55 protein-coding genes and 1 pseudogene (1 of these 56 running past the window's edge) are annotated in these 57,671 nt (G+C 44.4%); 41 read left to right on the top strand and 15 right to left on the bottom strand.

From position 1 onward, the window contains the following. On the top strand, window positions 1–169 hold the 3' end of the coding sequence (locus tag EYW48_RS14315) for a serine/threonine protein kinase (protein ID WP_171979833.1). The gene continues 818 nt to the left of window position 1, outside the view; only the last 169 of its 987 coding nucleotides appear in the window; the start codon falls outside the window, past its left edge; it ends in the stop codon at window positions 167–169. A gap of 29 nt (window positions 170–198) precedes the next feature. Beyond that, a complete protein-coding gene (locus EYW48_RS14310) occupies window positions 199–798 on the top strand; it encodes a thiol:disulfide interchange protein DsbA/DsbL (RefSeq protein WP_176313155.1) in 600 nt (199 codons plus the stop codon). A gap of 50 nt (window positions 799–848) precedes the next feature. On the opposite strand, the gene EYW48_RS14305 is transcribed toward EYW48_RS14310, so the two are convergent. Further along, window positions 849–1,727, bottom strand: a complete 879-nt coding sequence (locus tag EYW48_RS14305; RefSeq protein WP_053312184.1) for an acyltransferase — start codon at window positions 1,725–1,727, stop codon at window positions 849–851. A 168-nt stretch (window positions 1,728–1,895) separates the two neighbouring features. On the opposite strand from EYW48_RS14305, the gene EYW48_RS14300 reads away from it, so the two are divergent. Continuing rightward, a complete protein-coding gene (locus EYW48_RS14300; RefSeq protein ID WP_274681961.1) occupies window positions 1,896–2,858 on the top strand; it encodes a DUF2860 domain-containing protein in 963 nt (320 codons plus the stop codon). A 9-nt stretch (window positions 2,859–2,867) separates the two neighbouring features. On the opposite strand, the gene EYW48_RS14295 is transcribed toward EYW48_RS14300, so the two are convergent. Further along, window positions 2,868–4,391, bottom strand: a complete 1,524-nt coding sequence (locus tag EYW48_RS14295) for a YifB family Mg chelatase-like AAA ATPase (RefSeq protein WP_168780644.1) — start codon at window positions 4,389–4,391, stop codon at window positions 2,868–2,870. A gap of 479 nt (window positions 4,392–4,870) precedes the next feature. Here EYW48_RS14295 and ilvG point away from each other — a divergent pair, with 479 nt between their 5' ends. From ilvG to EYW48_RS14265, 6 genes are all read left to right on the top strand, one after another. Then, window positions 4,871–6,517, top strand: a complete 1,647-nt coding sequence (gene ilvG / locus EYW48_RS14290; RefSeq protein ID WP_171979830.1) for an acetolactate synthase 2 catalytic subunit — start codon at window positions 4,871–4,873, stop codon at window positions 6,515–6,517. Beyond that, window positions 6,517–6,801, top strand: coding sequence for an acetolactate synthase 2 small subunit (gene ilvM, locus EYW48_RS14285; protein ID WP_053308889.1), 285 nt, complete (start codon window positions 6,517–6,519; stop codon window positions 6,799–6,801). Before ilvG ends, ilvM begins: the two co-directional genes overlap by 1 nt. A 12-nt stretch (window positions 6,802–6,813) precedes the next feature. Next, window positions 6,814–7,752, top strand: a complete 939-nt coding sequence (ilvE, locus tag EYW48_RS14280; RefSeq protein WP_053308888.1) for a branched-chain-amino-acid transaminase — start codon at window positions 6,814–6,816, stop codon at window positions 7,750–7,752. Window positions 7,753–7,768: 16 nt separating this feature from the next. Further along, window positions 7,769–9,610, top strand: a complete 1,842-nt coding sequence (gene ilvD / locus EYW48_RS14275) for a dihydroxy-acid dehydratase (RefSeq protein ID WP_172532908.1) — start codon at window positions 7,769–7,771, stop codon at window positions 9,608–9,610. A gap of 3 nt (window positions 9,611–9,613) precedes the next feature. Continuing rightward, window positions 9,614–11,152 carry a threonine ammonia-lyase, biosynthetic gene (gene ilvA / locus EYW48_RS14270; protein ID WP_053308886.1) on the top strand — a complete coding sequence of 513 codons (1,539 nt, stop codon included), beginning with the start codon at window positions 9,614–9,616 and terminating at the stop codon, window positions 11,150–11,152. Between the two features lie 150 nt (window positions 11,153–11,302). Continuing rightward, entirely contained in the window at window positions 11,303–12,283 is a 981-nt protein-coding gene (locus EYW48_RS14265; RefSeq protein WP_277432582.1) for an MDR family oxidoreductase, read from the top strand. A 62-nt stretch (window positions 12,284–12,345) separates the two neighbouring features. Here EYW48_RS14265 and EYW48_RS14260 read toward each other — a convergent pair whose 3' ends face one another. Beyond that, window positions 12,346–13,290 carry a LysR family transcriptional regulator gene (locus EYW48_RS14260; RefSeq protein ID WP_171979828.1) on the bottom strand — a complete coding sequence of 315 codons (945 nt, stop codon included), beginning with the start codon at window positions 13,288–13,290 and terminating at the stop codon, window positions 12,346–12,348. Between the two features lie 135 nt (window positions 13,291–13,425). Then, window positions 13,426–13,611: a hypothetical protein gene (locus EYW48_RS14255; RefSeq protein ID WP_053308892.1), complete on the bottom strand. Its 186-nt coding sequence runs from the start codon at window positions 13,609–13,611 to the stop codon at window positions 13,426–13,428. A 136-nt stretch (window positions 13,612–13,747) separates the two neighbouring features. Between EYW48_RS14255 and tusA the strand changes: the two genes are divergently transcribed. Next, entirely contained in the window at window positions 13,748–13,996 is a 249-nt protein-coding gene (tusA, locus tag EYW48_RS14250; RefSeq protein WP_053308891.1) for a sulfurtransferase TusA, read from the top strand. Window positions 13,997–14,082: 86 nt separating this feature from the next. On the opposite strand, the gene EYW48_RS14245 is transcribed toward tusA, so the two are convergent. Both EYW48_RS14245 and EYW48_RS14240 read right to left on the bottom strand, forming a co-directional pair. Then, the gene (locus EYW48_RS14245) at window positions 14,083–14,343 is read right to left on the bottom strand and encodes a hypothetical protein (protein WP_053308883.1); all 261 of its coding nucleotides are present in this window, start codon (window positions 14,341–14,343) and stop codon (window positions 14,083–14,085) included. Between the two features lie 163 nt (window positions 14,344–14,506). Then, on the bottom strand, window positions 14,507–15,061 hold the full coding sequence (locus EYW48_RS14240; protein ID WP_274672350.1) for a TMEM165/GDT1 family protein: 555 nt from the start codon (window positions 15,059–15,061) through the stop codon (window positions 14,507–14,509). A 414-nt stretch (window positions 15,062–15,475) separates the two neighbouring features. Here EYW48_RS14240 and glyQ point away from each other — a divergent pair, with 414 nt between their 5' ends. The 3 genes from glyQ (at window position 15,476) to EYW48_RS14225 (ending at window position 19,925) form a co-directional block, all read left to right on the top strand. Further along, on the top strand, window positions 15,476–16,393 hold the full coding sequence (gene glyQ, locus EYW48_RS14235) for a glycine--tRNA ligase subunit alpha (protein WP_274683170.1): 918 nt from the start codon (window positions 15,476–15,478) through the stop codon (window positions 16,391–16,393). Window position 16,394: 1 nt separating this feature from the next. Continuing rightward, window positions 16,395–18,461 (top strand): glycine--tRNA ligase subunit beta, encoded by a 2,067-nt coding sequence (gene glyS / locus EYW48_RS14230; RefSeq protein WP_277432581.1) that lies wholly within the window; start codon window positions 16,395–16,397, stop codon window positions 18,459–18,461. A gap of 213 nt (window positions 18,462–18,674) precedes the next feature. Continuing rightward, complete coding sequence (locus EYW48_RS14225; protein WP_053308879.1) at window positions 18,675–19,925, top strand: valine--pyruvate transaminase; 1,251 nt, start codon at window positions 18,675–18,677, stop codon at window positions 19,923–19,925. Between the two features lie 82 nt (window positions 19,926–20,007). Here EYW48_RS14225 and EYW48_RS14220 read toward each other — a convergent pair whose 3' ends face one another. The 5 genes from EYW48_RS14220 to dnaA form a co-directional block, all read right to left on the bottom strand. Next, entirely contained in the window at window positions 20,008–20,445 is a 438-nt protein-coding gene (locus tag EYW48_RS14220) for an Hsp20 family protein (RefSeq protein ID WP_053308878.1), read from the bottom strand. A gap of 463 nt (window positions 20,446–20,908) precedes the next feature. After that, entirely contained in the window at window positions 20,909–23,329 is a 2,421-nt protein-coding gene (gene gyrB, locus EYW48_RS14215) for a DNA topoisomerase (ATP-hydrolyzing) subunit B (protein WP_168780408.1), read from the bottom strand. Window positions 23,330–23,347: 18 nt separating this feature from the next. Further along, entirely contained in the window at window positions 23,348–24,427 is a 1,080-nt protein-coding gene (gene recF, locus EYW48_RS14210) for a DNA replication/repair protein RecF (RefSeq protein WP_171979824.1), read from the bottom strand. Window positions 24,428–24,436: 9 nt separating this feature from the next. After that, complete coding sequence (dnaN, locus tag EYW48_RS14205; protein WP_176246125.1) at window positions 24,437–25,537, bottom strand: DNA polymerase III subunit beta; 1,101 nt, start codon at window positions 25,535–25,537, stop codon at window positions 24,437–24,439. A gap of 73 nt (window positions 25,538–25,610) precedes the next feature. Continuing rightward, window positions 25,611–27,014 (bottom strand): chromosomal replication initiator protein DnaA, encoded by a 1,404-nt coding sequence (gene dnaA, locus EYW48_RS14200; protein WP_053308874.1) that lies wholly within the window; start codon window positions 27,012–27,014, stop codon window positions 25,611–25,613. 308 nt (window positions 27,015–27,322) lie between these two features. Here dnaA and EYW48_RS14195 point away from each other — a divergent pair, with 308 nt between their 5' ends. The 23 genes from EYW48_RS14195 to glmU all read left to right on the top strand — a co-directional run bounded on the left by EYW48_RS14195 (window position 27,323) and on the right by glmU (window position 47,448). Then, entirely contained in the window at window positions 27,323–28,072 is a 750-nt protein-coding gene (locus EYW48_RS14195) for an amino acid ABC transporter substrate-binding protein (protein ID WP_168523843.1), read from the top strand. A 72-nt stretch (window positions 28,073–28,144) separates the two neighbouring features. Next, a complete protein-coding gene (locus tag EYW48_RS14190; protein ID WP_053308872.1) occupies window positions 28,145–28,816 on the top strand; it encodes an amino acid ABC transporter permease in 672 nt (223 codons plus the stop codon). Then, window positions 28,813–29,550 (top strand): amino acid ABC transporter ATP-binding protein, encoded by a 738-nt coding sequence (locus EYW48_RS14185; RefSeq protein WP_053308871.1) that lies wholly within the window; start codon window positions 28,813–28,815, stop codon window positions 29,548–29,550. Before EYW48_RS14190 ends, EYW48_RS14185 begins: the two co-directional genes overlap by 4 nt. 206 nt (window positions 29,551–29,756) lie before the next feature. After that, complete coding sequence (gene rpmH / locus EYW48_RS14180; protein WP_010319951.1) at window positions 29,757–29,894, top strand: 50S ribosomal protein L34; 138 nt, start codon at window positions 29,757–29,759, stop codon at window positions 29,892–29,894. 12 nt (window positions 29,895–29,906) lie between these two features. Further along, window positions 29,907–30,263: a ribonuclease P protein component gene (rnpA, locus tag EYW48_RS14175; protein WP_080996273.1), complete on the top strand. Its 357-nt coding sequence runs from the start codon at window positions 29,907–29,909 to the stop codon at window positions 30,261–30,263. Beyond that, on the top strand, window positions 30,230–30,490 hold the full coding sequence (yidD, locus tag EYW48_RS14170) for a membrane protein insertion efficiency factor YidD (protein WP_080996272.1): 261 nt from the start codon (window positions 30,230–30,232) through the stop codon (window positions 30,488–30,490). Before rnpA ends, yidD begins: the two co-directional genes overlap by 34 nt. Before the next feature lie 2 nt (window positions 30,491–30,492). After that, window positions 30,493–32,112: a membrane protein insertase YidC gene (gene yidC / locus EYW48_RS14165; RefSeq protein WP_176313145.1), complete on the top strand. Its 1,620-nt coding sequence runs from the start codon at window positions 30,493–30,495 to the stop codon at window positions 32,110–32,112. Window positions 32,113–32,225: 113 nt separating this feature from the next. Further along, window positions 32,226–33,587 (top strand): tRNA uridine-5-carboxymethylaminomethyl(34) synthesis GTPase MnmE, encoded by a 1,362-nt coding sequence (mnmE, locus tag EYW48_RS14160; protein WP_277432580.1) that lies wholly within the window; start codon window positions 32,226–32,228, stop codon window positions 33,585–33,587. A 43-nt stretch (window positions 33,588–33,630) separates the two neighbouring features. After that, complete coding sequence (mioC, locus tag EYW48_RS14155) at window positions 33,631–34,065, top strand: FMN-binding protein MioC (RefSeq protein WP_274672367.1); 435 nt, start codon at window positions 33,631–33,633, stop codon at window positions 34,063–34,065. A 481-nt stretch (window positions 34,066–34,546) separates the two neighbouring features. Further along, the gene (gene mnmG, locus EYW48_RS14150) at window positions 34,547–36,445 is read left to right on the top strand and encodes a tRNA uridine-5-carboxymethylaminomethyl(34) synthesis enzyme MnmG (RefSeq protein ID WP_176246128.1); all 1,899 of its coding nucleotides are present in this window, start codon (window positions 34,547–34,549) and stop codon (window positions 36,443–36,445) included. Further along, window positions 36,442–37,074: a 16S rRNA (guanine(527)-N(7))-methyltransferase RsmG gene (gene rsmG, locus EYW48_RS14145; RefSeq protein ID WP_171979813.1), complete on the top strand. Its 633-nt coding sequence runs from the start codon at window positions 36,442–36,444 to the stop codon at window positions 37,072–37,074. The genes mnmG and rsmG overlap by 4 nt, the downstream gene beginning before the upstream one ends. A 15-nt stretch (window positions 37,075–37,089) precedes the next feature. Further along, a complete protein-coding gene (locus EYW48_RS14140; RefSeq protein ID WP_277432579.1) occupies window positions 37,090–37,863 on the top strand; it encodes a ParA family protein in 774 nt (257 codons plus the stop codon). A gap of 24 nt (window positions 37,864–37,887) precedes the next feature. Further along, window positions 37,888–38,769, top strand: coding sequence for a ParB/RepB/Spo0J family partition protein (locus tag EYW48_RS14135; protein ID WP_171979812.1), 882 nt, complete (start codon window positions 37,888–37,890; stop codon window positions 38,767–38,769). Between the two features lie 189 nt (window positions 38,770–38,958). Further along, window positions 38,959–39,348, top strand: a complete 390-nt coding sequence (locus tag EYW48_RS14130) for a F0F1 ATP synthase subunit I (protein WP_053308862.1) — start codon at window positions 38,959–38,961, stop codon at window positions 39,346–39,348. Between the two features lie 8 nt (window positions 39,349–39,356). Further along, window positions 39,357–40,187, top strand: a complete 831-nt coding sequence (atpB, locus tag EYW48_RS14125; protein WP_053308861.1) for a F0F1 ATP synthase subunit A — start codon at window positions 39,357–39,359, stop codon at window positions 40,185–40,187. Window positions 40,188–40,243: 56 nt separating this feature from the next. Next, window positions 40,244–40,498, top strand: a complete 255-nt coding sequence (gene atpE, locus EYW48_RS14120) for a F0F1 ATP synthase subunit C (RefSeq protein WP_053308860.1) — start codon at window positions 40,244–40,246, stop codon at window positions 40,496–40,498. A 76-nt stretch (window positions 40,499–40,574) separates the two neighbouring features. Beyond that, the gene (atpF, locus tag EYW48_RS14115) at window positions 40,575–41,045 is read left to right on the top strand and encodes a F0F1 ATP synthase subunit B (protein WP_053308859.1); all 471 of its coding nucleotides are present in this window, start codon (window positions 40,575–40,577) and stop codon (window positions 41,043–41,045) included. 14 nt (window positions 41,046–41,059) lie between these two features. Next, the gene (gene atpH, locus EYW48_RS14110; RefSeq protein WP_053308858.1) at window positions 41,060–41,593 is read left to right on the top strand and encodes a F0F1 ATP synthase subunit delta; all 534 of its coding nucleotides are present in this window, start codon (window positions 41,060–41,062) and stop codon (window positions 41,591–41,593) included. A 13-nt stretch (window positions 41,594–41,606) separates the two neighbouring features. After that, window positions 41,607–43,148, top strand: coding sequence for a F0F1 ATP synthase subunit alpha (gene atpA, locus EYW48_RS14105; RefSeq protein ID WP_053308857.1), 1,542 nt, complete (start codon window positions 41,607–41,609; stop codon window positions 43,146–43,148). Window positions 43,149–43,191: 43 nt separating this feature from the next. Next, window positions 43,192–44,061, top strand: coding sequence for a F0F1 ATP synthase subunit gamma (gene atpG, locus EYW48_RS14100; protein ID WP_053308856.1), 870 nt, complete (start codon window positions 43,192–43,194; stop codon window positions 44,059–44,061). A gap of 34 nt (window positions 44,062–44,095) precedes the next feature. Then, window positions 44,096–45,499, top strand: coding sequence for a F0F1 ATP synthase subunit beta (atpD, locus tag EYW48_RS14095; RefSeq protein WP_168523863.1), 1,404 nt, complete (start codon window positions 44,096–44,098; stop codon window positions 45,497–45,499). Window positions 45,500–45,517: 18 nt separating this feature from the next. Beyond that, complete coding sequence (locus EYW48_RS14090) at window positions 45,518–45,940, top strand: F0F1 ATP synthase subunit epsilon (RefSeq protein WP_053308854.1); 423 nt, start codon at window positions 45,518–45,520, stop codon at window positions 45,938–45,940. 149 nt (window positions 45,941–46,089) lie between these two features. After that, complete coding sequence (gene glmU, locus EYW48_RS14085; protein ID WP_274677330.1) at window positions 46,090–47,448, top strand: bifunctional UDP-N-acetylglucosamine diphosphorylase/glucosamine-1-phosphate N-acetyltransferase GlmU; 1,359 nt, start codon at window positions 46,090–46,092, stop codon at window positions 47,446–47,448. Window positions 47,449–47,476: 28 nt separating this feature from the next. Here glmU and EYW48_RS14080 read toward each other — a convergent pair. Continuing rightward, a pseudogene (locus EYW48_RS14080) lies at window positions 47,477–48,149 on the bottom strand (amino acid ABC transporter permease). Between the two features lie 95 nt (window positions 48,150–48,244). Between EYW48_RS14080 and EYW48_RS14075 the strand changes: the two are divergent. Further along, window positions 48,245–49,018 (top strand): transporter substrate-binding domain-containing protein, encoded by a 774-nt coding sequence (locus EYW48_RS14075; protein WP_053308851.1) that lies wholly within the window; start codon window positions 48,245–48,247, stop codon window positions 49,016–49,018. 48 nt (window positions 49,019–49,066) lie between these two features. Here the strand turns inward: EYW48_RS14075 and punC are convergent, their stop codons facing one another. Beyond that, window positions 49,067–50,272 carry a purine nucleoside transporter PunC gene (gene punC / locus EYW48_RS14070; protein ID WP_053308850.1) on the bottom strand — a complete coding sequence of 402 codons (1,206 nt, stop codon included), beginning with the start codon at window positions 50,270–50,272 and terminating at the stop codon, window positions 49,067–49,069. Between the two features lie 148 nt (window positions 50,273–50,420). On the opposite strand from punC, the gene punR reads away from it, so the two are divergent. Next, window positions 50,421–51,326 (top strand): DNA-binding transcriptional activator PunR, encoded by a 906-nt coding sequence (gene punR / locus EYW48_RS14065; RefSeq protein ID WP_053308849.1) that lies wholly within the window; start codon window positions 50,421–50,423, stop codon window positions 51,324–51,326. Between the two features lie 45 nt (window positions 51,327–51,371). Here the strand turns inward: punR and fadA are convergent, their stop codons facing one another. Beyond that, window positions 51,372–52,547 carry an acetyl-CoA C-acyltransferase FadA gene (fadA, locus tag EYW48_RS14060; RefSeq protein WP_053308848.1) on the bottom strand — a complete coding sequence of 392 codons (1,176 nt, stop codon included), beginning with the start codon at window positions 52,545–52,547 and terminating at the stop codon, window positions 51,372–51,374. Between the two features lie 14 nt (window positions 52,548–52,561). Then, window positions 52,562–54,733: a fatty acid oxidation complex subunit alpha FadB gene (gene fadB / locus EYW48_RS14055; RefSeq protein WP_053308847.1), complete on the bottom strand. Its 2,172-nt coding sequence runs from the start codon at window positions 54,731–54,733 to the stop codon at window positions 52,562–52,564. A gap of 218 nt (window positions 54,734–54,951) precedes the next feature. Here fadB and EYW48_RS14050 point away from each other — a divergent pair, with 218 nt between their 5' ends. Genes EYW48_RS14050 through hemG form a run of 3 tightly spaced genes read left to right on the top strand, consistent with a single transcriptional unit; the run spans window position 54,952 to window position 57,603 of the window. Beyond that, window positions 54,952–55,575, top strand: a complete 624-nt coding sequence (locus EYW48_RS14050; protein WP_277432578.1) for a YigZ family protein — start codon at window positions 54,952–54,954, stop codon at window positions 55,573–55,575. Window positions 55,576–55,608: 33 nt separating this feature from the next. Beyond that, window positions 55,609–57,066 carry a TrkH family potassium uptake protein gene (locus EYW48_RS14045; RefSeq protein ID WP_261927764.1) on the top strand — a complete coding sequence of 486 codons (1,458 nt, stop codon included), beginning with the start codon at window positions 55,609–55,611 and terminating at the stop codon, window positions 57,064–57,066. A 9-nt stretch (window positions 57,067–57,075) separates the two neighbouring features. Further along, window positions 57,076–57,603: a menaquinone-dependent protoporphyrinogen IX dehydrogenase gene (gene hemG, locus EYW48_RS14040; protein WP_277432577.1), complete on the top strand. Its 528-nt coding sequence runs from the start codon at window positions 57,076–57,078 to the stop codon at window positions 57,601–57,603. The last annotated feature ends 68 nt before the right edge of the window (window positions 57,604–57,671 follow it).

Here is a 57,671-nt window from a genome sequence, read left to right as displayed (position 1 = left end):
AATGGTGCATTACATGGCATGGTTGGCAAAACGATGGCAGGATCCTGCTTTTCCACTCGCCTTCCCTTGGTTTAATGATCCAAAATATTGGGAAAGCCAAGTTCTAGGATTTAAAGAACAAATAGCAGCGTTAGACGAGCAACCGCTCTCACTAATGCCACAATGGTAAGTCGCCTTAAAGAAAAAATGGAGTACACAATGAAGAAGCTGTTTGCACTCGTGGCAACCTTAATGTTGAGCTTATCTGCTCATGCAGCCCAATTTAACGAAGGTGAGCACTATAAAGTGCTGGATCTTGAACCATCTAAAAACCCAACAGTGACTGAGTTCTTCTCATTCTACTGCCCACACTGCAACTCTTTTGAACCCATTATCGCGCAGTTAAAAAAGCAACTTCCTGATGGCGCAAAGCTACAAAAAAATCACGTATCATTCATGGGTGGCTCTATGGGTAAGTCAATGAGCAAAGCTTATGCGACCATGATTGCTTTAAAAGTTGAAGATAAAATGATCCCGGTGATGTTTAACCGTATTCACAATATGCGTAAGCCGCCAAAGGATGATGCAGAACTACGTCAAATCTTCCTCGACGAAGGGGTTGATGGAGCAAAATTCGACGCGGCATTTAACGGTTTTGCGGTCGATTCCATGGTGCGTCGTTTTGATAAACAATTTCAGGATAGTGGCCTAAGTGGTGTACCAGCCGTGGTGGTAAACAACCACTACCTAGTACAAGCACAAGGCCTAAAATCTACAGATGAGTATTTTGCTTTGGTTAATTACCTATTAACAAAATAGCCACCAATCTCAATCCATAGCAAAATGGGGGAGCTACTGCTCCCCATTTCTCATTTATATATTGTTTTCAATAATTCATCTTTTTGCTGCCACAACTGACCGAGCCACATCTGGAACTGTCTTTTGTATGGCTTATCATTAAAATAATCACCTAAAACTTGCTCATCAACAGGCAATACCTTCACTCTCACGACAATCTTACTCATCCGCCCCATCAACATGTCTCGAAATGGTTTATCTCGATTTTGTGGGTAAGCCAACGTAACATCAATGACCTTTTCAAACTGTTCTCCCATCGCCGCTAATGTGTAAGCAATACCACCAGACTTGGGTTGCAGTAAATGTTGATAACCAGCTTTACTTTGGCGTTGTTTTTCCGGAGTAAAACGCGTTCCTTCAACATAATTAACCACGGTCGTTGGGTGATGTTGAAACTTAGCGCAGGAGCGACGAGTCGTGGCCAAATCTTGGCCTCGCTTATGCGGGTGACGCAGTAAATATTCTCGTGAGTAGCGGCGCATAAAGGGCATATCCAGCGCCCAACATGCCATTCCGACGAAAGGGACATACAACAACTGCTGCTTGAGGAAAAACTTAGGCATCGGAATTCGGTCTTTAAACACGCAGCACAGCACCACAATATCAGTCCAACTGAGATGGTTACTAATCATCAAATACCAACCTTGCTTTTTAAGGTCATCAACACCTTCAACATCCCATTCAATCCGGTTAGATAATGCCATAATACCCGCATTGAATGTCGCCCATAACCACATAGTTTTATTGGCCGCTTGAGTCGTTTTATGCTGCAAAAATGCGCTAGGAGAAAGTGCTTTTAAAACCGCAAACAGACAGATAAAAATAGAACAAAATGCAGTATTTAAAATAACTAATGCCACATTGAATACCAATATTAGATAAGCCCACATAACTTCCCAATTCAGTGTTACTGTGAAGAAAAAACAGCGAGTGATTATACAATCCCCTCTCAACATTGGAATCTTTCATAAAATGGTCAGATTAGTTTTATTATGTTGTAATCATGATCAGTTCAGTTAGGTAAACCCGTCATCACTCTAGAATATGGATATTTAGACATGAAAAAAACCGTTCCAGTCATCATTGTGAGCCTGATATTTTCGTTACCGGCAGCAGCAAGACCAGCCCCACCAAAAGGTATAAGTGGCGAGATATCAATTAATGCTCTTTTTTCATCATCAACGTCCAATTTCAACACCGATGGTGAAGAAGTCCTAACATCAATCAATCAAAGTGCAAGTAGTGAGTCTGGTTTCGTTATCGCACCACTAGGCAATATTGCTTATACCTTTGGTAAACGCAGTGAGCATCAGCTCTTTGCTGGTACGACACGTTCTGATGTTGCTATCGGCACACTTGCTTTAGAGTTGGGATACAAGTATCAATTAGCTTCAGGTACCAGCGTTAGTATCGCTTACTTACCGACCGTAATGTCTAGTAAAACGTGGGCAGACCCATATAAAGTTGGTACCAAACGTGAAGAGACTGATGAATCAGGCAATGCCTACCGCCTGAGATTCGAGAACATTCAAGGTTCACCACTCTCTCTTGATTTCGCCTATGCCACGAAAGATATCGGCAATGAGCAAATCACGCGTTCAGAGTTACTCAGAGATGGCAAAAGTTATTACCTCAAAGGTCAGTATCGTCTAATGCTCAATCGAGGCACTATATTGATGCCCGCTTTAACCTATATCGACCATCAGGCTGACGGTAATGCCAATTCTTACCAATCTTATGCGCTCGATCTCTCTTACTTTCAATTGATGGGTAGGCATCAACTGGCATTAACTGCGGGTTATACCTACAGAGATTACGATGGTGAAAACTCTCTTTACAACAATACAGTACGTAGTGATGATGAATTCAGTCTGTTCGCCGCTTATGAATACAATCAATTAATGGGGTGGCAGAACTGGTCGTTAATTTCACTAGCAGGTTACGGCAATTCCAATTCAAATATTACCTTTTACGACGAATCACAACTCTTCGCCTCAGTCGGTATCAACTTTAAGTTCTAAAATTACGCGTTATACCGCTTGAGCCGTTAACTGCTTTAGTAAACGATCCATGGCTCGATAACCGAGCGCTTCAGCGAGATGGGGTTTGGCTATCTGCTCAACCCCTTCCAAATCAGCAATCGTGCGCGCCACTTTAATGATGCGATGATAAGCACGAATCGAAAGCCCTAGACGGTGTAGTGCATTTTCTAAGAATTCAGCATCCGTTTTAGTTAGTGGGCAGTGGCGCTCAATTTCTCGACTACCGAGCAAAGCATTCACTTTACCATTGCGCGCCAGCATCCGCTCACGAGCAATAAAGACACGCTCTTTAACCACCTCGGTACTTTCACCGCGATCTCCACCACTAGCTAGCATCCCCTTCGGCAGTAAGGGGATTTCAATCGACATATCGAAACGATCAAGCAATGGGCCAGACAAGCGACCCAAGTAACGTAAAATACTTTGTGGGTTAGCCCTGGCTTGCGTGCCTTCATAATAACCGGTTGGACTTGGGTTCAGCGCGCCAACTAATTGAAAGCGCGCCGGAAAGCGAGTTTTACCCTGAGCTCTTGAGATAATAATTTCTCCAGACTCCAAGGGTTCACGCAAAGAATCTAAGACTTTTCTTTCAAATTCCGGCATTTCGTCAAGAAACAATAACCCGTTGTGCGCTAAAGAGATTTCACCAGGTCTTGGAATAGAGCCCCCACCGACAAGCGCCGCCATGGAGCTTGAATGATGAGGGGAACGAAAAGGCCGTTGCTTCCAATTGTGCTGATTGATTTCTTGCTGCGTCAACGACGCCACCGAGGCAGTCTCCATCGCTTCATCCTCATTCATCTCTGGCAATAAATCGCATAAGCGTGAAGCCAACATGGTTTTACCGGTACCAGGTGGCCCGAGAAAAAGCAGGTTATGATTACCTGCAGCGGCTATCTCTAATGCACGCTTTCCCTGCTGTTGACCAATAATATCTTGTAAATTTCGAAGGCTCTTAGTGTGAAGTGGCTTAGGTTCAGTCTGAAATAGAGAAAGTGTCTGCTGACCACATAAATCAGCGCACACTTCCAATAAGGTTTGTGCTGATTTATGCAATTCTTTTCCAACCAACGCCGCTTGATCACCATTACCTTGCGGCACGACCAAACAACGCTTAGCTCGGTTGGCCGCCAATGCTGCTGGCAGCACGCCTTTGACAGAACGAAGTTCGCCAGACAGCGCAAGTTCACCAATAAATTCATAGCCTTCAAGCTTGGTCAATGCGATCTGCTCGGAAGCCGCTAAAATACCTAGAGCAATAGGTAAATCAAAACGCCCCCCCTCTTTAGGGAGATCTGCGGGCGCGAGATTTACCGTGATACGTTTAGCTGGGAACTCAAAACGAGAGTTAATGATGGCGCTACGCACTCGATCGCGAGATTCTTTGACCGTGGTCTCCGGCAGACCAACTAAAGTAAAGCCAGGCATTCCATTGCTAATGTGGACCTCAACGGTCACATTTGGTGCTTGCACGCCAACACTGGCGCGACTGTGGATGATCGCAAGTCCCATTTCATTCCTTTGTCTTTGATTAAAAAGCATTCACTCGAGTAATTGTATCGTTATAAAGCACGGTTATTTGTTATATAACCCGCCCTGATGCTGAGAGAATGTGAAAAAAGAATGAGTTTTTGCTTGTCATTTAACGGAAATGTATGTTACCACTAGAGACGCAAACAATTTCGTAAGATATTACGGCAACTATTTTAAGAATTAAGTGATGAATTTGAACGCCCGCATTAACCTACTGCTAAGCCTGATTATCGTGGTCATTATTGATTCCGCGCGGGGGCTGGTGGGCGCTAAGTAACCACAAGATTTTAAAAACCCCCGCACTGAAAAGTCCGGGGGTTTTTTTACAACTATTAAACTAAAAAGTGCATACTGGTTGGGGATTATCTAACCAGAGATGAACAGGAAGAATGGGAGCCGCACATGACGTGCAAACACAACATATTTGGCTGTGCTAAACACAGCTTGGGAGGGTTACGATGACAGGAGCACAACTGGTTGTAGCCGCATTGACACAACAAGGCATTAAAACCGTTTTTGGTTACCCCGGCGGAGCCATCATGCCCATTTACGATGCTTTGTATGACGGTGGCGTAGAACATATTTTATGTCGCCATGAACAAGGCGCCGCAATGGCAGCTATCGGGATGGCGAGAGCCACTCAGGACGTTGCAGTATGTATGGCAACCTCCGGCCCAGGAGCCACCAACCTTGTTACCGGCCTTGCCGACGCTTTTCTTGATTCAATTCCCCTCGTAGCCATCACTGGCCAAGTCGCTAGCTCTCATATTGGTACCGATGCTTTCCAAGAAATGGATGTGATTGGCATGTCGCTGTCGTGTACCAAACATAGCTACCTCGTTACCGATATCCACGATCTCGCACCAACGCTTGCTGAAGCATTTGAGGTTGCCAAGGCTGGCCGACCAGGTCCAGTGATTGTGGATATCGCTAAGGATGTACAACTCGCACAAGCTCCAGTATCACAACTGCCTGCTTTTACGCCACCAGCGCTTCCAGTAGCTAATGCAGAAGAGCTAAGCAAAGCCCAGCAACTGCTTGCACAAAGTTCACGTCCAGTATTATATGTGGGCGGCGGAGTACAACTAGCCAAAGCAACAGATTCAGTGCGCGAATTCCTACGCCTAAACCCGATGCCGTCGGTGAGCACCTTAAAAGGGCTGGGCAGTATTGAGCGTAATGACCCTCATTACCTTGGTATGTTGGGTATGCACGGCACAAAAGCCGCGAATCTAGTGGTGCAAGAAAGTGATTTATTGATCGTGGTCGGTGCGCGTTTTGATGACCGAGTAACAGGAAAATTAGACACTTTTGCACCACACGCTAAAGTTATTCATATCGATATTGATGCCGCAGAGTTCAATAAACTGCGCGTAGCCAATGCGTCACTTCGTGGTGACATCAACGTCATTCTTCCACAACTTGAACTAACTCGTGACATCGCTCCTTGGGTTCATCACAGTGAAAGTTTACGCAGTGGTTTTAAATGGCGCTATGACCACCCTGGCGATCTCATTTTTGCTCCCCTATTGCTTAAGCAATTGTCAGACATGATGCCCGACTCTGCAATCGTATCGACTGACGTCGGCCAGCATCAGATGTGGGCAGCGCAGCATATTCAGCCACGCGCACCACAAAACTTCATCACATCAGCCGGCCTTGGCACCATGGGGTTTGGTTTGCCAGCATCAATGGGCGCCGCCGTTGCTCGCCCTGATGACCAATCTATTCTTATTTCTGGTGATGGCTCGTTCATGATGAACGTTCAAGAACTTGGCACGCTAAAGCGCCGTCAAATCCCAGTAAAAATGGTGCTATTGAATAACCAACGCTTAGGCATGGTGCGTCAATGGCAATCGCTGTTCTTTGATGGCCGCCACAGCGAGACGATTTTGGATGACAACCCAGATTTCGTAATGCTAGCTAAAGCGTTCGACATTCCAGGTAAAACAATTACCAAAAAAGAAGAAGTTGAGCCAGCACTTAAAGAGATGCTGGCAAGTAAAACTGCTTATCTACTTCACGTTTTAATTGATGAAGAAGAAAACGTATGGCCGCTCGTACCACCGGGTGCCTCAAATAGTGATATGTTGGAGAACACCTAATGGATAGATACCTATTAGACATCAAAGCCGATGATAAACCGGTGCTATTGGAGCGTGTTCTACGCGTTATTCGCCACCGCGGTTTTGTGATAAAACAAGTAGCGGCCACTCAGAACCACTCGAGTAAAGTCGCCAGCGTTGAGATCATTGTTGATAGTGATCGCCCCATCAGCACACTGATCAACCAAATTGAAAAATTGTGGGACATTCGCACTGTCGATGTCACCCCAATCAAAAATAACGAACTACCGAATAACAATTTACAGCAAAAGATTTGTGCATAAGGAAGGCAATAAATGGCAACAAAAACTGCAGACTACATTTGGTTCAACGGTGAAATGGTACCGTGGGCAAATGCTAATGTTCATGTACTCACACACGCTATGCACTACGGCACTTCGGTATTTGAAGGCGTACGCTGTTACAACACCCCTAAAGGCCCAATCGTCTTCCGTCATAAAGAGCACGCTCAACGCCTAAAAGATTCGGCAAAAATTTATCGCTTCCCGATTCCTTACACTCTTGATGAAATTATGGAAGCCACGCGTGAAACATTGCGTGTCAATAAATTGGAATCAGCCTACATTCGCCCACTCGGCTTTGTCGGTAACGTCGGCCTTGGCGTTTGTCCACCTGTAGATACAGAAATGGACCTCATCATTGCAGCCTTCCCTTGGGGCGCATACTTAGGTGATGAAGCGTTAGAAAATGGCGTAGATGCAATGGTGTCGAGCTGGCACCGTGCCGCGCCAAATACCATACCAACCGCAGCAAAAGCCGGGGGTAACTATTTATCTTCACTACTAGTTGGTGGTGAAGCTCGTCGCCACGGTTATGCTGAAGGTATCGCTTTAAGTGTTGATGGCTATCTTTCTGAAGGTGCCGGCGAGAACATTTTCGTCATCAAAAATGGCGTAATTCTGACTCCGCCAACCACTAGCTCTATCCTACCGGGGATTACTCGTGACTCTATCATGACACTAGCTAAAGATATGGGCTACGAAGTGCGCGAAGCCAACATTGCGCGCGAAGCACTCTACCTTGCTGACGAAATTTTCATGACCGGAACGGCTGCAGAAATTGTCCCAGTGCGCAGCGTTGACCAAATTACGGTTGGAGAAGGCAAACGTGGCCCTATCACAAAAGTGATGCAAGAAGCTTACTTTGGCCTATTTAACGGCACCACAGAAGATAAGTGGGGCTGGTTGGATTACGTGTACCCACAACAGAAGTAATAGAGGACGATTGACAATGCCAAAGTATAGATCCGCCACCACTACACACGGACGTAATATGGCTGGAGCACGCGCATTGTGGCGTGCTACAGGCGTAAAAGATGAAGATTTCGGTAAACCGATTATTGCGGTGGTTAACTCGTTCACTCAATTCGTACCGGGCCACGTTCATCTTAAAGATATGGGTCAATTGGTTGCAGGTGAAATAGAAAAAGCAGGCGGCATCGCCAAAGAATTTAATACCATCGCAGTAGATGATGGTATCGCTATGGGGCATGGTGGCATGTTGTATTCACTGCCATCACGTGAATTGATTGCAGACTCTGTCGAATACATGGTCAATGCGCACTGTGCTGATGCGATGGTCTGTATATCGAACTGTGACAAAATCACCCCGGGAATGATGATGGCAGCACTGCGCCTCAATATTCCTGTTATCTTTGTTTCTGGTGGCCCAATGGAAGCGGGTAAAACCAAGCTTTCAGATCAAATCATCAAACTCGATTTAGTCGATGCGATGATCCAAGGTGCTGACCCTAAAGTTTCGGATGAACAGAGCGAACAAATTGAACGTTCTGCCTGCCCAACTTGTGGCTCATGTTCAGGGATGTTTACCGCTAACTCGATGAACTGCTTAACTGAAGCACTTGGCCTTTCTCAACCGGGTAATGGCTCCATGCTGGCAACACACGCTGATCGCGAAGCGCTATTCCTCAATGCAGGCAAACGCATTGTTGAATTAACCAAGCGTTACTATGAGCAAGATGATGCATCTGCTTTGCCGCGTAATATTGCCAATAAAGCCGCCTTTGAAAATGCCATGGCGCTCGATATTGCTATGGGGGGCTCAACCAACACGGTATTGCACCTATTAGCAGGCGCTCAAGAAGGTGAAATCGATTTTGACATGGATGATATCGACCGCATGTCTCGCCGCGTTCCTCATCTGTGTAAGGTGGCACCATCGACCCAGAAATACCACATGGAAGATGTACACCGCGCGGGTGGCGTGATGGCGATTCTTGGTGAACTTGACCGCGCTGGTCTCATCAACAATCAAACTCGCACCGTGTTGGGTTTAACGATGAAAGAGCAGTTGGCTAAGTACGACATCATGCAAACGGAAGACGAAGACGTCTTAACCTTTTTCCGTGCCGGTCCTGCGGGTATTCGTACCACAAAAGCCTTCTCACAACAGTGCCGTTGGGATCGCCTAGATGATGATCGCAAAGAAGGTTGTATTCGCACCAAAGAGCATGCTTTTAGTCAAGATGGTGGTCTGGCAGTACTGTCAGGCAACATTGCCGTTGATGGCTGTATTGTAAAAACAGCTGGGGTTGATGAAGGTAGCCTGAAATTCCAAGGCCCAGCCGTGGTCTTTGAAAGCCAAGAAAGCGCTGTTGATGGCATCCTTGGTGGCAAAGTCAAAGCTGGTGATGTTGTCGTCATCCGCTATGAAGGTCCGAAAGGCGGTCCGGGCATGCAAGAAATGCTCTACCCAACGACCTACCTCAAATCAATGGGACTGGGCAAAGAGTGCGCACTATTGACTGACGGCCGTTTCTCTGGCGGCACTTCAGGGTTATCAATTGGTCACGTTTCTCCAGAAGCGGCTAACGGCGGCACGATCGGCTTGGTCAACTCTGGTGATATTATTGCCATCGATATTCCAAACCGCTCAATTACGCTCAACGTTTCTGAAGCTGAACTTGCTGAGCGCCGTGCGAAGCAAGATAAGCTTGGCTGGAAACCGGCCGATCGCCAGCGTGAAGTCTCTTTTGCACTGAAAGCTTACGCAAGTATGGCCACCAGCGCAGATAAAGGGGCTGTTCGAGATAAATCTAAGCTAGAGGGCTAGCTTATGAGTAACTCTGACCAAGGGACCCAAACTGGCGCAGATTATCTGCGCCAAATCCTGCGCGCGCCTGTGTATGAAGTAGCAACGGTTACGCCATTGCAAGATATGCCTCGCTTATCCGCGCGCATTAAAAACCGCGTCCAACTTAAGCGTGAAGATCGCCAACCAGTGCATTCGTTTAAGCTACGGGGTGCCTACAATATGGTATCAAGCTTAACGGAAGCGCAAAAACAGGCTGGCGTTATTGCAGCCTCGGCGGGCAACCACGCCCAAGGGATGGCGCTCTCGGGAACAAAATTAGGCATTAAAACCACGATTGTGATGCCAAAAACAACCCCTGATATCAAAGTTGAAGCGGTGCGAGGGTTCGGTGGACACGTTGTTTTGCATGGTAATAATTTTGATGAAGCCAAAACCGAAGCTGAACGTTTATCTCGCGAACAAGGCTATACCTTCGTACCACCGTTTGATCACCCATTGGTGATAGCAGGCCAAGGCACCATTGGCATGGAGATGCTGCAACAAAATGGCCACCTCGATTACATTTTTGTTCCCGTCGGTGGTGGTGGTTTAGCTGCAGGTGTGGCGGTACTCATCAAACAACTGATGCCCGAAATCAAAGTGATTGCCGTTGAACCAGAAGATTCAGCCTGTTTAAAAGCGGCATTAGATGCCGGTGAGCCAGTGGTGCTTGATCAAGTCAGCATGTTTGCCGACGGTGTCGCGGTAAAACGCATTGGCGATGAAACCTTCCGTTTATGCCAGCAATATATTGATGGCCACATTACTGTATCAAGCGATGAAATCTGCTCTGCGGTTAAAGATATCTTCGAAGATACTCGTGCCATTGCTGAACCTTCAGGTGCGCTTGCATTAGCAGGTCTGAAGAAGTTTGCTGAGAAAAATAAGTTGGTGGACAAACAACTTGGTACCGTGCTTTCGGGCGCAAACACCAATTTCCATGGTTTGCGTTATGTTTCTGAACGCTGTGAATTAGGTGAAAAACGTGAAGGTCTTCTGGCGGTTACTATTCCAGAACATCAAGGGGCTTTCTTCGAGTTTTGCAACATCATTGGCGGCCGGGCGGTTACTGAGTTCAACTACCGTTATAACGATGACAAGCTAGCGAACATTTTCGTTGGTGTACGCCTAATGGGCGGGCAAGAAGAGCTCGACAGCATCATTCACGATTTGCGTAATGGTGGCTACCCTGTGGTTGACCTCTCTGACGATGAAATGGCAAAACTGCATGTGCGTTATATGATTGGTGGCAAACCGTCGAAGCCACTCAAAGAACGCTTGTACAGTTTTGAGTTCCCTGAATATCCTGGCGCATTACTTAAGTTTTTAAGTACGTTAGGAACACATTGGAACATTAGCTTATTCAATTATCGTAATCATGGTGCTGACTATGGACGAGTATTGTGTGGTTTTGAGCTCGATGAAGATGATTTAACTCGCTTCTCTGCCCACTTACGTGAGCTTGGTTATCAATGTAAAGATGAAACCGATAATCCTTCCTATCAGTTCTTCTTATCTTAAACAGTAAAGTGCCAGTCGATTGACTGGCATTTTTATATCCGCCATGCGTAACGCGCATAGATCTAATGCTAAAGTTTCATTTTATTCATAACACATTCAGTACTACACTTATCTGCATATTTTCTTTGCTGCGCAAATCTGGAGATCAGAATGTTTAATGCTTTAATCCTTAACCAACAAGAAAAACGCACCCTAGCGGCTATCGAACAGATCGACGAATCACAACTGCCTGAAGGCGATGTATTGATTGCTGTCGATTATTCATCACTAAATTATAAAGATGGTTTAGCGATTACAGGCAAAGGCAAAATCATTCGTAATTTCCCGATGGTGCCAGGTATTGACCTTGCAGGTAAGGTGATTGAATCTCAAGATGCACGCTACCAAGCGGGTGACGAAGTTGTCCTTACCGGTTGGGGCGTTGGTGAAAACCACTGGGGCGGCATGGCACAAAAAGCCCGTTTGAAAGCCGACTGGTTAGTTCCACTAGCACAAGGTTTTGATAGCAAAAAAGCGATGATGATAGGTACTGCTGGTTTTACCGCTATGCTTTGTGTACAAGCTATTTTAGATGCGGGTATTAAACCAGAAAACGGCGAAATTCTAGTGACTGGTGCAAGTGGTGGCGTTGGTTCAGTGGCTGTAACACTATTAGCCAGCCTAGGTTATAAAGTTGCTGCAGTAACCGGTCGTGTTGAACAAAATGGTCCACTGTTAGAAAAACTTGGCGCAAGCCGCATCATTGATCGTGTTGAATTTGAAGAGCCAGCTCGCCCACTGGAAAAACAAATTTGGGCTGGTGCTGTTGATACCGTTGGTAGCAAAGTATTAGCAAAAGTATTGGCGCAAATGGATTACAACAGCACAGTTGCAGCGTGTGGCTTAGCGGGCGGTTTTGACCTACCAACTACAGTCATGCCATTCATCTTACGTAATGTTCGCCTACAGGGTATCGATTCGGTCTCGTGCCCAGCAGAAAAACGTATTGCCGCTTGGGAAAGCTTAGCCAAGCTACTACCAGCTAGCTACTTTGAACAAGCATGTAATGAAATAGAACTTGCAGATGCACCACAATACGCCGAAGCCATTACCAATGGTCAAGTAACGGGTCGTGTTGTTATCAAGCTTTAATCAGTGATTAACCCATTGATATAGTCATGAGGCTTTGGTGATTTCCAAAGCCTTAAATTTATCTATATATCTAATTTCATCTCTTCGACACGTTTTGCGATCAAACGGCTGCATTCCTGTTTCACTATCCGCCTTAACCACTCTTGTGCTGGAGAATGCTCGCATCGTGAATGCCAAATCATCGAATATTCAAAAGAAGTAAACTGGAAAGGTAAAGGTTTTACCACCAAGTCATAACGTTCTGCGACCAAGTATGCGAGATCCGCTGGGACAGTGATAATCAGCGGCATGGTATCGACAATCGCTAATGCGGCTTCTAAATGATAAGCCCGCAGTACCATCTTGCGCCTAGGTTGGCCAAGTAACGCTTGTTCAATTAACGCTTTAACCCCATCACTAATGGCAATCATCGCATGTGGATAGGCTAAGTAATCATTCAACGTCATCTGCTTATTGGCTAATGGATGCTGGCGAGAAAACAGACAGAGCACACCAACACGGCCAAGCACCTCACTTCTCAAAGGCGCAACCGGAGAGGTGGGTCGACAAATGGCTAAATCTGCACCTTCATAAGTCAGTTGATCAGCCAACCTATCGTGCTGCAAAGGCAAAAATTCGAATGAGACATTGGGTGCTTCTTGATAAATCCTTGGTAAGGCAAACGGCAAAATGGTCTGCATTGCATAATCGGTCGTCGCAATGCTAAATGTCTGATCACACAGCCTAGGATCAAACTCAACAGGGGAAAGGAGCTGACGGAGTGATTCTAAAGGCTCACCTAAAGCGCGATCAATTTCGAGCGCTTTTTCTGTTGGAATCAGGTGCTGGCCTTGACGAGTAAATAGCGGATCATTTAACAACTCACGCAATCGACCAAGAACTCGGCTCATAGCTGATTGACTGAGGTTTAAACGATTCGCTGCTTTGCTGACACTGCTCTCTTCTATCAGCACACGCAGCGCGACAAATAAATTGAGATCTCGACGATAAATATCTTCCAATTCCACACAAATACTCAGCTTTCTATCTATGAATGGGTTAATTGTACGCCTTGGATAAAAAAAATCCCGCCTTTCAGCGGGGAAGCCCAAGAAAATGGGGATAGTGTCGGAATGTATTTTGTGTAGTGCAAGTGCGATAGGTTAATGTTTCTGCTCTTCAGATACACCTTTCCAGAGGTGCATTTCAAGCCAAATTCCTACAATAGAAGCGCCAACACCCGCAAGTGGTATTAGTGACGTCTCTGCTGGTGTACGCATAACCAAGGCACAGAACGAAATAAAGCAAAGAACAGAATAGATGGTCAGCCTGTCTAGTGCTGTTAACATGTTCGTACCTCGCGTTAATTGTTACCAACTTGTTAACTAAATTAAAACAAAAAGATCACTTTGCCAAGTGGTTATTGAATATTTTTTCTTCACCAGTATTATCTACGCCTTATTCTTACATCCATTAGGTTTAATCATGACATTTGATCCAGCACTAGCCACACGTATACTCGAAGCAGAGGGATTACGTTGCCCAGAACCGGTAATGATGGTCAGGAAGACAATTCGAACCATGGATGATGGCGAAATATTATTAGTGAAAGCAGATGATCCTTCGACAACTCGAGATATTCCGAGTTTTTGTCGCTTTATGGATCACCAACTGATTGCGGAAAAAACCGATCAACTACCGTATCAATATTTGATTAAGAAAGGCTTAAACTGAGGCGTGTTGAGCTTACGCGGTTAAATTCGAGATAAAAAGGCTGCCCCATATGGGGACAGCCTTTTTTGTATTCAGTAAACGTGAAATCATTCTCTGTATTCGATTTCACGGAGCTCAGACTGCAGCTTATTTATCTGCTTCTGCATGGCCCGTAATTCCTCGTGCATTGGCATTAGATGAGCAACTCGGATCCATGACTCAACCGTTAAGCCAGCTAAAATAATGGCTCCTGCTACCATGGGCAACCACATCTCGGTTAAGGCCATTCCTAACAGCGTTAATGCAAAGCCGAATGTAAACAAGTAACTTTGGCTCTTGGCACTCATTCCCATATAACGTGTCAGCATAAGTTTTCCCTCTTATTAGGATCGTCATGCATTACACTAGCATGACAATCATGACACGACTATGTCAGCCATCACGCAATGATAGGACATGAGTAACAAAGTGTGATTGAGCCAAAATTATCTTGGTTTTACTGATAATAAACCGGCTATAACCATGCGACTTTTACCAAATAGCAGCGCCCACGGCTAACGCCACAAATAACACTGCCGTCACTTTACGAATAAGTGCAAGTGGCATTTTATCAGCAGAAAGTTTACCAATAATTACAACCGGCACGTTCGCCAATAACATACCAATCGTGGTACCTAAAACGACCCATGTCAGTGCATCAGCGTATTGCGCACCTAAAATTGACGTTGCGATTTGCGTTTTATCACCAATTTCAGCGACGAAAAAAGCAATAAAACTGGCGATAAACGGCCCTCGATTAGAAATCGATTCATCTTCATCCAGCTTATCGGGAATCAACACCCATGCCGCCATAGCGAGAAAACTCACCACCACGACCCACTTCAGAACTTGTGGAGAAAGGTAATCGGCAACCACCACACCCAACCAAGCAGCTAAAGCATGGTTAGCAATCGTAGCAAGGAAGATGGCAGCAATAATAGGAACGGGTTTACGGTAACGACTGGCTAACAACAGCGAAAGCAGTTGGGTTTTATCGCCAATTTCAGCTAAGGCGACAGTAGTAATTGAAATAGCTAATACGCTCATGACATGCTCAATGGGGCGGGATAATTATAATAACCATAGACAAACGCCACACCCCACCCCGGTTTGTGATGTTTGTCTAAGGTCTTGCTAAACTAAAATGACTTTAGCCTCGAACGCCATGGTGATTTGGCACCAATTATGTTGACGGACGAACCATTAAGATAAGAAATCTCGCCGGTAAGCTACTCCCCAAAGACGGCGCAATTCTAAGCAGCTAGTCACTAAATCTCAAGTCATAAACTGGTTAAAACATCTCTTTTAAGAAAATTTGACACAATTAGGCCCATAAATTCCATTAAAAGAGATTTTCGACTATTAATTAAGCAAGATTACCCCTACTCGCTGAGCGAATATCTGGGTATACTTGTTCGTTATTTTCATCCATTCAGATAGAAGAATCGCGCGAACCTGACTATGCAAAAATACGATATCAAAACCTTTCAGGGTATGATCCTCGCGCTGCAGGATTATTGGGCCCAACAAGGCTGTACCATTGTTCAACCATTAGACATGGAAGTAGGTGCAGGGACTTCTCACCCAATGACATGTCTACGAGCTTTAGGTCCAGAGCCAATTGCTACAGCGTATGTTCAACCTTCTCGTCGTCCAACCGACGGCCGCTATGGTGAGAACCCAAACCGCCTGCAACACTATTACCAATTCCAAGTCATCATCAAGCCATCACCAGACAACATTCAAGAGTTGTATCTTGGTTCTTTAGAAGTGCTTGGCGTTGACCCACAAGTACACGATATTCGTTTCGTGGAAGATAACTGGGAAAACCCAACTCTAGGGGCATGGGGTCTTGGCTGGGAAGTGTGGCTAAACGGCATGGAAGTGACTCAGTTTACTTACTTCCAACAAGTTGGTGGCCTTGAGTGCAAGCCTGTAACTGGTGAAATCACTTACGGTATCGAGCGTCTAGCAATGTACATTCAGGGTGTTGATTCAGTCTATGATTTAGTCTGGACAGATGGCCCATTAGGTAAAGTGACCTACGGTGACATTTACCACCAAAATGAAGTCGAACAGTCGACTTACAACTTCGAGCACGCTGATGTTGATTTCCTTTTCACCTTCTTCGATCAATGCGAAAAAGAGTGTAAACATCTGCTTGATTTAGAAAAACCACTACCACTTCCTGCCTACGAACGTATTTTGAAAGCAGGTCACGCCTTCAACCTATTGGATGCGCGTAAAGCGATTTCGGTGACGGAACGTCAACGTTACATCCTACGTATCCGCAACCTGACTAAAGCGGTTGCAGAAGCGTACTACGCATCTCGTGAAGCACTAGGCTTCCCAATGTGTAAAAAGGGTGAGGACAAATAAGATGGCAAAAGAATTTCTAATTGAATTAGGCACTGAAGAGCTACCACCGAAACAACTTCGCACCTTGGCAGAAGCGTTTGCCGCCAACTTTGAAGCGGAATTGAAAACGGCGGATCTGGCTCATGAAGGTATAAAATGGTTTGCAACTCCTCGCCGTTTAGCACTGAAGGTAGCCAACCTAGCACAAGGTCAAGCCGATAAAGTCGTTGAAAAACGTGGCCCTGCTATTTCAGTGGCGTTTGATGCCGATGGCAATCCAACCAAAGCTGCACAAGGCTGGGCTCGTGGTAACGGTATTACCGTTGAGCAAGCTGAGCGCCTAAAAACAGAACAGGGCGAATGGCTGCTGTTCAAACAAGAAGTGAAAGGCCAACAAGCTAAAGCGATTGTGGTTGAACTAGCTGCAAAAGCACTGGCTAACTTGCCTATCGCAAAACCTATGCGTTGGGGTGATAAAGAAACACAATTTATCCGCCCAGTAAAAACACTGACGATTTTGATGGGTGATGAGCTGATCGAAGGTGAAATTTTAGGTGTAGCCTCTGCGCGTACCATTCGTGGTCACCGCTTTATGGGTGAATCAGAGTTCACCATCGACGACGCATCACAATACCCTGCGATTTTAGAAGAGCGCGGTAAAGTAATTGCTGATTACGATGCACGTAAAGCAACCATTATTGCTGGCGCTCAACAAGCAGCACAACAAGTGGGTGGCGCTGCGGATCTCGAAGATGATCTGGTTGAAGAAGTCACGTCATTGGTTGAATGGCCAGTGGTTTTAACCGCTAAATTTGAAGAAAAATTCCTCAAAGTACCGTCAGAAGCTTTGGTTTACACCATGAAAGGTGACCAAAAATACTTCCCAGTGTATGACGCAAATAAAAAGCTACTGCCTAACTTTATCTTCGTTTCTAACATCGAGTCGAAAGAGCCTCGTCATGTTATCGAAGGTAACGAGAAAGTGGTTCGCCCACGCTTAGCGGATGCTGAGTTTTTCTTCAACACTGACCTAAAGAGCAAACTGGTTGATCGTCTGCCTCAGCTTGAGACAGCTATTTTCCAAAAGCAATTAGGCACGATTAAAGACAAAACAGACCGTATCACTGAGCTTGCAGGCTACATTGCAGAGCAAATCGGCGCAGACGTTGAAAAATCAAAGCGTGCGGGCTTACTCGCTAAATGCGATTTGATGACGTCAATGGTATTTGAATTCACCGATACTCAAGGTGTGATGGGCATGCACTATGCGCGTCACGATGGTGAAGCAGAAGAAGTCGCCATTGCTTTGAACGAACAATACATGCCTCGTTTTGCTGGCGATGATCTGCCAACAAATGGCGTATCCTCAGCGGTTGCCATGGCGGATAAACTGGACACCATAGTAGGTATCTTCGGTATTGGCCAAGCACCAAAAGGCAGTGACCCATTTGCTCTACGTCGTGCTTCTTTAGGTGTGCTACGTATTATCGTTGAATACGGCTATAACTTGGATTTAGTTGACCTAGTTGCTAAAGCTAAGTCTCTATTCGGTGATCGCCTAACTAACGACAGTGTTGAGCAAGATGTGATTGAGTTTATGCTCGGCCGCTTCCGTGCATGGTATCAAGATGAAGGTTTCAGTGTAGACATTATCCAAGCCGTACTGGCTCGTCATCCGACTAAACCAGCCGATTTCGACAAGCGTGTTAAAGCGGTTTCTCACTTCCGTGAACTGGAAGCAGCAGAAGCACTGGCAGCGGCAAATAAACGCGTTGGTAACATTTTGGCTAAATTCGATGGTCAATTAGCCACTGAAATCAACCTAACCCTGCTTCAAGAAGATGCAGAAAAAGCGTTAGCGGAAGAAGTGGAAGTGATGACTGAAGCGCTTGAACCCGCCTTTGCCACTGGTGATTACCAGCAAGCATTGAGCAAACTAGCAGCACTACGCGAGCCAGTTGATGCCTTCTTCGATAACGTAATGGTGATGGCAGATGACGAAGCATTGAAGCAAAACCGCTTAACGCTTCTTAACAACTTGCGTAACCTATTCCTGCAAATTGCTGACATTTCACTGCTGCAGAAGTAATGAATTAAGTCAACGACCACAGGTTAAACTATTGAAGCCCAACTCCATCGAGTTGGGCTTTTTTTTCGCTGCTATTCCTATTTTCACTCTGCACACAAATAGTGCTTTGCCTCACAAAAACATTGCGGTATGTTCAAAGACTATCCGATTGGCATGGGACGGTTCCATGCTCCGTTACGTAAGCAAATACAATAATGAATTAGGCAATAAGCAATGCAGTTTTCGAAATTTGGTGAAAAATTTAATCAGTATTCTGGTATTACCCAACTAATGGATGATCTTAATGACGGCCTACGCACCCCAGGAGCAATCATGCTCGGTGGTGGTAACCCAGCCGCCATTCCCGCCATGCTCGATTACTTTCACCAAGCCAGTGCCGATATGCTCAGCAGTGGCGAATTGCTCGCTGCATTAGCCAACTACGATGGCCCGCAAGGTAAAGACCTGTTCATTAAATCACTCGCCAAGTTGTTACAAGAGACTTATGGCTGGGATATCAGCGAAAAAAATATTAGCCTAACCAATGGCAGTCAAAGTGGCTTCTTCTACTTATTTAACTTATTTGCTGGCCAACAGCCTGACGGATCACACAAGAAAATTTTGCTCCCCCTAGCACCGGAATACATCGGTTATGGTGATGCTGGCATTGATGAAGATATTTTTGTCTCTTACCGCCCTGAAATTGAAATGCTCGATAATGGTCTCTTTAAATACCATGTCGATTTTGAAAAGCTGACAGTCGATGATTCCGTCGCGGCTATTTGCGCCTCTCGCCCGACCAACCCAACCGGTAATGTGTTAACGGAAGAAGAGATCCATAAACTGGATAAACTTGCGCGCGCTAACAATATCCCTCTGATCATCGACAACGCTTACGGTGTTCCCTTTCCCAATATTATTTTTGAAGAGATTGAACCCTTTTGGAATGACAACACCATTCTGTGTATGAGTTTATCGAAATTAGGGTTACCTGGTGTACGCTGCGGTATTGTGATTGCCAGTGAGACTATCACCCAAGCATTAACCAATATGAATGGCATTATTAGCCTAGCGCCAGGCAGTATCGGCCCTGCTATCGCCAACCATATGATTGAAAATGGTGATCTATTAAGGCTTAGCAGCGAGGTTATTAAGCCCTTCTACAAACAGAAATCGCAACGAGCCGTAGAGTTACTGCAACAAGCGATTAGCGACCCACGTTTTCGCATTCACAAACCAGAAGGCGCTATCTTTTTATGGCTTTGGTTTGATGAGTTGCCCATTACCACGATGGAACTTTACCAACGTTTAAAAGCGCGCGGGGTATTGATTGTACCGGGAGAGTATTTCTTTATCGGTCAACAAGATGATTGGCAACACGCGCATCAATGCTTGCGTATGAACTACGTGCAAGACGATGCCGCGATGCAAAAAGGCATTCAAATTATCGCACAAGAGATTGCACTGGCTTATCAGCAATCATAGTGATTGAGCAGAAATAGATGTAGCCACCATTAAAAAGAGCGCCAATTGGCGCTCTTTCACTACTTTATGCTTAATGGGTCACTTAGTTATTCTCAAGTAAGCTTTTACCATTAATCGCTATTTTACGTGGCTGCATTGCTTCAGGTGTTTCACGTTCCAAATCAACGTGCAGTAAACCATTTTCCATCGTTGCACCGATCACTTTAACGTAATCCGCTAATTGGAATTTACGCTCAAAATCGCGTTCAGCAATACCTTGATAGACGTAATTTTTATTCTCTTCAGCTTTACGCTCACCACGAACAATCAACATATTTTCTTGCTGAGTAATATCGATATGCTCTTCAGCAAAACCAGCAACCGCCATGGTGATACGATACTTATTTTCACCTTGTTGTTCGATATTGTACGGAGGGTAACCCGCTGAAGTGTTTTTCGCTGAGTTGGCTTCCATCATATTTAATAGACGGTCAAAACCAATTGCGTTGCGGTATAAAGGAGTGAAATCTACAGTTCTCATATTACTATCCTCATCATAAGCAATAGTCCTAGCTGCGAGTTTCCAACAAAGCAAAGCTCTGCGGCAGCTAAGGGATTCTCAGCCATTCCACTGGCGATATTGCGCAGGGACATGGTTTAGAATCTAGGTTCAAATTAGTGTGCTAAACGATACATCCTCTTATGAGCGATGTTGTTCTAGCGATTCCAGAGGTCTGTTTCTTCTCTATTGAGCAAGACAGCGACCCTCTTCACAACTAGATATATGGATTGAATAAAATAGTTTCAAGAGAAAATTTTAAAAATTTTAAAAATTTTTTCAAACTCATATTTTTCAATAAGTTAAAAACAAAAATACCGCCTTAAAAGACGGTATTCTCAATTAACTTCGCTTTCTTTATCGAAAGCTAGATAGGATTAATTCAAGGAGAAGGCGCAGAATTTATAGGTATAAATACACACCTTCAACACAAAAATCAGTTCATCTATACGTCGAGGTTAGCCACTTTCAGTGCATTCTCTTCAATGAACGCACGACGTGGCTCAACTTGGTCACCCATTAGCGTAGTAAACAGTTCATCAGCGCCAACAGCGTCCTCAATGGTGACTTGCATCATACGGCGAGAGTCTGGGTCCATAGTGGTTTCCCAAAGTTGGTCAGGGTTCATTTCACCCAAACCTTTGTAACGTTGTAGTGAAAGACCACGACGCGACTCTTTGATCAACCAATCTAATGCTTCTGTGAAGCTAGAAACTTCTTGAGTACGCTCGCCACGTTTTACATAAGCGCCTTCTTCAATCAAACCATCTAATGCTTCTGATAGATCCGCTAAACGACCGTATTCTTTCGAGTTTAATAGATCCAAAGAAACCACATATTCGTGCATCACACCGTGAGTACGAACCACCAGCTTAACAATGCTCACACCCAACTCTTCGTGTTTTTCCACTTCAAGTGAGTATTGGCTTGCACCGACTTCTTTGGCGTTGAGTTGCTCTACCAGTTTTTCACCCCAAGCCTGCACTTGGTTGGCATCTTTAGACATCTCTGCGGTTAAACGAGGGATGTAAGTTAACTCGTTGATCATCGCATATGGGTAACGACGGCTCATGCGCTTAACCAGTTTCATACATTGATTGTATTGAAGCACCAGCTTTTCAAGTGGACCACCCGCTAAAGCAGGAGCATTGGCGTTGACATAAAGCTCTGCATTATCCAAAGCAAGACCTGCTTGATACAGCTCCATCGCTTCTTCATCTTTAATGTATTGCTCTTGCTTACCTTTCTTCACTTTGTAAAGTGGTGGCTGAGCAATATAGATGTAACCACGTTCAATCAACTCTGGCATTTGACGGTAGAAGAAGGTCAATAGTAGCGTACGGATGTGAGAACCATCGACGTCCGCATCGGTCATGATGATGATGTTATGGTAACGCAGTTTATCTGGGTTGTATTCGTCACGACCAATACCACAACCAAGGGCAGTGATAAGCGTGGCAACTTCTTGAGAAGAAAGCATTTTATCAAAACGTGCTTTCTCAACGTTGAGGATTTTACCTTTCAACGGCAAAATCGCTTGGTTTTTACGGTTACGTCCCTGCTTGGCTGATCCGCCAGCAGAGTCTCCTTCCACTATGTACAGTTCAGAAAGAGCAGGATCTTTTTCTTGGCAATCGGCCAGTTTACCCGGCAGACCAGCTAAATCTAACGCGCCTTTACGACGAGTCATGTCGCGAGCTTTACGCGCCGCTTCACGAGCACGAGCCGCATCAATAATTTTGCCACACACGATTTTTGCTTCCGTTGGGTTTTCAATTAAGAATTCCGACAACTTCTCACTCATCGCTGATTCAACCGCTGATTTCACTTCGGATGAAACCAGTTTGTCTTTGGTTTGGCTGGAGAATTTTGGATCTGGCACTTTTACCGATACAACCGCCGTTAAGCCTTCACGAGCATCATCACCCGAAGTCGCCGCTTGCGCTTTTTTCGAGTAACCTTCTTTGTCCATGAAGTTATTGAGCGTACGTGTCAATGCACCACGGAAACCGGCTAAGTGAGTACCACCATCTCGTTGTGGGATGTTGTTGGTAAAACAGTACACCCCTTCCTGGAAACCATCATTCCATTGCATCGCAACTTCAACGGTAATGCCATCTTCTTCACGAGTATGGTCAAAGTAGAAAATCTTTTGGTGAATTGGGGTTTTATTGCGGTTTAGATGCTCAACGAAAGCACGGATACCACCTTCAAACATGAAGTGATCAGATTTATCTTCTTCACGCTCATCGGTTAATTTAATCGATACGCCAGAGTTTAGGAAAGAAAGCTCACGTAGACGTTTAGCTAGAATTTCGTAATGGAATTCAATGTTGGTGAAGGTTTCTTCACTTGGCCAGAAACGGATGCGAGTACCAGTTTCTTCGGTTTTACCGATCACAGCCAATGGTGCTTGAGGCACACCATGATGATAGATTTGTTGGAATATTTCGCCTTTACGCTTAATGGTCAGTTCCACTTTTTCAGATAGGGCGTTTACCACAGAAACCCCTACACCATGCAGACCACCAGAAACTTTGTATGAGTTATCATCAAACTTACCACCCGCGTGGAGTACCGTCATGATAACTTCAGCAGCAGAAACACCTTCTTCTTCGTGCATTTCCGTTGGAATACCACGGCCGTCATCGCTGACCGATACCGAGTTATCTTCATGGATGGTGATTATGATGTCTGAACAATGGCCTGCCAACGCTTCATCAATTGAGTTATCCACCACCTCAAAAACCATGTGGTGCAGACCGGTGCCATCATCAGTGTCGCCGATGTACATACCTGGACGTTTACGTACCGCATCCAGACCCTTCAGTACCTTAATACTCGATGAATCGTAATTATTCGACATCAGTTACTCTCTCACTATTTATCCGTGTCCTATTGTGCCATGTTCCACATGAAACATCTTGCTGTTTGACTCAATCATGTCTGCAACTTGGCTTTCAGTAATAGAACTTACAAAAACCTGAGCCCCCGTCGCTTTTAAGCAGTCTGCTAAGCGCTGACGACGTTGGCTATCTAATTCAGAAGCAAAGTCATCTATCAAGTAGATGCATTGCTTACCTGTCAATTGGGTAAGGTGCTGTCCTTGTGCAACACGCAGTGCACACACCATTAACTTCAACTGACCTCGTGATAAAACGTCTTCTACTGGCGTTCCATTCACTTTAATTCTTAAGTCCGCTTTATTCGGACCACTAAACGTGTAACCAAGCGATTGGTCACGCTCGAAGTTTTTTTCGAGGATTTGTTGATAAGGCGTGTCCTTATCCCAGCCTCTTGAATACTTCAATTGAATATCAAATTCGGGTAAAAAACCTTGGCATAACTCTTCAGCAACGAGTTTCATTTGTGCAACGTACGCACTACGCCAAACATCAATCTGTTCCGCTAAACGCGCCATTTCTTGATCCCAATAACTGAGTTCACGATAACTGGTCGCGGTTTTTAATAACGCATTACGTTGCTTATTGAGGCGCTTAAAACGCCCCCATGCATCATAGAAAGCAGGTTCAGTATGGAACACCCCCCAATCGATAAATGCACGCCGTTGTTTTGGTCCATCCGTCAGCAGATCAAACCCTTCAGGGTGAATCAACTGCAATGGTAAAACTTGCGCCAACTGTGCCAATTTTTGCCCAGATTGACCGCCTATTTTAACCTCTGTCGAGCCATCACGCTGCTTATTAATGCCAATTGGTAGCTCAAATTGATCCGAGGTCAAAAAACGCCCATGAACAAACAGTTCCTGACACTCGTTTTGAATCACTCGCCCCGTTAATGCGCTCTTAAATGAACGACCATGACCGAGTAAATAGATCGCTTCCAATACACTGGTTTTGCCGCTGCCATTCGGACCAACAAGAAAGTTAAAGCCTGCTGATAATGGAATATCACAGGCTTTAATATTACGAAATTGTTGAACGATGAGACGAGTAAGTGGCATTAAGCAAACTTAAAGTCGGATCGGCATCACGACATACATAGCACTGTCGTCATCGCGATTTTCAATTAATGCACTGGCATTGGCATCCGACATAGAAACACGCACCTGCTCACAACGCAATGTGTTGAGTACATCCAAGACGTAGCTGACGTTAAAGCCAATTTCAATAGCCTCACCTTCAAAGGTTACGTCTAACATTTCCTCGGCCTCTTCTTGCTCTGGGTTGTTGGCGGTGATACGCATTTCGTTATTAGCTAAATTCACGCGTACGCCACGGAATTTTTCATTAGACAAAATCGCCGCTCGCGAAAATGCCTGACGTAGTTCATCGCAACCTGTTTCTAGCGTTTTGTTGGTATGTTGCGGCATTACGCGGCGATAATCTGGGAATCGGCCATCGACAAGCTTAGAAGTAAAGACAAAGTTATTCACTTCCGCTCGTAGATTGGAACTACCAATTTGCAGTACGACAGGTTGTTCTGGTGCATCAAGCAGCTTCACTAATTCTTGCACCCCTTTACGCGGCACAATGATCTGCTTATTGGAGAAATCGGCAGCTAATGAAGTTTGAGAAACCGCCATACGGTGACCATCTGTTGCCACTGAACGTAATATTGAACCATCAATTTCAAATAGCATACCGTTCAAGTAATAACGCACATCTTGGTTGGCCATTGAAAACTGAGTTTTTTCAATCAAGCCACGCAGCTCTGCTTGTGTCACTTCAACTTCGACTTCACTTTGCCAATCTTCAATATTGGGGAAATCACTGGCTGGCAAAGTGGCAAGAGAAAAGCGACTACGACCAGAACGCATTTGGAGACGATCACCTTCTAAAACCACAGTGATCACCGCACTATCCGGTAAACCTCGACAAATATCCAAAAACTTACGTGCAGGAACCGTAATATTACCCGCTTCACAATCCCCTTCTAGGGTTACTCGGCTAATCAGCTCAACTTCAAGATCGGTGGCTGTCATCGACAACACATTTTCTTCCACTTTAAGCAGTAAGTTACCAAGAATAGGCAAAGTTGCACGTCCGCCTAACGTGCCAGAAACTTGCTGAAGTGGCTTAATGAAGTGGCTACGTTCAATAGTAAATTTCATAGTTAGCTCTTACGATGTTATCGGGCGATACCCAGACCGTGGGTAAAAATAGCTGATATCTGCAGCTTGTACATCAAGAAGAAAGCGTACGAATCAAATTCGAGTAATCTTCTTTAATGTCATGACTCTCTTCACGCAACTGCTGTATTTTACGGCAAGCATGCAGCACTGTGGTATGGTCTCGACCACCAAATGCATCACCAATTTCAGGTAAGCTGTGGTTGGTAAGTTCTTTTGCGAGTGCCATCGCTAATTGACGAGGACGTGCTACGGAACGAGAGCGGCGTTTAGAAAGTAAATCCGCGACTTTGATTTTGTAATATTCCGCCACAGTCTTTTGAATATTGTCTATGGTGACTAATTTTTCTTGTAACGCCAGCAGATCACGCAGTGCTTCACGAACAAAATCAATCGTAATAGGACGACCAGTGAAGTTAGCGTTAGCGATAACGCGGTTCAAAGCTCCTTCCAGCTCACGAACATTAGAACGCAGACGTTTTGCAATAAAGAAAGCCACTTCATCGGCTAGATGAATTTGGTGATCTTCAGCCTTCTTCATTAAAATCGCGACTCGCGTTTCAAGCTCTGGTGGCTCAATGGCAACCGTTAGCCCCCACCCAAAGCGCGATTTAAGGCGATCTTCCACACCGTTAATCTCTTTTGGATAGCGATCGGAAGTCAGAATGATTTGTTGGTTGCCTTCTAATAGCGCATTGAAGGTATGGAAAAACTCTTCTTGAGAACGCTCTTTATTAGCAAAAAATTGAATGTCATCGATCAATAACGCATCGACACTACGGTAATAGCGTTTGAATTCTTCAATTGCATTATTTTGTAATGCTTTCACCATATCTTGCACAAAACGCTCTGAGTGCATGTAGATCACTTTCGCATTCGGATTGTTATCGACAATCGCATTGCCGACTGCGTGCAATAAGTGCGTTTTACCAAGGCCAGTACCACCGTACAAAAACAGTGGATTATAAGCAGCCCCAGGGTTATCTGACACTTGACGCGCAGCAGCCAAACCCAATTGGTTTGATTTACCTTCAACAAAGTTATTGAACTTGTGCTTAGGGTTAACGTTTGAACGGTGGTTGATATCTGCCACCACAGTATCGTTTTCCCAAGTACGGTGCACTGGCTTACGCGCTTGCAATTGCGCCGGTGCTGACGATTCGGCCGCGACATCAGCAGGCGTACGTACAGGCGCTGTTTTTGGCGCGCTGACTCGACGACTGCCCACTTCAAAACGCAAGCTTGGAGTATCGTTGCCACAATGCTCTTGCAATAAACGGTTAATGCTATTGATGTACTTATCACGCACCCAATCCAACACAAAACGGTTTGGGGCAAACAAAGTGAGAGTATTGTCATTAAGTTCCGCTTGTAACGGACGCACCCACATACTGAATTCTGCTGCGGGTAATTCTTCTTGAAGCTGTTGCAAACATTGCAACCATAGCGAAGATGACACGGTGCTCTCACTCTAAGTAAATGATCGAAAAGACTGGCGATTTTACCTGTTGATAACCAAGATCGCCAGCAATTGATCGAGGATCCAGTGAATAAGATCTAAGTTATTCACACAATTTAGGCTTGATTTTTGTAGATCTTCACAACTAACCTCTATTTTACCCACATAATGATCCACATATACAAAGATCAGTGTGAGTTATCCCCATTTTGCGATTACCTTCGGTTATGGCTAATAACAACTGGTTATTTATTCTATTGTGTCATTTACCAGTAACATCCTGCTCTATAAATATAAGGAGTCACAAGATGAAAAACTGGATTAAAATCGCGATTGCCGCAATTGCGCTATCGACAGCAACCGTACAAGCCGCCACTGAAATTAAAGTCGGTATGTCAGGTCGTTATTTCCCTTTCACTTTCGTAGAAAAAGACAAACTACAAGGCTTTGAAGTGGATGTATGGGATGAAATAGGTAAACGTAACGACTACCAAGTCGAATATGTTACATCAAGTTTTTCTGGGCTGTTTGGTTTACTCGAAACGGGACGAATTGATACCATTTCAAACCAGATCACCATCACCGATGCTCGCAAAGCGAAATATCTATTTGCTGACCCTTATGTGATTGATGGTGCTCAAATTACAGTGCGTAAAGGTAATGACAGCATTCAGGGCATTGAAGATTTAGCAGGCAAAACTGTCGCGGTGAATTTGGGTTCGAACTTTGAACAATTACTTCGCAGCTATGACAAAGAAAATAAAATCAATATCAAAACCTACGATACAGGTATTGAGCATGATGTTGCGCTTGGACGTTCTGATGCGTTTGTGATGGATCGTTTGTCAGCACTTGAGCTGATTAAAAAAACTGGTTTACCGCTACAACTAGCAGGTAAACCTTTTGAAACCATTGAAAATGCTTGGCCATTCGTCAACAACGAAAAAGGTCAAAAATTGCAATCTGAAGTGAACAAAGCATTGGCATCAATGCGTGCTGATGGCACTCTAAGTAACATTTCTGAAAAATGGTTCGGTGCTGATATCACCAACAAATAAGTCAGCGTATCGTTATATATATAGAGGTGGAATGGTTCATTCCACCTTTTCTTTTTATCTAAAGGTAAGTGCATGGGATTTGATTTTAACTACATGCTGGAGTTGATGCCGATACTGCTCAAGTATTTAGGCACCACAATGGAAATGGCAAGCTGGGGCCTAGTCTTTGCTCTGATTTTATCGGTCATTTTAGCCAATATTCGAGTGTTTAAAGTTCCGATTTTAAACCCGTTAAGCCAGCTATATATCAGTTTTTTCCGTGGTACGCCTTTGCTGGTTCAACTATTCCTGCTGTATTACGGTCTACCGCAAGTCTTTCCTTTCATGGTCGGATTAAACGCCTTTAGCGCTGCGGTGATTGGTTTAACCTTACACTTTGCCGCATACATGGCCGAAAGTATTCGCGCCGCAATTATCGGCATTGACCGCAGTCAAATGGAAGCGAGCTTATCGGTGGGAATGACCACCAGCCAAGCCATGCGTCGTATTATTTTGCCACAAGCGACACGTGTTGCTCTGCCTTCGTTGATGAACTATTTCATCGACATGATCAAATCCACCTCGCTTGCTTTTACTTTAGGTGTGGCGGAAATAATGGCAAAAGCGCAAATGGAAGCTTCTTCAAGTTTTCGCTTTTTTGAAGCTTTCTTAGCTGTCGCATTAATTTATTGGGCTGTGGTGGTGATTCTCACCCGCATCCAGATTTGGGCTGAAGAGAAACTCAATAAGGCGTATGTACGATGATCAAACTTGAAAATATTCATAAGCGTTTTGGGGAAACTGAGGTACTAAAAGGAATTAATCTCTCTATTGAGCAAGGTGAGATCATCGTCATTATCGGTTCTAGTGGAACTGGGAAATCAACCTTACTGCGCTGCGTAAATTTTTTAGAGCAAGCTGATCAAGGCAAGATAACCATTGATGATGTGACCGTCGACAGCCAAAAACCGACCAAAGCCGAGGTGCTTGCTCTGCGCCGCAAAACTGGGTTCGTCTTCCAAAACTACGCCCTATTTGCTCATATGACCGCCAGACAAAATATTGCTGAAGGGCTAATAACCGTACGAGGTTGGAAAAAGGACCAAGCTTTAGCTCGTGCACAACAAATTTTGGATGACATTGGCCTGAGTGATAAAGGCGATAGCTATCCCGCCGCGCTTTCCGGTGGACAGCAGCAGCGTGTAGGTATTGGCAGAGCAATGGCACTGCAACCAGAATTGCTATTATTTGATGAGCCAACGTCTGCTCTTGATCCTGAATGGGTCGGCGAAGTACTTGCTTTAATGAAGAAATTAGCAACACAGCATCAAACCATGCTGGTGGTGACTCATGAAATGCAATTTGCTAAAGAGGTCGCGGATCGCGTGATCTTCATGGCAAATGGCCACATTGTAGAACAAGGTTCTCCACAGGATATCTTCGATAATCCACAAGATCCTAAACTCAAGAAATTTTTAAATCAGGTCGGGATCGACTAAGGATCCTTGTGCTTTTAAGGAGACTGCGTATAATCGCCCGACCGGAATTTTAGTAAACCCAATCGTTGACACTTATTGTGACAGTGATTACAATTCCGCCTCTTTGTTGAGAGGCGTCGGATTCCTTTCTTTATATAAAGAAGAGAAATATGCCCACGCCGGGTTTCATTGAACCTAAAAACTACTGATCAGTAAGGTAATTACACATGTCTAAACGCACTTTTCAACCTACCGTTCTAAAGCGCAAGCGTACTCACGGCTTCCGTGCACGCATGGCAACTAAGAACGGCCGTAAGGTTATTAATGCACGTCGTGCTAAAGGCCGTGCGCGCCTGTCAAAATAATTCGCGATTATTTTGAATACGTACGCGTTCAATCGGGAGTTACGTTTGTTAACTCCCGAGCATTATAAAAAAGTCTTTCAGCAAGCGCATAGCGCAGGCTCCCCCCATTTCACAATTATTGCTCGCGAAAATTCTCTCTCTCATCCAAGATTGGGACTAGCCGTTCCGAAAAAACAGATCAAAACCGCTGTTGGTCGTAACCGCTTCAAGCGTCTCGCTCGCGAAAGTTTTCGCAACAAACAACATCAACTTCCAAATAAAGATTTTGTTGTCATTGCTAAAAAGAGCGCGCAAGATTTAAGCAATGAAGAAATGTTCAAACTATTAGATAAATTATGGCATCGCCTGTCTCGCCCTTCACGTGGTTAGCTATCGGATTCGTCCGTCTTTATCAAGGAATCATTAGTCCTCTCCTTGGACCACGCTGTCGTTTTACTCCAACCTGCTCTACATATGCGATAGAAGCGTTGAAAGGTCACGGTTTTGTAAAAGGGTGTTGGTTATCAGGCAAACGTCTATTAAAATGCCACCCTTTGAATGAAGGGGGTTTTGACCCCGTTCCACCACCAGTCCAAACACAAGACAGAGATAAATAACGATGGATTCTCAACGTAATATCCTGTTAATCGCCTTGGCATTGGTTTCTTTTTTACTTTTCCAGCAATGGCAAGTAGCTAAGAACCCAGCACCTCAAGCGGTTGAGCAGGCACAAAATAGCAGTACTTTACCTGCACCATCTATTGCTGATGAGTTAGACCCAACACCTACACAGAATGTGTCGGCAAAAACTATCACCGTCACGACTGATGTACTGACTCTGTCAATTGACACAGTTGGTGGTGATGTAGTTTCAGCTGAACTAAATCAGTACGACGCTGAACTTGATTCAGAAGACTCGTTTGTTCTACTTAAAAATATTCCTGGTCACCAATTTATCGCACAAAGTGGTTTAGTGGGCCCTCAAGGTATCGATTTAAGCAGCAACAATCGTCCAAACTATGCAGTTAGCGCTGACAGCTTTGCCCTAGTTGACGGTCAAGACGAACTGCGTATTCCAATGACGTATCAAGCTAATGGCCTTGAATACACCAAAACATTCATCCTTAAACGTGGTAGCTACGCGTTAGATGTTGAATTTGATGTACTCAACAAGTCAGGTAACAATGCGACACTAGGTATGTATGCTCACTTACGTCAAAATCTATTAGACGCTGGTGGCAGCCTAGCAATGCCAACTTACCGTGGTGGTGCTTATTCAACAGAAGAAACACGCTACAAAAAATACAGCTTCGACGATATGCAAGATCGCAACCTATCTCTTCCATTAGCCAATGGACAAGGTTGGGCGGCGATGATCCAACACTACTTTGCAACGGCGTGGATCCCACGTAACGAGGCTGGTTCAAATCTGTACACTCGTGTGATTGGCAATTTAGGTGATATCGGCGTACGTATGCCAAACAAAACCATCGCAGATGGTGACAAAGCGACGTTTTTAGCAACCTTGTGGGTTGGTCCAAAACTGCAAGATGAAATGGCTGAGGTTGCACCTAACCTTGACCTAGTGGTTGACTACGGTTGGCTATGGTTTATTGCTAAACCACTACACATGCTACTTTCATTTATTCAAAGCTTTGTGGGCAACTGGGGTGTGGCAATCATCTGCTTAACCTTCATCGTTCGTGGTGCCATGTACCCACTAACCAAAGCGCAATACACTTCTATGGCTAAAATGCGCATGCTGCAACCTAAACTGCAAGCAATGCGCGAGCGTATCGGCGATGACCGCCAACGCATGAGCCAAGAGATGATGGAACTGTACAAAAAAGAGAAAGTAAATCCACTCGGTGGTTGTTTACCTATCTTCCTACAGATGCCAATCTTCATTGCGCTTTACTGGTCATTAATGGAATCTGTTGAACTGCGTCATTCACCATTCTTTGGTTGGATTCATGACCTTTCAGCACAAGACCCATACTACATCTTGCCATTATTGATGGGTGTAAGTATGTTTATGATCCAGAAGATGAGCCCAACAACGGTAACAGATCCGATGCAGCAGAAGATCATGACCTTTATGCCGGTTATGTTTACGTTCTTCTTCTTGTTCTTCCCATCAGGCCTTGTTATCTACTGGTTGGTATCGAACATCGTAACTTTGATTCAACAAACTGTGATTTACAAAGCGTTGGAGAAAAAAGGCTTACACTCTAAGTAGTCACTCGTTGATGAAGTAAGACCGAACAAATTGAACAAAGGCGGCCAAAAGGTCGCCTTTTTGTTTTTGGCTGATTACAATTGCGCTAATCCAATCCTATTTTAGGTACAGTTATGTCTACAGATACCATTGTCGCCCAAGCAACAGCACCTGGCAGAGGTGGCGTGGGTATTATTCGCGTATCCGGCCCTCAAGCGGCTCAAGTAGCTCTTGAAGTCACAGGTAAAACACTAAAGCCTCGCTACGCTGAATATTTGCCGTTTAAACATCAAGATGGCAGCGAGCTTGACCAAGGCATCGCACTCTATTTTCCTAACCCTCACTCTTTCACCGGTGAAGATGTTCTAGAGCTGCAAGGGCACGGTGGTCCAGTGGTAATGGATATGCTCATCAAACGCATTTTGGCCATTCGTGGTGTGCGTGCCGCTCGTCCCGGTGAATTCTCTGAGCGTGCCTTTTTAAACGATAAAATGGACCTTACTCAGGCTGAAGCAATTGCAGACTTGATCGACGCAAGTTCTGAAGAAGCGGCGAAGTCAGCTCTCCAATCGCTGCAAGGTCAATTCTCAAAACGCATTCATACTTTGGTTGAATCACTTATTCACCTTCGTATTTATGTCGAAGCAGCGATTGATTTCCCAGAAGAAGAGATCGATTTCCTTGCCGATGGCAAAGTCGCAGGTGATCTACAAACCATCATCGATAACCTAGCGGCTGTGCGTAAAGAAGCCAACCAAGGTGCGATCATGCGTGAAGGCATGAAAGTAGTTATTGCAGGTCGCCCTAACGCAGGGAAATCAAGTTTGCTCAATGCTCTGTCAGGCAAAGACTCAGCAATCGTCACCGACATCGCAGGAACAACACGTGACGTGCTGCGAGAGCACATCCACATTGACGGTATGCCGCTGCACATTATCGATACCGCAGGCCTACGTGAAGCCTCTGACGAAGTAGAAAAAATAGGTATTGAACGCGCTTGGGATGAAATAGCTCAAGCCGATCGCGTGTTATTCATGGTTGATGGCACAACCACAGATGCAACCGATCCGAAAGAGATTTGGCCTGATTTTGTTGATCGCCTACCAGACAACATCGGCATGACGGTGATCCGTAATAAAGTCGATCAAACCAAAGAAGAATTAGGTATTTGTCACGTGAACTCACCAACGCTTATCCGCTTGTCAGCGAAAACAGGTGGAGGTGTTGATGCACTGCGTACCCACTTAAAAGAGTGCATGGGCTTTGCAGGTGGCAATGAAGGCGGTTTTATGGCTCGTCGTCGACATCTCGATGCCTTAGAACGTGCCGCGGAACACCTCAGTATTGGTCAGCAACAACTTGAAGGTTATATGGCCGGTGAAATCCTAGCGGAAGAGTTGCGTTTATCGCAACAGCATTTAAATGAAATTACCGGTGAATTTAGTTCAGATGACTTACTTGGCCGTATTTTTTCCTCGTTCTGTATCGGTAAATAACCACAAATAGGACCTCATTCCCTATTCGATAGAAGGCAATCTTATGATCCATATAATTACAGGCAGTACATTAGGTGGTGCCGAATACGTGGGAGATCATCTTAACGATCTGCTACAAGAGCAAGGTTATACCACAACTATCCACAACCAACCCAAGCTGGATGCTATCCCTGCTCAAGACATATGGTTGATCGTCACATCTACTCACGGTGCGGGAGACTATCCCGATAATATCCAACCTTTTATTGCTGCTCTTCAAACAACACCACCTAATACCAGCGCATTGAAATACGCGGTAGTGGCCATTGGTGATTCAAGCTACGACACGTTCTGCGCCGCTGGTAAGCATGCATTTGAACTGCTGGAAGATATCGGAGCCACTCCGCTCACTGATTGCCTCACTATTGATACGTTAGAATATCCAGTTCCAGAAGACGCGGCTGAAGCGTGGTTGAAGCAGCATATCGAACGATTCTAATCTTAATCTCTGTTGAGAAAGCGGCTGACTAGCCGCTTTTTTTATATCTATACAGATGTGAATAACTTTAAGTAAAACACCTAAAATCATTTAGTACATAAATCAAGCAAACTAATGTGTATAACTATACTCTTATCCGGTGATCAACCTATAGTTATCCCAATAACAACTTATCCATTGCACAGAGGGTGTGTATAAGTACCCATTTTGATCCCAGGTAATACCGAGTTAGATCATGTTAAGATCACAGTTTACGATCCTCTCAAGATCCATGATCTTGTTGATCATTTATTAGTTATCCACAGAAAGGCATGATCCTAATAATAGATCTAATAAAAGATCTCTATATAGATCTTATATATTATTAACTTACCAAGCCTCTAATTAAAAAGTCAGAAAGCGATTTTCTAGCCAAAGGAAAGAAGGTAGAATACGCCTCCTTTGTCAGTCCATACCTTCATTGAATACCTGAGGTCGGTGCATGCTTTATCACGAAAAATTTGACGTCATTGTGGTCGGTGGTGGCCACGCAGGAACGGAAGCCGCTCTCGCAGCAGCTCGTACTGGTCAAAGTACGTTATTGCTTACTCACAACATAGATACGCTAGGTCAAATGTCTTGTAACCCAGCTATTGGTGGTATAGGTAAAGGGCATCTAGTCAAAGAAGTCGATGCCATGGGTGGCCTTATGGCTCAAGCGATTGATCATGCAGGTATTCAATTTAGAACACTAAACGCATCAAAAGGCCCAGCGGTTAGAGCTACCCGCGCACAAGCTGATCGCGCTCTGTACAAAGCGTATGTTCGTGATGTTCTTGAAAACACTCCCAACTTAACCTTGTTTCAGCAAGCCGTAGATGATCTTATCGTTGAGAATGATCATGTAGTGGGTGTCGTTACTCAAATGGGCCTCAAATTCCACGCTAAAGCCGTTGTATTGACCGTTGGGACTTTTCTTGGAGGAAAGATCCACATTGGGTTGGAAAACTTCTCAGGAGGCCGCGCAGGCGATCCTCCATCGATCGCGCTGGCTGATCGTCTACGAGAATTACCTTTCAGAGTTGATCGTTTAAAAACGGGGACTCCACCACGTATTGATGCACGCAGCGTTGACTTTTCTGTTTTAGAAGCTCAACACGGCGACAATCCAACACCAGTGTTTTCATTTATGGGCCAGCGTAGTCACCACCCGCGTCAGATCCCGTGTTACATCACACACACCAATGAAAAAACACATGATGTGATCCGTGCCAATTTAGATCGCAGCCCAATGTATGCTGGGGTTATTGAAGGTATAGGCCCTCGTTATTGCCCATCGATTGAAGATAAAGTGATGCGTTTTGCTGACAAAAATAGTCATCAGATCTTTATCGAACCGGAAGGTTTAACTACAACCGAATTATACCCAAACGGCATCTCCACCAGCTTACCGTTTGATGTACAAATACAGATTGTTCGTTCAATGAAAGGCTTTGAAAATGCGCACATTGTTCGTCCAGGCTACGCAATTGAGTACGATTTCTTTGACCCACGCGATCTCAAACAAACCTATGAAACTAAATTTATGAATGGGTTGTTTTTTGCTGGTCAAATTAATGGCACTACCGGCTATGAAGAAGCTGCAGCACAAGGCTTGATGGCCGGATTAAACGCAAGTTTATATAGCCAAGACAAAGAAGGTTGGAGCCCACGCCGTGCTCAAGCCTACATGGGTGTGTTGATTGATGATCTTTCAACGATGGGTACCAAAGAACCTTACCGTATGTTTACTTCACGTGCGGAATATCGCTTGCTATTACGTGAAGACAACGCCGATTTACGTTTAACAGAACAAGCTCGAGAGTTTGGTTTGGTTGATGATGCTCGTTGGGCTCGTTTTAACCAAAAAATCGAAAATATGGAACTAGAGCGCCAACGCTTGAAAGAAACGTGGATGAATCCCAACTCAGTCGGTATCAACGAACTGAATGCACTTTTGAAAACGCCAATGTCGCGTGAAGCGAGTGGTGAGGATCTATTGCGCCGCCCTGAGATCACATACCAACAACTGACTTCTCTTGAAGCTTTTGCGCCAGCTCTTGAGGATCTTCAAGCGGCAGAGCAAGTTGAAATTCAGGTCAAATACGAAGGCTATATCCAACGGCAGCAAGATGAGATCAATAAATCTTTGCGTCATGAGCACACCAAATTGCCGCTAGATTTGGATTACAAGCAAGTCAAAGGGCTGTCGAATGAAGTCATTCTTAAACTGAATACCGCACAGCCTGAAACCGTTGGTATCGCTTCTCGAATTTCGGGTATTACGCCTGCTGCTATTTCTATCCTATTGGTTTATTTGAAGAAGCAAGGTGTTCTTAAAAAAGGAGATGATGCGGCATGAGTGAATTAAGAACGCGTCTGGATCAACTCGTTAGCCAAACCAATCTTGAAGTCAACGAACAACAACGCAACCAACTCGTTGGTTATGTTGAAATGTTGGATAAGTGGAACAAGGCTTACAATCTCACTTCTGTGCGTAACCCGATGGATATGCTTGTGAAACATATCCTAGATAGTATAGTGGTAAGTCCTCACTTACAGGGTGAGCGTTTTATTGATGTTGGCACAGGTCCTGGTTTACCGGGTATCCCTCTTGCAATCATGAACCCAGATAAAACATTTTTCTTACTCGATAGTTTGGGCAAACGCATTCGTTTTATTAAACAAGTTCTTCATGAGCTTGGTATTAAAAATGTGACAACAATCCAAAGTCGAGTAGAAGAGTTCCAGCCTGAAGTAAAATTTGATGGCGTACTTAGCCGTGCATTTGCTTCAATGCTGGATATGGTCGAATGGTGTCATCATTTGCCAAAAGAACAAACGGGCCTATTTTTAGCCCTGAAAGGACAACTGCCAGAAGAAGAAATAGCCACACTACCAGAGTGGTGTTCTGTGACCGATGTCAAAGCTTTGAAAGTTCCAGAGTTGGAAGGTGACCGTCATCTTGTAATCTTATCTCGCAAGGGATAACAGCGAGGCATATTTGTGGGCAAAATCGTAGCTATCGCCAACCAGAAAGGTGGCGTTGGAAAAACAACAACGTGTATCAATTTAGCGGCGTCTATGGCGGCGACTAAACGTAAAGTATTGGTGATTGATCTCGACCCACAAGGCAATGCAACAATGGCAAGTGGGGTTGATAAGTATCAAGTTGATGCGACAGCCTACGAGTTATTGGTTGAATATACACCATTTGATGATGTCGTCTGTCGCAAGACAACTGGTCATTATGATTTGATCGCAGCCAATGGCGATGTGACTGCTGCTGAAATTAAGCTAATGGAAGTGTTTGCGCGTGAAGTTCGCTTGAAAAATGCGTTAGCACCAGTTCGTGATAACTATGATTTCATCTTTATCGATTGTCCTCCTTCCTTAAACCTTCTTACAATCAATGCCATGGCCGCAGCGGATTCTGTTTTAGTGCCTATGCAATGTGAGTATTTTGCATTAGAAGGTTTAACTGCGTTAATGGATACCATTAGTAAACTGGCTGCGGTGGTTAATGACAACCTCAAAATTGAAGGATTACTTCGTACTATGTACGATCCACGTAATCGCCTAGCTAATGAAGTCTCCGATCAACTGAAAAAGCACTTTGGTAATAAAGTCTACCGCACAGTTATTCCTCGTAATGTTCGTCTTGCTGAAGCGCCGAGTCATGGTAAACCAGCAATGTATTACGACAAGTATTCAGCTGGAGCTAAAGCCTATTTGGCACTAGCTGGTGAAATGCTTCGTCGAGAAGAAATACCTGCATAATCTCACTTAAAGGAATTCGTCCACATGTCTAAACGTGGTTTAGGAAAAGGATTGGACGCTCTGTTGGCGACCAGTTCTCTTGCCCGTGAAAAACAGCAAGCGGCTTCATACAGTCAAGCGCTATCTTCTGATGGTGAATTAATGGATATTGCCATCTCAAGTTTAAAACCTGGCATGTATCAACCGCGCAAAGATATGTCTCCGGATGCTTTAGAAGAACTGGCTGCATCCATTCAATCACAAGGCATCATTCAGCCGATTGTTGTGAGAAATTTAGCTGCAGGTGGTTATGAAATTATTGCCGGTGAACGCCGCTGGCGCGCTGCAAAACAAGCGGGTTTAAAGCAAGTTCCTTGCTTGATAAAAAATGTTGATGATCGCGCTGCTATTGCGATGGCACTGATCGAAAACATTCAGCGTGAAGATCTGAATGTTATTGAAGAAGCGCAAGCACTTGAGCGCTTACAAGAAGAGTTTAAACTGACCCATCAACAAGTTGCCGATGTGATAGGTAAATCACGAGCAACCGTAAGTAACCTACTAAGGCTGAACCAGCTTGATGATGGTGTAAAACGTTTAGTTGAGTCGAAGCAATTAGAAATGGGCCATGCCCGTGCTCTTCTTATGCTTGAAGGTGAACAACAAACGGAAGTTGCTGAGCGCGTCGCCGAAAAGCAATTGACGGTTAGACAAACAGAACAATTAGTGAAAAAGTGCTTAACACAGACATCTGATCAAGAATTGCCCGCGGAAGACGCAGATGCACAACAAATGTCACAAAAATTAAGTGAAATGTTGGGGGCTAAAGTTTCAATTGTTCGCTCTAAGGGCGGTAAAGCTAAAGTGACGATTAGTCTTGATGAGCCTCACAAATTAGAGCAACTAATTGCCAAGCTTGAAAGCTAAATGAGATAATTGATTTAAATCAATTATGATAAAAAACATTTTTTATTTGAAAGTTGTCGGTTTGTAAACAAAATTGTAACTTTTTGCTGTGTTTCAATTGCAATCAGTTAGAGTGACCGTATAATTTTCGCCAATTTCCACTGCCCTATGTTGTAGATGAGCTGTGGACATTACTAGAGGTACGAATACATGGTAGCTGCGTTAGCTAGACCAGGACGAGAGCTTGCTAAGCAATTGTTAATGATCCAGTTTGGCGCGGTTATGGTTGTGGCAGCAGGGATGGCGGTGGCTGTAAATGCTGAATGGGGGCTTTCTGCGCTGGTTGGTGGTGGCATTTTTGTCATTGCGAATGCGGTTTTTGCGCTGTGTGCTTTTATGTTTAGTGGAGCTCGTGCTGCAAAGCAGATTGCGGCCTCTTTCTATACAGGTGAAGTACTCAAAATCCTTATCACAGTTGCACTGTTCTATGTTGCCTACATGTATATGCAGGTGGAACTTGTTCCCCTCAAACTAACCTATTTGCTGGCTCTAGGTATTAATATCTGTGCGCCAGTGCTATTCATTAACAACAAAAAATAGGATGAGTTATGGCTGCGCCAGGTGAAGCGCTAACATCGTCCGGATACATTGAGCACCACTTGACAAACCTGTCTCTTGCGAAGATTTCTGAGCATTACGATTTAGGTCTATCAATTAGTGAAACAAGTTTCTGGAACGTACATATCGATAGCCTGTTTTTTTCCTTGTTTACTGGCTTAATATTCTTATGGGTATTTCGTTCTGTATCAAAGAAAGCAACAGCGGGTGTACCAGGTAAGCTTCAGTGTTTTGTTGAAATGGTGGTGGAATTTGTCGATCAGAACGTCAAAGACACCTTTCATGGACGCAATCCACTTATAGCACCGCTGGCACTGACTATCTTTTGTTGGGTATTGTTGATGAACATCATGGATTTAATTCCAATTGATTTCTTACCGTATCCAGCAGAACATTGGCTTGGTATCCCTTATTTAAAAGTGGTTCCTTCTGCTGATGTGAATATCACCATGGCTATGGCTCTAGGCGTATTTGCGTTGATGATTTTCTACAGCATCAAAGTGAAAGGTCTAGGTGGTTTTGCGAAAGAATTGGCTTTACATCCATTCAATCACCCAATCATGATTCCGTTTAACCTACTAATTGAAGTCGTGTCGCTTTTAGCGAAACCTCTTTCTCTTGGGATGCGTTTATTCGGTAACATGTTCGCGGGTGAGGTTGTATTCATTCTTATCGCAGCGATGCTACCATGGTGGCTACAATGGATGGGTTCACTTCCGTGGGCTATTTTCCATATTCTGGTAATTCTGATTCAGGCTTTCGTGTTCATGATGTTGACTATCGTATATCTGTCAATGGCACACGAAGACAGTGATCATTAATTTTTTAAGCTTTTTATTTGGGCACATAAGCCAACAACTATAAATTGGAGATAGTAATGGAAACTTTACTGAGCTTTTCTGCAATCGCGGTAGGTATTATCGTCGGTCTTGCTTCTCTTGGTACAGCGATTGGTTTCGCAATTCTAGGTGGTAAATTCCTAGAAGGTGCAGCTCGTCAACCAGAAATGGCTCCTATGCTACAAGTTAAGATGTTCATCATCGCGGGTCTACTTGATGCGGTTCCAATGATCGGTATCGTAATCGCGCTTCTATTTACTTTTGCGAACCCATTTGTTGGTCAACTAGGTTAATCAACCGATCACACAAATTAATAATTTGTCGTTGATTAATACTTTTCGTTGGTGAACAAATAGAGGGGTAGCTGTTGTGAATATGAACGCAACTCTGCTAGGTCAAGCAATCGCGTTTGCACTTTTTGTGTGGTTCTGCATGAAATATGTATGGCCGCCAATTATGCAAGCGATCGAAGAACGTCAGAAAAAAATTGCTGACGGTCTATCAGCCGCTGAGCGTGCTGCTAAAAACTTGGATCTAGCACAAGCCAACGCTTCTGAACAAATGAAAGAAGCGAAGCGCACTGCAACTGAGGTCATCGAACAGGCCAATAAACGTAAAGCTCAAATTCTAGATGAAGCACGTGAGGAAGCTCAGGCGGAACGCCAGAAAATCCTAACTCAAGCTGAAGCTGAACTTGAATCTGAACGTAATCGTGCCCGCGATGAGCTGCGTAAACAAGTTGCAACTCTGGCTGTAGCTGGTGCTGAGAAAATCCTTGAGCGTTCAATCGATAAAGATGCGCACAAAGATATTCTCGACAACATTACTGCAAAACTTTAAGGATGGGGGCGCATATGTCTGATTTTATTACAATCGCACGCCCCTATGCTAAAGCAGCATTCGATTTTGCGGTGGAGAAAAAGCAGCTAAGCCAATGGGCTCAAATGCTTGCTTTTGCTGCCGAGGTCGCAAAGAACGATCAAATTAAAGAGTTATTAACTAGCTCTACCTCTGCTGAGAAATTAGCGGAAATTTTGAACGCAATTTGTGGCGATCAGTTTGATGTTCACGCCCAGAACCTGATTAAGGTGATGGCTGAGAACGGCCGATTAAAGGCCCTTCCTGATGTTTGTAACGAGTTTCTAGCCTTAAAACAGGAACATGAGAAAGAGATAGATGTTGATGTTATTTCAGCAACTGAACTTTCTGAGAAACAATGTGCAGATATCAGCAACAAACTTGAGCAGCGTCTTGAGCGCAAAGTTCAGCTGAATTGCAGTATAGATGAGACCCTACTTGGTGGGGTTATAATTCGAGCCGGAGACCTAGTCATCGATAACTCAGCTCGCGGTCGTTTAAACCGCCTGAGCGATGCATTGCAGTCTTGATGGGGATTGGAGCATGCAACTTAATTCCACGGAAATTAGCGATCTAATTAAACAACGTATCGAAGCTTTCGACGTTGTTAGTGAAGCTCGCAACGAAGGTACTATCGTATCGGTAAGCGATGGTATTCTTAGCATTCACGGCCTAGCGGACGTGATGCAAGGTGAAATGATTGAATTACCGGGTGGTCGTTACGCGCTAGCACTAAACTTGAACCGTGATTCGGTTGGTGCCGTTGTAATGGGCCCATATGCTGACCTTAAGGAAGGCATGAAAGTTACAGGTACTGGTCGTATTCTTGAAGTACCAGTTGGTCCTGAATTGCTTGGCCGTGTTGTTAACACGCTAGGTGAGCCTATTGATGGCAAAGGTCCAATTGAGGCGAAGTTGACTTCACCTGTAGAAGTAATTGCACCAGGCGTAATCGACCGTAAGTCGGTAGATCAACCTGTACAAACTGGTTATAAGTCAGTTGACTCGATGATCCCAATCGGTCGTGGTCAGCGTGAGCTTATCATCGGTGACCGTCAAACTGGTAAAACAGCAATGGCGATCGATGCAATTATTAACCAGAAAAACTCTGGTATTTTCTCTATCTACGTAGCGATCGGTCAAAAAGCATCGACTATTGCTAACGTGGTTCGCAAACTTGAAGAACATGGTGCGTTAGCTAACACTATCGTTGTTGTTGCTTCTGCGGCAGAATCTGCGGCGCTGCAATATCTAGCACCATACTCAGGTTGTGCAATGGGTGAATACTTCCGTGATCGCGGTGAAGATGCACTGATTGTTTATGATGATCTATCTAAACAAGCGGTTGCGTACCGTCAGATCTCGCTACTACTAAAACGCCCACCTGGTCGTGAAGCGTTCCCTGGTGATGTTTTCTATCTTCACTCTCGTCTTCTAGAACGTGCAGCTCGCGTAAGCGAACACTACGTTGATGAATTTACGAAAGGTGAAGTGAAAGGTAAGACTGGTTCTTTAACTGCTCTTCCAATCATTGAAACTCAAGCGGGTGACGTATCTGCATTCGTACCGACTAACGTAATCTCGATTACCGATGGTCAGATCTTCCTACAAACTGAATTGTTCAACGCTGGTGTTCGTCCTGCTGTTGACCCTGGTATCTCAGTTTCTCGTGTAGGTGGTGCAGCGCAATCGAAAATCATCAAGAAGCTATCTGGCGGTATTCGTACTGCACTAGCACAATATCGTGAACTAGCGGCCTTCGCACAGTTCTCGTCTGATCTTGATGAAGCAACTAAGCGTCAGCTAAACCATGGTCAAAAAGTAACAGAACTAATGAAGCAGAAGCAGTACGCTCCAATGTCTGTATTTGATCAAGCTGTGGTTGTTTTTGCTGTCGAGCGCGGCTACTTAAACGATGTTGAACTTAGTAAAGTTCTAGATTTTGAAGCGGCTCTACTATCGTATGCTCGCGGTCAATATGCTGATTTAGCAGCTGAGATCGACAAGACGGGTGCTTATAACGATGAAATTGAAGCTCAGTTGAAGAAACTGATGGACGATTTCAAAGCAACTCAAACTTGGTAATAGGTAGGTGGCAGTCTCTGCCACCAACTAATGGAGAGTAACGATGGCCGGCGCAAAAGAGATACGTAGTAAAATCGGCAGTGTTAAAAGCACTCAGAAGATTACGAAAGCGATGGAGATGGTAGCGACATCGAAGATGCGACGTTCGCAAGATTCTATGGAAGCTACTCGTCCTTACGCTGAGACAATTCGTAAAGTGATCGGTCATATGGCTAGCGCGAATCTAGAGTATCGTCATCCGTACCTAGAAGAGCGTGAAGCTAAGCGTGTTGGTTACATCATCGTTTCTACAGACCGTGGCCTATGTGGTGGTTTGAATATTAACTTATTCAAAAATGCGGTTGTAGAAATGCAAGGCTGGAAAGAGAAAGGTGCAGAAATTGAGCTAGCTGTTATCGGCTCAAAAGCGACTGCATTTTTTAATAACTCAGGAGCCAAGGTGGCAGCCCAAGTTTCAGGGTTAGGTGATTATCCTAGTCTGGAAGACTTGATTGGTGCTGTCGGCGTGATGTTGAAAAAATATGACAATGGTGAGTTAGACCGCTTATACGTGGTGTTTAACCATTTTGTTAATACCATGGTTCAACAACCAACGATTGATCAATTATTGCCTTTGCCTAAATCAGACGACAAAGATATGCAGGAACGTAAGCATTCTTGGGACTATATCTACGAACCAGAACCTAAGCCTTTATTAGACGCACTATTGCTGCGCTATATCGAGTCTCAGGTTTACCAAGGTGTAGTAGAGAACCTTGCATGTGAACAAGCTGCTCGAATGGTTGCGATGAAGGCTGCTACAGATAACGCTAGTAACTTGATTGATGATCTTGAACTTGTGTACAACAAAGCCCGTCAGGCGGCGATTACACAAGAACTATCGGAAATCGTTTCAGGCGCAGCAGCGGTTTAAGCTTAGGTAAAACAAACAGTTTAGAGGATTAACGATGGCTACAGGTAAGATCGTACAGATCATCGGGGCAGTAGTCGACGTAGAGTTCCCACAGGGCGAAGTACCAAGTGTATATGACGCTCTAAACGTTACGGACTCAAAAGAGCGTCTCGTTCTTGAAGTTCAACAACAGCTAGGCGGTGGCGTAGTTCGTTGTATCGTAATGGGTAGCTCTGATGGTTTACGTCGTGGAGTAACAGTTGAAAACTCTGGTGCTCCAATCTCAGTACCAGTAGGTACTAAGACCCTAGGTCGTATCATGAACGTTCTTGGTGACGCGATTGATGAGCGTGGCGAGATCGGTGCTGAAGAGTTGTACTCAATTCACCGTCCAGCGCCTAGCTACGAAGAGCAAGCAAACGAAACTGCTCTTCTAGAAACGGGTGTAAAAGTAATCGACTTGATTTGTCCATTCGCTAAGGGTGGTAAAATCGGTCTATTCGGTGGTGCAGGTGTAGGTAAGACCGTTAACATGATGGAACTTATCAACAACATCGCACTAAAACACTCTGGCCTATCCGTATTTGCGGGTGTAGGTGAGCGTACTCGTGAAGGTAACGATTTCTACTTTGAGATGCAGGAAGCGGGTGTTGTAAACATCGAAAAACCTGAAGAATCAAAAGTAGCAATGGTTTACGGTCAGATGAACGAGCCACCAGGCAACCGTCTACGTGTTGCACTGACTGGTCTTACAATGGCAGAACGCTTCCGTGACGAAGGTCGTGATGTACTTCTGTTTATTGATAACATCTACCGTTATACCTTGGCGGGAACCGAAGTTTCTGCACTGCTAGGTCGTATGCCTTCAGCGGTAGGTTACCAACCTACACTAGCTGAAGAAATGGGTGTGCTTCAGGAGCGTATCACGTCAACTAAGCAAGGTTCTATCACGTCTGTACAGGCGGTATACGTACCAGCGGATGACTTGACTGACCCGTCTCCAGCAACAACATTTGCGCACTTGGATGCAACGGTTGTACTTAACCGTAACATCGCTGCTATGGGTCTATACCCTGCGATCGACCCGCTAGATTCAACATCTCGCCAGCTTGATCCATTGGTTGTCGGTCAAGAGCACTACGATATTGCTCGTGGTGTTCAGCAGACGCTTCAGCGTTATAAAGAGCTGAAAGATATCATTGCGATCCTTGGTATGGACGAGCTGTCTGAAGGTGATAAGCAAGTTGTATCTCGTGCACGTAAGATTGAACGTTTCCTAACTCAGCCTTACCACGTAGCAGAAGTATTTACAGGTGACCCAGGTGTTTACGTATCTCTTAAAGAGACTTTACGTGGATTCAAAGGTCTTCTATCTGGTGAATACGATGACGTTCCTGAGCAAGCATTTATGTACTGCGGTACTATCGATGATGCTCTTGAGAATGCTAAGAAGCTATAAGGCTAACTAGGAGGCGATATGGCAGCAATAACCTTTCACCTAGACGTTGTAAGTGCTGAGAAGAAACTCTTCTCTGGCCAAGTTGAAACGTTTCAGGTGACCGGTAGCGAAGGTGAACTGGGTATTTTCCATGGTCACACACCGCTGCTGACCGCTATAAAGCCTGGTATGGTGCGTATCGTTAAACTACACGGCCACGAAGAAATTATTTATGTTTCTGGTGGTATTGTCGAAATTCAACCTGGTACAGCGACTGTACTGGCTGATACGGCAATCCGTGGTGAAGAGCTAGACGCAGCTAAGGCAGAAGAAGCCAAACGCAAAGCTGAAGAGAATATTTTGAATCAGCATGGCGACATGGACTTCGCGCAAGCGGCCAGTGAACTGGCTAAAGCCATTGCTCAGTTACGAGTTATCGAGCTGACAAAAAAACGTCGTTAATTTGTTTTAGAATTAAGACGTGATGAAAAAGGCGACCAATTGGTCGCCTTTTTGCTTATTATTTAACAGAAAAGTGCCCAGATAAATTAACTAACAGAGTAATTACCGTTAAAATGCGGCTTAACTTTTTTAACGTCAATAGGTCGTCAATGAAATTTAGCGCAGTGATCCTAGCAGCAGGTAAAGGTACACGAATGTATTCTAATATGCCTAAAGTGCTGCATACACTGGCAGGCAAGCCAATGGTTAAACACGTGATTGACACGTGTACTGGTTTGGGTGCTCAGAATATTCATTTGGTTTATGGTCACGGTGGTGATCAAATGCAGCAAGTGTTGGCTGAAGAGTCGGTGAACTGGGTTCTACAAGCTGAACAATTGGGTACCGGTCACGCTGTTGATCAAGCATCTGATCATTTTCAGGATGATGAGAAGATCCTCGTGCTTTACGGTGATGTTCCATTGATCTCTGAAGAAACGATAGAAAGCTTACTTGATGCACAACCTAATGACGGTATTGCTTTATTAACGGTCGTTTTAGATAACCCGATGGGTTATGGACGTATTGTTCGTAAACATGGCCCAGTGGTGGCGATTGTTGAGCAAAAAGATGCCACTGATGAACAAAAACTGATCAAAGAAATCAATACCGGTGTGTTAGTCGCAACAGGTCGTGATTTAAAACGCTGGCTATCTGGCTTAAGCAATGAAAATGCGCAAGGTGAGTATTACCTTACAGATGTTATTGCAGCAGCACATAACGAAGGGCGTGCGGTTGAAGCGGTTCATCCAGCCAGTTCGATTGAAGTTGAGGGGGTTAATGATCGCGCCCAACTAGCACGTTTAGAGCGAGCTTACCAAGCCACTCAAGCGAAGAAACTGCTAGAGCAAGGGGTAATGCTACGCGACCCGTCTCGTTTTGATCTACGCGGTGAATTACAGTGTGGTATGGATGTCGAAATTGACACTAATGTCATTATTGAAGGTAACGTTACACTAGGCGATAACGTCATTATAGGTACTGGATGTGTACTTAAAGATTGTGAGATCGATGATAATACGGTCATCCGTCCATACAGTGTCATTGAAGGTGCAACGGTAGCAGAAAATTGTACTGTAGGTCCTTTTACTCGTTTACGCCCTGGTGCTGAACTGCGTAATGACGCGCACGTTGGTAACTTTGTCGAAGTGAAGAATGCTCGTTTAGGCGAAGGTTCAAAAGCCAATCACTTAACGTATTTAGGTGATGCGGAAGTGGGACAACGTGTCAACATTGGTGCAGGTGTAATTACCTGTAACTACGATGGTGCCAATAAATTCAAAACCACGATTGGTGATGATGTATTCGTTGGCTCTGATTGCCAACTTATCGCACCTGTAACGATTGCCAATGGTGCGACTGTTGGCGCTGGAACAACTCTGACAAGCAATGTTGCTGAAGATGAGTTGGTGATTACTCGCGCCAAAGAACGCAAAATTTCAGGCTGGAAACGCCCAACTAAGAAGTAATGATAAAAACGCTGGCTCTTATGTAGAGCTAGCGTTTTCCTACTGCCATCTTTCTTTCTAGCCATCTCACGCCTTGCGAAACCAAAAGGATCAACACTAAGTATTCGAATACTAAAAAGGTGTAAACTTCTAACGGTAGGTATTCTGTCACAACCAATTCATTGGCTCGTCTTGTTAAGTCACTTAACCCAATCACGCTCACCAATGACGACATCTTCAAAATATAAACAAATTGATTCCCTAGTGGCGGCAATATTTGCCGCTTCATGTTGTCCAGTAGGGATCGCCTGTATGCCTCCTCGAAACACTTCGGCCATAAAAGCACTTTCTGCAATGGTTAATGCAATTACACCAGCCCAAAAGTGATTGAGTGATAGGTCAAATAAAGAAGGTAAGCCGTAGTAGACCCAGAGTAATAAAACCAGTACAGGGATAGCGCGAATAATTTCAACGTAAGTTCGGTTGAATAAGCGTAACGATTGGCGTTCAGATAGCGCAGGTAATGCGACAATTAACCCCAATAGCATGGCGAGTAGCATGCTAATCAGGGAAATACTAATGGTATCGCCAAACCCAGCCACTAGAAATGAGATATTTTGCAGACCTTGTTGACTGGTGGGATCGAGAACATACCAGCCCCATTGATAGTCACTGCATCCGGTCAGCGTCAAAATAGTCATCATGAGTAAGCCACGTAACATCACACTACACCTTGAATAAACTAAAAAAATCCATTTGTTGCTGCTATGTTAGCAATGATGTTCTAACAAATGTGAATTATTTTAAGGAAACGATAATGAAGAAGATGCTTCTCGCATTAGGACTGTGTGTATTGTCAGTGAGTCAGGTGATGGCCCAAAGCCGTTTACATGAAATATTAGATAGTGGTGTGCTACGAGTTGGTACGACTGGTGATTGGAACCCAATGACTATGAAAGATCCTGCGACCAATGGCTATCGTGGTTTTGATATTGATGTTACCGCTGAACTGGCTAAAGATTTGGGAGTGAAAGTAGAGTATGTCGCGACGGACTGGAAAACTTTGGTCAATGGTATTACAGCTAATAAATACGATATAACAGGTAGTGCCTCACTCAATATGTCACGCGCAAAAGTGGCCGGTTATAGTCAGCCTTATTTTTACTTGGCCTTTGTGCCTGTTGTACAAAAGAAAGATCTCGTTCGATACAGTGATTGGAGCGATTTTGATAAAGCTGAAATTAAAGTGGCAGCCACGCTTGGTACTGTGCAGGAAAAAATGGTTAAAGAATTTTTTCCTTCTGCGCAACATGTTGTAATTGAAGCGCCCGCTCGCGACTATCAAGAGCTGCTTGCTCGTAGAGCCGATGTCTCGGTGACTTCCAATGTAGAAGCGGCAACGCTGGTGGAGAAATTTAATCAGCTTGCTGTTGTACCAGTAAAAGAAGCTCGCAAACCCACGCCTATCTCAATGCTATTACCGCAAGACGACCAAGTGTGGATCAATTATGTTAATCACTGGGTTGAGCTAAAGAAAACGCAAGGTTTCTTCAAGCAAACTGCTGATAAGTGGGGATTGAAAAGCATTTAGTCATAATTAAATGATAGAAGCCGCTCATAACGAACGGCTTCCTTTTTATTACTCTTTCTCAGAAACAACCCGCGCATTATCAGGTGTGGTGAAGTGTTCGGATAATTGTCTATTCGAGACAATATAACCTATCCATAATCCACCCATACAAATCATAATCGCAATACCGGTTACCATTTGTGCTTGGCTTGCTAATGCTGCAACTAGTGCGCTGGCTAAACTACTGGCGCAGATTTGTAGGCTATTTTGTAAACCAGCTGCTGTTGCTGGGCTCTGTTTAGCACTGGATAAAGCACGGTTGACCACAATTGGATAAAGCGCACCGTTCGCAACTGCAATCAAACAGAAAGGCGCTAGAATTGGCCAAATTGAGGTCAATTGCCATTGTGAAGCGATGAAAACCAATAAGGTTGCCACGCTAAATAGACCAATTAACTGTTTCAGAACTTTTTCATCGCCGAACTTATTTACACCGACTTTACCTAAATAACCACCGACCATGAAAGCAATCGTTTGAGGAATAAAACTTAAGCCAATGTCTTTGGCGGCATAACCTAAGCGAGCCATAATTTCGGGCATACCGGTTAAATAAGCAAAGAAGGCTGCCGAAGCGCAAGCAAACATCATCACATTACCTAGGTAAGTCTTAGTACTTAGTAACGTTTTAATATCTTGTTTAATCGAGGTTTGCTTTGGTTGTGAAATCTCATTCTTTTGACCAAAGGTAAACACGACAAGCGCTGCGCCCATTAAAGTTAATGCGACAAAAATACTGTGCCAACCAAAGTTATCCGCCAATAACACACCTAGCTGAGGAGCCAATGCGGGAGATAACGCCACTAATGGCATGATGGTTGCGAACACTTGTTGGCTCGTTTTGGCTGGGTAGCGTTGAATGACCATGGCTTGCCAGATAACGGCAGGTGCACAAACCCCTAACGCTTGTACAAAGCGGAGCGCCAATAATTGCCAAACTTGTTCACTAAAAGCTAAACCAAATGAAGCTACAGTAAATAGTGCTAAGCCTGCCGCCAGTGTATTTCGGTGACCATATTTGTCTGAAGCTAATCCCCATAGCAGTTGACCTAACGCCATTCCTACCAGAAATACTGTTAGTGATAGTGCGATCTGTTCTGGCCCTGTGGCAAAGTCGATTTCCATCGCTTTAAAAGCAGGAAGGTACATGTCGGTGGCAATGAAGCCGAGCATGGATAGGGCGGCTAAGTACAGCAACTGCAATTTTGATGCTTTCATTATTCTAACCATTCAAAAAAATTAATGAGTATTGATCCGGTTTTTATTGTTACCGGCCCTTATTTATCTACGCTGTTATTCTATTTTTCGTTTAATATTAAATGAAACGCTAAATTTGTTAGTTATCAATCAAAAAATTTGAAGGCTTATGTTTTCCAAATCATCATTAGAAATGCTCGATACCGTTGCTCGGTTGGGAAGTTTTACTGCCGCTGCAGAGGTTTTACATAAAGTGCCATCAGCGATCAGTTATGGTGTGCGCCAAGTTGAACAAGATTTGGATGTATTGCTATTTCGTCGTTTGCCTAGAAAGGTCGAACTTACGCCGGCCGGTGAGCTTTTTATGCTAGAAGCTCGTCAGTTATTAAGGCAGATGGAGGAAGTGCGTGCCCAGACTAAACGCGCAGCGCACGGTTGGCAAAAGACACTCAAGTTGACACTGGATAACGTGGTTAAACTCGACAAGATGAAACCGCTGGTGGAAGATTTTTATCGCACATTTGAGTTTGCTGAGCTGCAAATCAATATGGAAGTATTTAATGGTTCTTGGGAGGCTATAGCACAAGGTCGGGCTGATATTGTGATTGGTGCAACCTCGGCTATTCCTGTCGGGGGGGATTTTGAAGTGCGAGATATGGGGCTATTGGATTGGGCATTTGTTATGTCGCCTAGCCACCCTTGTGTTCGAGAGCAAAACCTAACCGAAGCTTTCGTCAGCCAGTATCCTGCTATTTGTTTGGATGATACGTCAAGCGTGTTGCCTAAGCGGCATACTGGTCATTATCCACAGCAAAGACGTTTACTATTGCCTAATTGGTACAGTGCCATTGAATGTTTGAAAAACGGGGTAGGTATCGGTTATATGCCAAGGCACATAGCGCAACCTTTAATTGCTGATGGGTTGCTTGTTGAGAAAATATTGCCAGATGATAAGCCACTCAGTCAATGTTGCTTGGTATGGCGTAAAGACGATAATCATAAGTTGATTGAGTGGATGGTTAATTATTTAGGTAGCAGCCAACAACTTCACCAAGATTGGTTAAAAGCATTCTAAAAAAATGCCAGCCCTTCAGGCTGGCATGCTAGCAATTATATTGAATTATGGGCGTTCAAAGATGGTCGCAATACCTTGGCCCAAACCAATGCACATGGTCGCTAAGCCATATTTTGCGTTTTTCGCTTCCATTAGGTTGATAAGCGTTGTTGAGATGCGAGTGCCAGAACAACCTAGAGGGTGACCCAATGCAATCGCCCCACCGTTAAGGTTCACTTTTTCATCCACAACATCAAGTAGCCCTAAATCTTTAGCACAAGGTAAAGATTGAGCGGCGAACGCTTCGTTGAGCTCAATTACGTCCATATCCTGCATAGTCAAGCCAGCGCGTTGTAGTGCTTTTTTGGTCGCAGGAACTGGGCCATAACCCATAATAGAAGGATCACAACCAGCAACAGCCATTGATTTAACGCGTGCGCGGATCTTTAAGCCAAGCGCGTTTGCTTTCTCTTCGCTCATGATCAGCATGGCAGAGGCACCATCTGATAGTGCCGATGAGGTACCAGCAGTCACGGTGCCATTGACTGGGTCAAAAACAGGACGTAGTTGTGATAGTCCTTCTACCGTAGTTTCAGGGCGGATTACTTCATCAACATCCAAGGTAAAAAGCGTGCCATCTTCAGCATGAGCTTCCATTGGGAGAATTTCATTTTTGAAGCGACCTTCAACGGTTGCCGCATAAGCGCGTTGATGTGAACGAGCGGCAAACGCATCTTGCTGTTCACGGCTAATGCCATGCAATTTACCGAGCATTTCTGCGGTTAAACCCATCATACCAGCTGCTTTGGCGACGGTTTTTGACATTCCAGGGTGAAAATCAACGCCATGAGTCATTGGTACATGGCCCATATGCTCAACACCGCCTACTAGACATATATCTGCATCGCCAACCATGATAGCGCGTGTGGCATCATGCAAAGCCTGCATAGAAGAGCCACATAAGCGGTTGACCGTCACTGCGCCAATCTCAATTGGTAAGCCAGCTAGTAACGCAGCGTTACGCGCTACGTTAAAGCCTTGCTCTAACGTTTGCTGTACACAGCCCCAGTAGATATCTTCGATTTCTAGCGGGTTCACTTGTGGGTTACGGGCTAAAATACCTTTCATTAAATGAGCAGATAAATCTTCGGCACGAGTGTGACGAAATGCCCCTCCTTTTGAACGGCCCATTGGGGTGCGCAGGCAATCAACAATTACGACATTTTTGTTATGTGAAGTCATTTGGGCATCTCTCCTTAGATAGAACTTGCTTGCTGAGCACCGTAGAAGGTCTCACCTTTTTCTGCCATATCAATCAGCAGTTGAGGTACTTGATACATCGCGCCCAATGTTTGGTATTGGCTCGCCATCGCAACATAGTTTTGTAGCCCTATACTATCGAGATAGCGGAAGACGCCACCTCTAAATGGAGGGAAACCTAGGCCGTATACTAATGCCATATCTGCTTCTTGTGCTGAGGCTATGATTTTTTCCTCTAAGCACAGAGCGACTTCATTGATCATTGGAATCATCATGCGTTCGATGATGGTTTGATCTTCAAAGGCTCGTTTGTCACCGCATTCTGCATTGAGTACAGTAAGTACCTCTTCAGAGAAGGTTTTCTTCGGCTTACCTTTCTTATCTAATGTATATTGATAGAAACCACTACCATTTTTCTGGCCATATTTATTGGCATCAAATAGCGCATCAATTGCATCGCGCCCCTGTTTACCCATACGTTCAGGGAAACCTTGAGCCATTACTGCTTGCGCGTGGTGGGCTGTATCAATACCAACCACATCGAGCAGATAAGCCGGCCCCATTGGCCATCCAAACTTACGTTCCATCACTTTATCTATTTGCGTGAAATCTGCGCCATCACGTAGTAATAAACTAAATCCGCCGAAATAAGGGAAAAGTACGCGGTTTACGAAGAACCCTGGGCAGTCATTAACTACGATAGGTGATTTACCCATTTTTGCTGCGTAAGCGACAACGCGGTTGATGGTTTCATCAGATGTATGTTCACCGCGAATAATTTCTACCAATGGCATCCGATGGACAGGGTTGAAGAAATGCATGCCGCAGAAATTTTCTGGACGCTTGAGTGATTTCGCTAATAGGTTAATAGGGATGGTAGAGGTGTTAGACGTGATAACGGTTTCTTGATTGACGTTTTCTTCCACTTCACTCAATACAGCTGCTTTGATTTTTGGATTTTCAACCACGGCTTCGACGATCACATCCGCTTGTTCAATACCTGCGTAATGAAGGCTTGGGGTGATAGACGCCAATACGCCCGCCATTTTGAACCCATCAATTTTACCGCGTTGCAACTGTTTGTTGAGTAGCTTCGAAGCTTCAGTCATGCCTAAGTTGAGTGATGATTGTGCGATGTCTTTCATCAAAACAGGCACACCTTTCACTGCTGATTGGTAGGCAATACCGCCACCCATAATTCCGGCGCCAAGTACGGCTGCTCTTTCTGTATCTTTATTGGCTGATTTGGCTGCTTTTTTTGCCAGTGCTTTGATGTACTGGTCATTGAGGAATAAACCGACTAACGATTTAGCTTCTTCTGATTTAGCCAGTTTAGCAAAGTGTTTACGCTCAATAGCCAATGCTTCATCGCGAGCGCAGCGAGCTGCTTCTTCAATGGCAATTACGGCTGTCATTGGTGCTGGGTAATGAGGCCCTGCATGTTGAGCAACTAAACCTTTCGCCATTGTGAAGCTCATCATCGCTTCTAATTTGCTGAGTGCGAGCGCTGAAGTTTTTTGCTGACGGCGAGCTTGCCAATCGATTTTTTCATTGATGGCCGATGTTATGGTTTTTATGGCTGATTCAAGTAGTTTGTCGCTGTCGACAATGGCATCAAGCAGACCAATTTTTAGGGCTTCTTCTGCTCGACATGCTCTACCTTGAGTAATGACTTCCATGGCGCTATCAGCACCAATCAGGCGCGGCAAGCGTACACAACCGCCAAACCCAGGCATGATACCGAGTTTAGTTTCAGGTAAGCCAATGCTAGTGGTTACATCACCAATGCGAAAATCGGTAGCGAGTACACACTCACAACCACCGCCAAGCGCGTGGCCTTTCAAAGCAGCAAGCGTTGGAACGGGTAAATCCTCTAGCTTGCTGAAAATGCTGTTGGCAAATTGTAGCCATTGATCAAGCTCTTCGGTTGGTTTAGCGAAGAGACCTAAAAATTCGGTGATATCGGCACCGACGATAAATGACTCTTTATCCGAAGTTAGGATTAGTCCTTTGAGGCCTTGGTGCGTTTTAAGTGCATCGAGTGCATGGTCGAGTGATTCAAGAGTGGCAAGGTCAAGCTTATTGACTGATTCTGGAGAGCAGAAACTTAACTCAGCGATACCGTCTTGTAATTCCTTTACCTGTAGGGTGTTGGCTTGGTAAATCATTGTCTATCTCCGTGACATACAATCTTCTGACTGTGTGTGAGAGTTTTTGTTGTATTAATTGTTCTGGTTAGACCAGTAGGAGTAGTTTGAACTGTCGATTGTTTAATTTCAATACATTTTTTAAACAACTGTTTAACATTGTGCGCTAATGCAGATGATCACTGATTTTTTTATTGCGCGTGTTACACTGCCGATATTCTTCGTTTTAACTGCCTAACATGAACGTTCAGCCATATTTGATTCCAGCGTTGCCCGCACAGTTTGAAGAGGAAATAAAGAAAAGCCTCTTTATCACTTATCTTGCGCATACACCGAATGTGGAAGCCGCAAAAGCTTTCGTTGAACAGATAAAAGCAAAGCACAGTGATGCAAGGCATAATTGCTGGGGGTTTGTCGCAGGACGACCTGAAGATTCTATGCTATGGGGTTTTAGTGATGATGGTGAGCCTTCTGGAACTGCTGGTAAACCGATTTTGGCGCAATTATCTGGTTCCGGTGTCGGTGAATTGACGGCTGTGGTGACTCGTTACTCCGGTGGCATTCGCTTAGGAACGGGCGGATTAGTGAAAGCGTACGGTGGTGGTGTTCAGCAAGCGCTTAAGCTGCTTCAAACAATTGAGAAAAAAATCACCGTAAAGCTGCGCCTAACGCTAGACTACGGTTTTCTGCCTATTGCTCAGTCGATCATGGTTCAGTATGAAGCGATAGAATTTGAGGCCAACTACATGGAACAGGTTGAACTCATTATTGAGATCGAATTGCGTCAAGTAGATGCCTTTACCCAAACTATGATTAATAAAAGTGGTGCGAAGGCAATGGTCGCCGCATTCGAAGATAACTAGGAAGTTAGAAGCTCAGCTTCATTTAAATAAGCAATGCAATTTCGATCTATTATCCGTATTGTCGGGCTTTTGCTCGCATTATTTAGCGTATCCATGCTTGCCCCAGCGCTGGTGGCCTTACTGTACCGAGATGGAGCAGGGGTGCCTTTTGTCACGACATTCTTTGTTTTGCTAATGTGTGGTGGTTTTTTCTGGTTCCCTAATCGTCGTTATCGTCATGAATTAAAAGCAAGGGATGGTTTTCTGATTGTTGTGCTCTTTTGGACGGTAATTGGTAGTGCCGGCTCGCTGCCTTTTTGGTTAGCCAATAACCCTGAGGTTTCCGTTACTGATGCATTTTTTGAGTCTTTCTCTGCGTTAACTACGACAGGGGCGACCGTTATTGTTGGATTAGACGAATTACCGAAAGCAATTTTATTTTACCGTCAGTTTCTGCAATGGTTTGGTGGTATGGGGATTATTGTACTTGCCGTGGCAATTCTTCCTGTGCTCGGAATTGGTGGCATGCAGCTATATCGTGCAGAAATTCCTGGTCCAGTGAAAGATACCAAGGTAACCCCGCGTATAGCAGAAACCGCAAAAGCCTTATGGTATATCTACCTTAGTTTGACGATCGCTTGCGCGGCTGCATTCTGGTTTGCTGGCATGACACTGTTTGACGCAATTTGTCATAGCTTCTCAACCATTGCTATTGGTGGATTTTCAACACACGATGCGAGTATCGGTTATTTTGATAGTTATGCTATTAACCTCATTACGGTTGTGTTCTTATTAATTTCTGCCTGTAATTTCACACTGCATTATGCTGCATTTTCAACTGGTGGCGTTCACCCCAAATATTACGTAAAAGATCCTGAGTTCCGTGCTTTTGCTGTAATCCAAATAATCCTATTCGCTATTTGTTTTTTGATGTTACTCGAACATCATTCTTACGACTCATTCTATGATGCGTTTGACCAAGCTCTATTTCAAACGGTATCAATATCAACAACGGCTGGTTTCACCACCACAGGTTTTTCGGATTGGCCACTATTTTTGCCTGTATTACTTTTATTCTCCTCTTTTATTGGTGGCTGTGCCGGTTCTACAGGTGGTGGTATGAAGGTTATCCGTATTTTATTACTAACACTGCAAGGTGCGCGGGAGATGAAGCGGCTAATACACCCAAGAGCGGTGTACACCATAAAAGTGGGTGGAACGGCGCTTTCACAGCGAGTGGTTGATGCGGTATGGGGATTTTTCTCTGCTTATGCGCTTGTATTTGTTGTCTGTATGTTGGCATTAATAGCTACTGGGATGGATGAACTCAGTGCATTTTCGGCCGTAGCTGCAACATTGAACAATTTAGGCCCAGGACTTGGTGAGGTATCGGTACATTTTGCGGATGTAAATGACAAGGCAAAGTGGGTACTGATTGTCTCGATGTTGTTTGGGCGCTTAGAAATTTTCACACTATTAATACTGCTTACACCAACATTTTGGCGTAGTTAAGGATGTAACGTGCAAAAAGCTTTATTTCTCTATTCTTCTCGTGAAGGGCAAACTCTGAAAATTATTAATTACATAAGAGATGAGTTGCCTGAATTGGATTGTGAAGTGGTCGATTTACATCAAGCTGAAAATATTGATTTATTAGCTTATGATCGCATTCTTATTGGTGCTTCTATACGTTATGGTTATCTAAACAAGAAGCTATACCAATTTATTGAACAGCACAAAGCTGAGTTGCAAACAGCTAAGTCAGCATTCTTCTGTGTCAACCTGACGGCCAGAAAAGAAGACCAAGGTAAAGATACGCCACAAGGTAGTGTCTATATTAAAACCTTTCTTAATAAATCGCCTTGGCAACCCACATTGATAGGAGTATTTGCGGGGGCTCTTTATTACCCACGTTACCGTTTCTTCGATAAAATTATGATTCGTTTCATTATGTCACTCACTGGCGGAGAAACGGACACATCAAAAGAAGTGGAATACACAAACTGGAAAAAAGTGTCCATATTTAGCCAAAAGTTTAAAAACCTGTAAATGAAAAGCATATATTCAAGGTGTTTTGACTGTTTTTTAATCCAACAGATAAAAAACCAAATAAAATT

It is taken from the genome of Vibrio sp. 1180_3, assembly GCF_029478545.1.
Lineage (GTDB): Bacteria > Pseudomonadota > Gammaproteobacteria > Enterobacterales > Vibrionaceae > Vibrio > Vibrio aestuarianus.
The sequence above is the reverse complement of the archived record's forward strand: the minus strand, read 5'-3'. Positions and strand labels throughout refer to the sequence as shown.

Bases quoted from the DNA above. Each gene is read 5' to 3' on its own strand.
- mnmE (WP_277432580.1), top strand. From the start codon at position 32,226: ATGTCTACAGATACCATTGTCGCCCAAGCAACAGCACCTGGCAGAGGT.
- EYW48_RS14190 (WP_053308872.1), top strand. From the start codon at position 28,145: ATGGGATTTGATTTTAACTACATGCTGGAGTTGATGCCGATACTGCTC.
- EYW48_RS14050 (WP_277432578.1), top strand. From the start codon at position 54,952: ATGAACGTTCAGCCATATTTGATTCCAGCGTTGCCCGCACAGTTTGAA.
- mnmG (WP_176246128.1), top strand. From the start codon at position 34,547: ATGCTTTATCACGAAAAATTTGACGTCATTGTGGTCGGTGGTGGCCAC.
- EYW48_RS14300 (WP_274681961.1), top strand. From the start codon at position 1,896: ATGAAAAAAACCGTTCCAGTCATCATTGTGAGCCTGATATTTTCGTTA.
- EYW48_RS14185 (WP_053308871.1), top strand. From the start codon at position 28,813: ATGATCAAACTTGAAAATATTCATAAGCGTTTTGGGGAAACTGAGGTA.
- recF (WP_171979824.1), bottom strand. From the start codon at position 24,427: ATGCCACTTACTCGTCTCATCGTTCAACAATTTCGTAATATTAAAGCC.
- ilvG (WP_171979830.1), top strand. From the start codon at position 4,871: ATGACAGGAGCACAACTGGTTGTAGCCGCATTGACACAACAAGGCATT.
- yidC (WP_176313145.1), top strand. From the start codon at position 30,493: ATGGATTCTCAACGTAATATCCTGTTAATCGCCTTGGCATTGGTTTCT.
- EYW48_RS14130 (WP_053308862.1), top strand. From the start codon at position 38,959: ATGGTAGCTGCGTTAGCTAGACCAGGACGAGAGCTTGCTAAGCAATTG.
- ilvM (WP_053308889.1), top strand. From the start codon at position 6,517: ATGGATAGATACCTATTAGACATCAAAGCCGATGATAAACCGGTGCTA.
- EYW48_RS14045 (WP_261927764.1), top strand. From the start codon at position 55,609: ATGCAATTTCGATCTATTATCCGTATTGTCGGGCTTTTGCTCGCATTA.
- EYW48_RS14305 (WP_053312184.1), bottom strand. From the start codon at position 1,727: ATGTGGGCTTATCTAATATTGGTATTCAATGTGGCATTAGTTATTTTA.
- fadB (WP_053308847.1), bottom strand. From the start codon at position 54,733: ATGATTTACCAAGCCAACACCCTACAGGTAAAGGAATTACAAGACGGT.
- atpG (WP_053308856.1), top strand. From the start codon at position 43,192: ATGGCCGGCGCAAAAGAGATACGTAGTAAAATCGGCAGTGTTAAAAGC.
- fadA (WP_053308848.1), bottom strand. From the start codon at position 52,547: ATGACTTCACATAACAAAAATGTCGTAATTGTTGATTGCCTGCGCACC.
- tusA (WP_053308891.1), top strand. From the start codon at position 13,748: ATGACATTTGATCCAGCACTAGCCACACGTATACTCGAAGCAGAGGGA.
- ilvD (WP_172532908.1), top strand. From the start codon at position 7,769: ATGCCAAAGTATAGATCCGCCACCACTACACACGGACGTAATATGGCT.
- EYW48_RS14135 (WP_171979812.1), top strand. From the start codon at position 37,888: ATGTCTAAACGTGGTTTAGGAAAAGGATTGGACGCTCTGTTGGCGACC.
- EYW48_RS14310 (WP_176313155.1), top strand. From the start codon at position 199: ATGAAGAAGCTGTTTGCACTCGTGGCAACCTTAATGTTGAGCTTATCT.
- atpE (WP_053308860.1), top strand. From the start codon at position 40,244: ATGGAAACTTTACTGAGCTTTTCTGCAATCGCGGTAGGTATTATCGTC.
- mioC (WP_274672367.1), top strand. From the start codon at position 33,631: ATGATCCATATAATTACAGGCAGTACATTAGGTGGTGCCGAATACGTG.
- punR (WP_053308849.1), top strand. From the start codon at position 50,421: ATGTTTTCCAAATCATCATTAGAAATGCTCGATACCGTTGCTCGGTTG.
- ilvA (WP_053308886.1), top strand. From the start codon at position 9,614: ATGAGTAACTCTGACCAAGGGACCCAAACTGGCGCAGATTATCTGCGC.
- atpD (WP_168523863.1), top strand. From the start codon at position 44,096: ATGGCTACAGGTAAGATCGTACAGATCATCGGGGCAGTAGTCGACGTA.
- atpB (WP_053308861.1), top strand. From the start codon at position 39,357: ATGGCTGCGCCAGGTGAAGCGCTAACATCGTCCGGATACATTGAGCAC.
- atpA (WP_053308857.1), top strand. From the start codon at position 41,607: ATGCAACTTAATTCCACGGAAATTAGCGATCTAATTAAACAACGTATC.
- EYW48_RS14245 (WP_053308883.1), bottom strand. From the start codon at position 14,343: ATGCTGACACGTTATATGGGAATGAGTGCCAAGAGCCAAAGTTACTTG.
- atpH (WP_053308858.1), top strand. From the start codon at position 41,060: ATGTCTGATTTTATTACAATCGCACGCCCCTATGCTAAAGCAGCATTC.
- gyrB (WP_168780408.1), bottom strand. From the start codon at position 23,329: ATGTCGAATAATTACGATTCATCGAGTATTAAGGTACTGAAGGGTCTG.
- glyQ (WP_274683170.1), top strand. From the start codon at position 15,476: ATGCAAAAATACGATATCAAAACCTTTCAGGGTATGATCCTCGCGCTG.
- punC (WP_053308850.1), bottom strand. From the start codon at position 50,272: ATGAAAGCATCAAAATTGCAGTTGCTGTACTTAGCCGCCCTATCCATG.
- glmU (WP_274677330.1), top strand. From the start codon at position 46,090: ATGAAATTTAGCGCAGTGATCCTAGCAGCAGGTAAAGGTACACGAATG.
- glyS (WP_277432581.1), top strand. From the start codon at position 16,395: ATGGCAAAAGAATTTCTAATTGAATTAGGCACTGAAGAGCTACCACCG.
- EYW48_RS14220 (WP_053308878.1), bottom strand. From the start codon at position 20,445: ATGAGAACTGTAGATTTCACTCCTTTATACCGCAACGCAATTGGTTTT.
- rpmH (WP_010319951.1), top strand. From the start codon at position 29,757: ATGTCTAAACGCACTTTTCAACCTACCGTTCTAAAGCGCAAGCGTACT.
- EYW48_RS14075 (WP_053308851.1), top strand. From the start codon at position 48,245: ATGAAGAAGATGCTTCTCGCATTAGGACTGTGTGTATTGTCAGTGAGT.
- EYW48_RS14225 (WP_053308879.1), top strand. From the start codon at position 18,675: ATGCAGTTTTCGAAATTTGGTGAAAAATTTAATCAGTATTCTGGTATT.
- EYW48_RS14255 (WP_053308892.1), bottom strand. From the start codon at position 13,611: ATGTTAACAGCACTAGACAGGCTGACCATCTATTCTGTTCTTTGCTTT.
- dnaN (WP_176246125.1), bottom strand. From the start codon at position 25,537: ATGAAATTTACTATTGAACGTAGCCACTTCATTAAGCCACTTCAGCAA.
- rsmG (WP_171979813.1), top strand. From the start codon at position 36,442: ATGAGTGAATTAAGAACGCGTCTGGATCAACTCGTTAGCCAAACCAAT.
- EYW48_RS14195 (WP_168523843.1), top strand. From the start codon at position 27,323: ATGAAAAACTGGATTAAAATCGCGATTGCCGCAATTGCGCTATCGACA.
- EYW48_RS14295 (WP_168780644.1), bottom strand. From the start codon at position 4,391: ATGGGACTTGCGATCATCCACAGTCGCGCCAGTGTTGGCGTGCAAGCA.
- ilvE (WP_053308888.1), top strand. From the start codon at position 6,814: ATGGCAACAAAAACTGCAGACTACATTTGGTTCAACGGTGAAATGGTA.
- EYW48_RS14240 (WP_274672350.1), bottom strand. From the start codon at position 15,061: ATGAGCGTATTAGCTATTTCAATTACTACTGTCGCCTTAGCTGAAATT.
- EYW48_RS14265 (WP_277432582.1), top strand. From the start codon at position 11,303: ATGTTTAATGCTTTAATCCTTAACCAACAAGAAAAACGCACCCTAGCG.
- yidD (WP_080996272.1), top strand. From the start codon at position 30,230: ATGGCATCGCCTGTCTCGCCCTTCACGTGGTTAGCTATCGGATTCGTC.
- EYW48_RS14090 (WP_053308854.1), top strand. From the start codon at position 45,518: ATGGCAGCAATAACCTTTCACCTAGACGTTGTAAGTGCTGAGAAGAAA.